Origin of the sequence: Bifidobacterium catenulatum DSM 16992 = JCM 1194 = LMG 11043 (assembly GCF_001025195.1) — a bacterium.
In the GTDB taxonomy this organism is placed as follows: domain Bacteria; phylum Actinomycetota; class Actinomycetes; order Actinomycetales; family Bifidobacteriaceae; genus Bifidobacterium; species Bifidobacterium catenulatum.
In genome coordinates, this window is sequence record NZ_AP012325.1 from 346029 (window position 1) to 403699 (window position 57671).

At 55.8% G+C, this 57671-nt stretch carries 52 protein-coding genes and 4 tRNA genes (1 of these 56 only partly in view); 49 read left to right on the top strand and 7 right to left on the bottom strand.

The genetic code is table 11. The annotated features are described in order from the left end of the window. Positions 1-48 precede the first annotated feature (48 nt). On the bottom strand, positions 49-1437 hold the full coding sequence (locus tag BBCT_RS01340; protein WP_003836063.1) for an NCS2 family permease: 1389 nt from the start codon (positions 1435-1437) through the stop codon (positions 49-51). Between the two features lie 400 nt (positions 1438-1837). On the opposite strand from BBCT_RS01340, the gene rplJ reads away from it, so the two are divergent. The 5 genes from rplJ to BBCT_RS01365 all read left to right on the top strand — a co-directional run bounded on the left by rplJ (position 1838) and on the right by BBCT_RS01365 (position 8418). After that, entirely contained in the window at positions 1838-2359 is a 522-nt protein-coding gene (gene rplJ, locus BBCT_RS01345; RefSeq protein ID WP_003836062.1) for a 50S ribosomal protein L10, read from the top strand. Between the two features lie 110 nt (positions 2360-2469). Then, the gene (gene rplL, locus BBCT_RS01350; protein WP_003836061.1) at positions 2470-2850 is read left to right on the top strand and encodes a 50S ribosomal protein L7/L12; all 381 of its coding nucleotides are present in this window, start codon (positions 2470-2472) and stop codon (positions 2848-2850) included. 263 nt (positions 2851-3113) lie between these two features. Beyond that, the gene (locus BBCT_RS01355; protein WP_456236321.1) at positions 3114-4523 is read left to right on the top strand and encodes an FHA domain-containing protein; all 1410 of its coding nucleotides are present in this window, start codon (positions 3114-3116) and stop codon (positions 4521-4523) included. 8 nt (positions 4524-4531) lie between these two features. Beyond that, the gene (locus tag BBCT_RS01360) at positions 4532-8152 is read left to right on the top strand and encodes a hypothetical protein (RefSeq protein WP_003836058.1); all 3621 of its coding nucleotides are present in this window, start codon (positions 4532-4534) and stop codon (positions 8150-8152) included. 62 nt (positions 8153-8214) lie between these two features. Next, on the top strand, positions 8215-8418 hold the full coding sequence (locus tag BBCT_RS01365) for a hypothetical protein (protein WP_047750707.1): 204 nt from the start codon (positions 8215-8217) through the stop codon (positions 8416-8418). Positions 8419-8446: 28 nt separating this feature from the next. Here BBCT_RS01365 and BBCT_RS01370 read toward each other — a convergent pair whose 3' ends face one another. The 3 genes from BBCT_RS01370 to BBCT_RS01380 all read right to left on the bottom strand — a co-directional run bounded on the left by BBCT_RS01370 (position 8447) and on the right by BBCT_RS01380 (position 10217). Continuing rightward, positions 8447-9028, bottom strand: coding sequence for an SAF domain-containing protein (locus tag BBCT_RS01370; RefSeq protein WP_231858073.1), 582 nt, complete (start codon positions 9026-9028; stop codon positions 8447-8449). A gap of 246 nt (positions 9029-9274) precedes the next feature. Continuing rightward, positions 9275-9457, bottom strand: a complete 183-nt coding sequence (locus tag BBCT_RS01375) for an FmdB family zinc ribbon protein (protein ID WP_003836055.1) — start codon at positions 9455-9457, stop codon at positions 9275-9277. A 97-nt stretch (positions 9458-9554) separates the two neighbouring features. Further along, a complete protein-coding gene (locus tag BBCT_RS01380; protein WP_003836054.1) occupies positions 9555-10217 on the bottom strand; it encodes a 5-formyltetrahydrofolate cyclo-ligase in 663 nt (220 codons plus the stop codon). Between the two features lie 94 nt (positions 10218-10311). On the opposite strand from BBCT_RS01380, the gene BBCT_RS01385 reads away from it, so the two are divergent. From BBCT_RS01385 to BBCT_RS01485, 21 genes are all read left to right on the top strand, one after another. Beyond that, complete coding sequence (locus BBCT_RS01385; RefSeq protein WP_128805853.1) at positions 10312-10935, top strand: GNAT family N-acetyltransferase; 624 nt, start codon at positions 10312-10314, stop codon at positions 10933-10935. A gap of 99 nt (positions 10936-11034) precedes the next feature. Then, positions 11035-12237, top strand: coding sequence for a hypothetical protein (locus tag BBCT_RS01390; protein WP_003836052.1), 1203 nt, complete (start codon positions 11035-11037; stop codon positions 12235-12237). A 253-nt stretch (positions 12238-12490) separates the two neighbouring features. Next, positions 12491-12784, top strand: coding sequence for a co-chaperone GroES (groES, locus tag BBCT_RS01395; protein WP_011742802.1), 294 nt, complete (start codon positions 12491-12493; stop codon positions 12782-12784). Between the two features lie 403 nt (positions 12785-13187). Then, positions 13188-13269: transfer RNA gene (locus BBCT_RS01400), tRNA-Tyr, on the top strand. A gap of 1 nt (position 13270) precedes the next feature. Further along, a tRNA-Thr gene (locus BBCT_RS01405) sits at positions 13271-13342 on the top strand. Positions 13343-13347: 5 nt separating this feature from the next. Continuing rightward, positions 13348-13421, top strand: a tRNA-Met gene (locus BBCT_RS01410). Positions 13422-13473: 52 nt separating this feature from the next. After that, on the top strand, positions 13474-13644 hold the full coding sequence (gene rpmG, locus BBCT_RS01415; RefSeq protein ID WP_003807891.1) for a 50S ribosomal protein L33: 171 nt from the start codon (positions 13474-13476) through the stop codon (positions 13642-13644). Between the two features lie 108 nt (positions 13645-13752). Then, on the top strand, positions 13753-14952 hold the full coding sequence (locus BBCT_RS01420) for a UDP-N-acetylmuramate dehydrogenase (RefSeq protein WP_003836050.1): 1200 nt from the start codon (positions 13753-13755) through the stop codon (positions 14950-14952). Positions 14953-14982: 30 nt separating this feature from the next. Beyond that, complete coding sequence (locus BBCT_RS01425) at positions 14983-16473, top strand: APC family permease (protein WP_003836049.1); 1491 nt, start codon at positions 14983-14985, stop codon at positions 16471-16473. Between the two features lie 36 nt (positions 16474-16509). After that, complete coding sequence (fdxA, locus tag BBCT_RS01430; RefSeq protein WP_003836048.1) at positions 16510-16830, top strand: ferredoxin; 321 nt, start codon at positions 16510-16512, stop codon at positions 16828-16830. A gap of 79 nt (positions 16831-16909) precedes the next feature. After that, positions 16910-18064: a succinyldiaminopimelate transaminase gene (gene dapC / locus BBCT_RS01435; protein WP_003836047.1), complete on the top strand. Its 1155-nt coding sequence runs from the start codon at positions 16910-16912 to the stop codon at positions 18062-18064. Positions 18065-18419: 355 nt separating this feature from the next. Then, the gene (locus tag BBCT_RS01440) at positions 18420-20111 is read left to right on the top strand and encodes an ABC transporter substrate-binding protein (RefSeq protein ID WP_226678154.1); all 1692 of its coding nucleotides are present in this window, start codon (positions 18420-18422) and stop codon (positions 20109-20111) included. An 86-nt stretch (positions 20112-20197) separates the two neighbouring features. Beyond that, positions 20198-21190 carry an ABC transporter permease gene (locus BBCT_RS01445; protein WP_003836045.1) on the top strand — a complete coding sequence of 331 codons (993 nt, stop codon included), beginning with the start codon at positions 20198-20200 and terminating at the stop codon, positions 21188-21190. An 8-nt stretch (positions 21191-21198) separates the two neighbouring features. Beyond that, positions 21199-22128 (top strand): ABC transporter permease, encoded by a 930-nt coding sequence (locus BBCT_RS01450; RefSeq protein WP_226678156.1) that lies wholly within the window; start codon positions 21199-21201, stop codon positions 22126-22128. Positions 22129-22133: 5 nt separating this feature from the next. Beyond that, positions 22134-22985, top strand: coding sequence for an ABC transporter ATP-binding protein (locus BBCT_RS01455; protein ID WP_003836043.1), 852 nt, complete (start codon positions 22134-22136; stop codon positions 22983-22985). A gap of 11 nt (positions 22986-22996) precedes the next feature. After that, positions 22997-23818 (top strand): ABC transporter ATP-binding protein, encoded by an 822-nt coding sequence (locus tag BBCT_RS01460; protein ID WP_231858074.1) that lies wholly within the window; start codon positions 22997-22999, stop codon positions 23816-23818. An 86-nt stretch (positions 23819-23904) separates the two neighbouring features. Further along, the gene (locus tag BBCT_RS01465; protein ID WP_003836041.1) at positions 23905-25536 is read left to right on the top strand and encodes a glycoside hydrolase family 43 protein; all 1632 of its coding nucleotides are present in this window, start codon (positions 23905-23907) and stop codon (positions 25534-25536) included. A gap of 256 nt (positions 25537-25792) precedes the next feature. Continuing rightward, complete coding sequence (locus BBCT_RS01470) at positions 25793-27835, top strand: right-handed parallel beta-helix repeat-containing protein (protein WP_003836038.1); 2043 nt, start codon at positions 25793-25795, stop codon at positions 27833-27835. A 1-nt stretch (position 27836) separates the two neighbouring features. Beyond that, positions 27837-28976, top strand: a complete 1140-nt coding sequence (locus BBCT_RS01475; protein ID WP_003836037.1) for a glycosyl hydrolase family 8 — start codon at positions 27837-27839, stop codon at positions 28974-28976. Then, positions 28973-30562: a glycoside hydrolase family 43 protein gene (locus tag BBCT_RS01480; RefSeq protein ID WP_003836036.1), complete on the top strand. Its 1590-nt coding sequence runs from the start codon at positions 28973-28975 to the stop codon at positions 30560-30562. The genes BBCT_RS01475 and BBCT_RS01480 overlap by 4 nt, the downstream gene beginning before the upstream one ends. Continuing rightward, the gene (locus tag BBCT_RS01485; protein WP_003836035.1) at positions 30559-32010 is read left to right on the top strand and encodes a carboxylesterase/lipase family protein; all 1452 of its coding nucleotides are present in this window, start codon (positions 30559-30561) and stop codon (positions 32008-32010) included. Before BBCT_RS01480 ends, BBCT_RS01485 begins: the two co-directional genes overlap by 4 nt. Positions 32011-32376: 366 nt before the next feature. On the opposite strand, the gene BBCT_RS01490 is transcribed toward BBCT_RS01485, so the two are convergent. Further along, positions 32377-32464 (bottom strand) — tRNA-Ser (locus BBCT_RS01490). Positions 32465-32699: 235 nt separating this feature from the next. On the opposite strand from BBCT_RS01490, the gene dinB reads away from it, so the two are divergent. The 8 genes from dinB (at position 32700) to rpsI (ending at position 41438) form a co-directional block, all read left to right on the top strand. Further along, the gene (gene dinB, locus BBCT_RS01495; RefSeq protein ID WP_003836032.1) at positions 32700-34004 is read left to right on the top strand and encodes a DNA polymerase IV; all 1305 of its coding nucleotides are present in this window, start codon (positions 32700-32702) and stop codon (positions 34002-34004) included. A gap of 67 nt (positions 34005-34071) precedes the next feature. Continuing rightward, a complete protein-coding gene (locus BBCT_RS01500) occupies positions 34072-35436 on the top strand; it encodes a CapA family protein (protein ID WP_003836031.1) in 1365 nt (454 codons plus the stop codon). A gap of 81 nt (positions 35437-35517) precedes the next feature. Continuing rightward, positions 35518-36507, top strand: coding sequence for a D-2-hydroxyacid dehydrogenase family protein (locus BBCT_RS01505; RefSeq protein ID WP_033512432.1), 990 nt, complete (start codon positions 35518-35520; stop codon positions 36505-36507). A gap of 66 nt (positions 36508-36573) precedes the next feature. Then, entirely contained in the window at positions 36574-37212 is a 639-nt protein-coding gene (locus BBCT_RS01510) for a YigZ family protein (protein ID WP_003836027.1), read from the top strand. 33 nt (positions 37213-37245) lie between these two features. After that, positions 37246-37917, top strand: a complete 672-nt coding sequence (locus tag BBCT_RS01515; RefSeq protein ID WP_003836026.1) for an AbrB family transcriptional regulator — start codon at positions 37246-37248, stop codon at positions 37915-37917. Between the two features lie 69 nt (positions 37918-37986). Beyond that, positions 37987-40149 (top strand): 4-alpha-glucanotransferase, encoded by a 2163-nt coding sequence (gene malQ / locus BBCT_RS01520; RefSeq protein WP_003836024.1) that lies wholly within the window; start codon positions 37987-37989, stop codon positions 40147-40149. Positions 40150-40476: 327 nt separating this feature from the next. Then, a complete protein-coding gene (rplM, locus tag BBCT_RS01525; RefSeq protein ID WP_003836021.1) occupies positions 40477-40926 on the top strand; it encodes a 50S ribosomal protein L13 in 450 nt (149 codons plus the stop codon). Between the two features lie 20 nt (positions 40927-40946). Continuing rightward, positions 40947-41438, top strand: coding sequence for a 30S ribosomal protein S9 (gene rpsI, locus BBCT_RS01530; protein WP_003836019.1), 492 nt, complete (start codon positions 40947-40949; stop codon positions 41436-41438). Between the two features lie 88 nt (positions 41439-41526). Here rpsI and glgX read toward each other — a convergent pair whose 3' ends face one another. Beyond that, on the bottom strand, positions 41527-43974 hold the full coding sequence (glgX, locus tag BBCT_RS01535) for a glycogen debranching protein GlgX (protein WP_003836017.1): 2448 nt from the start codon (positions 43972-43974) through the stop codon (positions 41527-41529). 31 nt (positions 43975-44005) lie between these two features. On the opposite strand from glgX, the gene BBCT_RS09590 reads away from it, so the two are divergent. Both BBCT_RS09590 and BBCT_RS01540 read left to right on the top strand, forming a co-directional pair. Further along, complete coding sequence (locus BBCT_RS09590) at positions 44006-44140, top strand: hypothetical protein (protein ID WP_003836016.1); 135 nt, start codon at positions 44006-44008, stop codon at positions 44138-44140. A gap of 148 nt (positions 44141-44288) precedes the next feature. Further along, positions 44289-44690, top strand: a complete 402-nt coding sequence (locus BBCT_RS01540) for a VOC family protein (protein ID WP_003836014.1) — start codon at positions 44289-44291, stop codon at positions 44688-44690. Between the two features lie 160 nt (positions 44691-44850). Here the strand turns inward: BBCT_RS01540 and BBCT_RS01545 are convergent, their stop codons facing one another. Further along, the gene (locus tag BBCT_RS01545; protein ID WP_231858075.1) at positions 44851-45981 is read right to left on the bottom strand and encodes an ROK family transcriptional regulator; all 1131 of its coding nucleotides are present in this window, start codon (positions 45979-45981) and stop codon (positions 44851-44853) included. 217 nt (positions 45982-46198) lie between these two features. Here BBCT_RS01545 and BBCT_RS01550 point away from each other — a divergent pair, with 217 nt between their 5' ends. From BBCT_RS01550 to rplP, 13 genes are all read left to right on the top strand, one after another. Next, the gene (locus BBCT_RS01550) at positions 46199-47467 is read left to right on the top strand and encodes an MFS transporter (protein ID WP_003836011.1); all 1269 of its coding nucleotides are present in this window, start codon (positions 46199-46201) and stop codon (positions 47465-47467) included. Positions 47468-47539: 72 nt separating this feature from the next. After that, positions 47540-48580, top strand: coding sequence for an NAD(P)-dependent alcohol dehydrogenase (locus BBCT_RS01555; RefSeq protein ID WP_003836010.1), 1041 nt, complete (start codon positions 47540-47542; stop codon positions 48578-48580). A 39-nt stretch (positions 48581-48619) separates the two neighbouring features. Further along, positions 48620-49591, top strand: a complete 972-nt coding sequence (locus BBCT_RS01560) for a helix-turn-helix domain-containing protein (protein WP_003836008.1) — start codon at positions 48620-48622, stop codon at positions 49589-49591. A 353-nt stretch (positions 49592-49944) separates the two neighbouring features. Next, the gene (gene adhE, locus BBCT_RS01565) at positions 49945-52674 is read left to right on the top strand and encodes a bifunctional acetaldehyde-CoA/alcohol dehydrogenase (protein WP_003836007.1); all 2730 of its coding nucleotides are present in this window, start codon (positions 49945-49947) and stop codon (positions 52672-52674) included. Between the two features lie 477 nt (positions 52675-53151). Beyond that, positions 53152-53460, top strand: a complete 309-nt coding sequence (gene rpsJ / locus BBCT_RS01570; RefSeq protein ID WP_003808013.1) for a 30S ribosomal protein S10 — start codon at positions 53152-53154, stop codon at positions 53458-53460. 17 nt (positions 53461-53477) lie between these two features. Continuing rightward, the gene (gene rplC / locus BBCT_RS01575; protein ID WP_003836003.1) at positions 53478-54119 is read left to right on the top strand and encodes a 50S ribosomal protein L3; all 642 of its coding nucleotides are present in this window, start codon (positions 53478-53480) and stop codon (positions 54117-54119) included. Between the two features lie 6 nt (positions 54120-54125). Further along, on the top strand, positions 54126-54791 hold the full coding sequence (gene rplD / locus BBCT_RS01580; protein WP_003836001.1) for a 50S ribosomal protein L4: 666 nt from the start codon (positions 54126-54128) through the stop codon (positions 54789-54791). Positions 54792-54796: 5 nt separating this feature from the next. After that, a complete protein-coding gene (rplW, locus tag BBCT_RS01585; RefSeq protein WP_003808021.1) occupies positions 54797-55093 on the top strand; it encodes a 50S ribosomal protein L23 in 297 nt (98 codons plus the stop codon). A gap of 36 nt (positions 55094-55129) precedes the next feature. Beyond that, positions 55130-55960 carry a 50S ribosomal protein L2 gene (gene rplB / locus BBCT_RS01590; RefSeq protein WP_003835999.1) on the top strand — a complete coding sequence of 277 codons (831 nt, stop codon included), beginning with the start codon at positions 55130-55132 and terminating at the stop codon, positions 55958-55960. A gap of 15 nt (positions 55961-55975) precedes the next feature. Then, entirely contained in the window at positions 55976-56254 is a 279-nt protein-coding gene (gene rpsS / locus BBCT_RS01595; protein ID WP_003808025.1) for a 30S ribosomal protein S19, read from the top strand. A 16-nt stretch (positions 56255-56270) separates the two neighbouring features. After that, the gene (rplV, locus tag BBCT_RS01600; RefSeq protein ID WP_003808026.1) at positions 56271-56630 is read left to right on the top strand and encodes a 50S ribosomal protein L22; all 360 of its coding nucleotides are present in this window, start codon (positions 56271-56273) and stop codon (positions 56628-56630) included. Positions 56631-56632: 2 nt separating this feature from the next. After that, positions 56633-57436, top strand: coding sequence for a 30S ribosomal protein S3 (rpsC, locus tag BBCT_RS01605; RefSeq protein WP_003835997.1), 804 nt, complete (start codon positions 56633-56635; stop codon positions 57434-57436). An 8-nt stretch (positions 57437-57444) separates the two neighbouring features. After that, positions 57445-57671 carry the 5' portion of a 50S ribosomal protein L16 gene (rplP, locus tag BBCT_RS01610; protein ID WP_003835996.1) on the top strand. The gene runs 193 nt beyond the window's last position, so 227 of the gene's 420 nt are visible here — the first part of the coding sequence; its start codon is at positions 57445-57447; its stop codon lies beyond the right edge, outside the window.

Sequence of the window (57671 nt, forward strand, 5' to 3'; positions counted from 1 at the left end):
TTCACATCAGTCGTTTCCATGGATACCGATGCGAACCGACATTCGGAATTACAGCACTGCGGTGATGATGAAGTCCAGAATGAACAGCACGGCCACGACCCAGATCACCGGATGCACTTCCTTGGCCTTGCCCTTGCAAGTCTTGATCAGGCAGTAGGTGATGAAGCCGCCGGCGATGCCGTAGGAGATGGAGTAGCTGAACGCCATGAATACGGAGGCGAAGAACGCCGGCACGGCCTCGGAGATATCGCCCCAGTCGATTTCCTTCAGCGAGGACGCCATCATGCAGCCCACCACCACGAGCACGCCTGCGGTTGCGGCGGACGGAATGGCGGAGATGACCGGGGAGAGGAAGGCGGACAGCGCGAAGCAGATCGCCACGACCACGGAGGTCAGGCCGGTGCGGCCGCCGGCGGCGATACCCGCGGAGGACTCCACGTAGGTGGTGGTGTTCGAGGTGCCGCAGATGGCGCCGATGGAGGTGGCGATGGAGTCGGCGAACAGGGCCTTGTCCATCTTGGAGGAGAAGCCGGAACCGTTCTCAAGAGCCTTCTCGTCCTCGGCGGAGAAGATGCCGGTACGACGGCCGGTGCCGATGAAGGTGCCGATGGTGTCGAAGGTGTCGGACATGGAGAACGCGAAGATGGTCAGCAGGATGATCGGCAGCTTCGACACGTCGGAGAACAGCGCCGGGAAGCCATCCTTGGTGAAGATCACGCCGAAGGTCTGCGGCAGCTGGGCGAAGGTGTCGGCGATGGACACGGAGTTGGCCATGGTGGTCTGGCCCATCGGAATGCCGACGACCGCGGTGACGGCGATGGCGATCAGCATGCCGCCGCGTACCTTGAGCACGGTGAGCACGATGGCCAGCACCAGGCCGATGATGAACAGCCAGATGGTCGGATTGTTCATGACGGCAAGGCCCGGGGTGGCCTGCACGGCATCGCCGTTCTTGGCGTCCGCCTTGGTGGTGAAGGTGAAGAAACCGACGTTGAGGAAGCCGACGTAGGCCACGAACAGGCCGATGCCGCCGCCGATGGCGTTCTGCAGCACTTCCGGAATGGCTTGGATGATCATCTTACGAATCTTGGTGACGGTGATGATGATGTTGATCAAACCGCACAGGAACACCATGCACAGGGTTTCCTGCCACTTGAAGCCGAGGCCGAAGCACACGGTGTAGGTGAAGAACGCGTTGAGGCCCATGCCGGCGGCCTGCGCGTACGGAACGTTGGCGAACAGGCCCATCACGAGCGTGCCGATGATGGCCGCGATGATGGTGGCGAGGAACACGCCGCCCCACGGCATACCGGTCGAAGACAGGATCTGCGGGTTGACGATGATGATGTACGACATTGCGAAGAACGTGGTCAGACCGGCCATGACCTCAGTGGACACGGTGGTGCCGTTCTCTTTAAGATGGAAGAACTTTTCCATATCTCTCTATCTCTCTTGGGTTGGTAGGAACGTTCCGACTATTGCGCGGCGCGTTCCGGCGAGAATTGCGACTCGCCTTATGGAATCATAGGATTCCGAACAAGGCTTAACCGTAGCACTTAAGCAAGTCATGATGATTTCGTGAAGCGCGACACGCCCGGATCTTCGCAAGTCCAAGCATGGCCGTAGGTTATTCATCTGTAAACCACAGACCGTTGGTTGGAGTGCGCAAGTGCTCATGAAGTTTGGTTCGCCAAGCCAGCGCAGGTTGAAGAACATACGCCCACCAAGGGCTTTCCGCTTAGCGGTCGAATGTTGCTCTGCCTGCGTGCAGGGCTTTTTTGTTGCCCGGTGAAACGTTCCTGCTTCACAGTCAATGGTTGACTAAGGAAGGAACGCCATGAAGAGGCCCGAAAAGGAAGCGGTGATCGCCCAGCTTACGGATAAGTTCCGTGACGCTGATGCTATCTACCTGACCGAGTACCGCGGGCTTACCGTTCCGCAGATCTCTGAACTGCGCGAAAAGCTAGGCCGCGATACTTCCTACACTGTGGCTAAGAACACGCTGATTCGCATTGCAGCCAAGGAAGCTGGCGTCGAAGGTCTCGATGAGATCCTCGCTGGTCCGACCGCTGTGACCTTCGTGAAGGGTGACTTCATCGAAGCTGCGAAGACCCTGCGTGACTTCGCCAAGACCAACAAGGCACTGATCATCAAGGGCGGCTTCGCTGATGGCACCGTCTACGATGCTGAAGGCGCCAAGAAGCTGGCAGACCTCAAGTCTCGCCCGCAGCTGCTCGCCGAGTTCGCCGGCGACATCAAGGCTACGATGTCCAAGGCCGCGTACTTGTTCAACGCTCTGCCGACCAAGGCTGTGCGTACGATCGATGCGCTCCGCGAGAAGCAGGAAAAAGCCGCCTGATTTCATTGCGGTTAGCCGCATGAATGATAGTGACCACAAAAGAAAATAATTGTTTTAGGTGACGGTCACCTCTTCAATCAAGCCGTCGCCAAGAATGAAAGGAAGCCATTATGGCTAAGTACACCAACGATGAGCTGCTCGAAGCTTTCGGTGAGATGACCCTGGTTGAGCTCTCCGAGTTCGTCAAGGCTTTCGAAGAGAAGTTCGACGTCGAGGCTGCCGCTCCGGCTGCTGTCGCCGTTGCTGCTCCGGGCGCTGCTGCTCCGGCTGAGGAAGAGAAGGACGAGTTCGACGTCATCCTCTCCGCCGTTGGCGACAAGAAGATCCAGGTCATCAAGGCCGTCCGCGCTATCACCTCCCTGGGTCTGGCTGAGGCCAAGGCTCTGGTCGACGGCGCTCCGAAGGCTGTCCTGGAGAAGGCCAAGAAGGAAGACGCTGAGAAGGCTAAGTCCCAGCTCGAAGAAGCCGGCGCTACCGTCGAGCTCAAGTGATTCGCGCGGTTTGAAGCCGCATATCACGATCTTGAGTGGAAACCCCGTTCGCCACAAGGCGGCGGGGTTTCCGCATATTCGCAGGTTTTTCTTTCGCTGACAATCCAATAAAACCCGATTTGGGCGTGAACGCTTCCATATCGTGCCATACAATGGGGGAAATAGGCGAAAGTTGTCAATTAATCGCGTCATAATCCTGAAATATGTGGCAAGGCATGACACAATGGCAAAGAGTGTTGTGTGTGAAAGGAAGGCCGACAACGGTGAGCGAAGATCAACGAACGGCGCAGCAGTGGACCGTCAAGGTTGATGGAACCGAACTCAAGAAGCTGGAAAGCGGCGAAAGCGTGGAAATCGGTCGTAAGCCGTTGCGTCCTCTGGTGGATGATGGATTCGCGCGACTCGACATTATGGACGCAAGCAAATCCATGTCGAAACGGCATGCCATTTTTTCAGTCGATGCGCAGGGCAATGCTTCCGTGCGTGATCTCAAGTCGACCAATGGTTCGTTTGTGGTGGCCGACAATGGCCAATTGATGCGTCTGCCGGCGGATGAGGATTTCCAATTGCCAACCACACCGATGACGCTGCAATTCGGTGACGTGCGCGTCACCTTCGAACGAGACATCGCACAGACAGTGCCTGAGACCGAGGACCATACGTCGGCTTCGGTCTCCAACCTGTTCTCCTACGCGGTGTCCGACGAGGTGCCGCAGGCGCCTGATGCGGTGGATATGTCGGTCGATGATATTCTCAACCTGCGTGCCGGCGAGCCAACCGCATTGTTCAACGCGCGTAGCGTCGCCAATCGTGTTAATTTCATGCAACTTGCCGAGCGTCAGTCTTTTGCTCCCGTCCGTTCCAACGAGCCGGATTATGGAGATTTGCCATCCGTTTCGCTGGTGCAGCATAACGTGATCGCAGACAATACTCCGCGCGACCTGTTCGCGGATGCCGTGGCGGAACAGCATGCCGCGGAGGAAGCCGCCAAGAAGAACGCTGCGGAAAACGAACATGAAGCGAATCAGTCGGAATCCGTGCAGGAAGTTTCGTTGCCGATGCAAACCGCAATAGGAAATGAAACTGAGCATGACACGATTCCCGTGAGCAAGCTGTTCAGCGCGCGTCCGAGCAAGCCGATTATCGTGGCGTTGCCGGCTGAAGAAAACAATATGTCGGAACAACAGACAGAAGCATCGCACGAGCAGTCCAACGAAATAGGGGAGCAGTCTGCCGCGATCGTGCAACAGGCAAATGACGAAACTCCAAGCCAGGAGGAAACCTCGTCGCAGCAGGCCGATGATGAGCGCTTCAGACCACATGCTACACAATCGCAGGTTGCGAGCGAACCGTCGCCGGACGAAACCAGCGCGTTCAAGCCTGTTTTCGAACCCGGATCAGTGTTCGACCGCGTTTCCAAGGGCGAGCTCGTCAAGCAGGAGCAGACCATCGAAGTCGACGGGCTGACTTCGGATGATGCCAAGCGCACCGACGATTTCACCGTGCAGTTCGAGATGGCGCGTCATCCGGAACTGCTGCCATTCCTTGCCATGAACCCGTCGCTATACGACGATCTGTATGCATGGCTGGGCGCATTGGGCAATACAGACATCGACGCGGCCCTGTCACATAATCCGGGGTATGCGGAATACCGTAAAGCGGTAGGGAAGTGAGCCAACACATGAGCGAAAGCAAAGAGAACGTCACTGAGCTGGATCGTATTCGTGGGTGGCGTGAGAAGTATCGTCTTGGCCTGTCGCCGTCGCCGCTTGAGGATGTGACGCAGCTGAGTGCCCAACTTGATATGACGCACGCGCACCCGTCCGGCATCGCGCAGCTATTCGCCAGCGGGCATGTTCAGCTCAATTCCTTGTTCCGTGACAATGGCATGTTACGTGCCGCGGGTCGTCGTGTGGAACGTGTGCTTGACGACCGTGAGGCGAAAAGCCGCGTCAGCGGCGTGGGCGAACTGTCTTTGGTGGTCGGCGTGGCCATTTGGAAGGGCAATCAGATGCCGGTGCTCATGTACCCGGTCGAAGTGCGCAAAGAAGGCCGCAATATCGAAAACGGCACGGTGATCGCATTCACAGGGCGTGTGCGCCTGAACGCGGCTTTCGCGGCCGTGCTGCGCGAGAACAACGTCATATTGGATGAGGCCAAGCTGTTTGACGGTTCGAACTATGAGAGCGGCACGCCAGAGACGTCTGCAGTGTTCGCGGCCATTACGGATCGTGCGGCCAACGCGTTCCCCGATTTTGAGATCGAACGGCACATTATTCTCGGGTGCTTTATGGATCCGGCGTCGCAGATGCTGGTGGAAAGCCAGAAGATCATCGATCAGTTGGCCCAAGGTCCGACCGGCAACACCGCTTTGGACGCTTTGGCTGGAGACAAGGCCGCCGCTGAAGCATTGGAGGGGGCTGAGATTCCGGAATACAGCCCGTTCGATGCCGACCCGCATGGCGAGTATGAGGTCGGCGATATCGACAATACCGTCCGATACGCTTCGCAGCTTGCGTCCGCGGGTCATTCGCTGTTTGTGGATAGCTCGATTGCCAACAATACCGCCGAGCAGGCTGCCGCGATCGCGTCCCGTTGCGTGATGAACGGACGTTCCGTGCTTTATGTGCCGTGCGTGACCGATCAGAAACGTCGATTTGTGCAAGCCGTCGCCGCGAATGAGATGAGCGGACAGTTGTTGGATATCGCCGATGACGGTGCCAATGCGGCGATTGATCGTCAGCTGATTGCCGCTGTTGGATTCCAATCCGGTGTTGCTTCGTCTCGATTTGATCAGATTTCCGATGAATTGGTTGGTGTGCGCTCCCGTTTGACCCGTTATCTGGGTGATCTTCACGGCGTGAGCCAGGAGTGGGGCGTATCCGCCTACCAGACGATTCAGAATCTCGCACAGATCGCGGTGCTACCCACCCATCCGACCACGCACGTGCGTTTGAGCAAGCAGACTGCGCATTCCATTGCAGACAAGATCGAGGATTGGGCTGCGAAACTGCAGCGTGCGGGTGAGCTTGGCGAATACACCATCACGGAGAACGACACCGCATGGTACAAGGCTTCGCTGTATTCCGAAGAGGAAGCGGTGAGCGCATACCAGCGTGTGGTCGAACTGTTGCGCAAGGTGCTGCCCGCCACCCGTGAGCAGGTGGCCAGCACGGTGCAGACCTGCGGATTCCCGATTCCGACGACTGCCCAGGAGTGGGGTCGACAGGTCATGGTGCTGAAGAACCTGCGCCGAGTGCTTGACGTGTTCCAGCCGGAAATCTTCGAACGTGACATCGCATCCATGATCGAGGCGACCAAGCCGAAGGCCGAACGCAGGGCTGAAGGCAGTTCCATGGGATTCTGGGAGCGTCGCCGCCATATCAAAGAAGCCAAGGGCATGCTGCGCGTCGGCGCCCAAGTGGAGAACCTGCACGAGGCGTTGCTTGTGGTGTCCAAGCAGGCCGATCAGTGGCATATGTTCGTGCCTCATGGCGGATGGCCGGTGCTGCCCACCAAGCTGGATGACATAATCGAAACGCAGGAGAATCTCAATCGGGATATGACCGCGTTGAATGCGGTGCTTGCCACAACCCCACAGAGAGGCAATCTCGAAACCGTTGATTTCAACCAGGTCGAAGAGCGTTTGAAGGCCCTGTATGACGACAAGCAGGCGCTTGACAATCTGCCGGAGCGTGCCCGTTTGGAGCGTGACTTCCACTCGGTTGGTCTTGACGAGCTGATTGAGGATCTGAACAATCGTGGTATTCCCAACGATGCCGTCGCAGGGGAACTGCAGTTGGCATGGTGGACCACGGCGTTCGAGGATATTGTGAAATCCTCCGCCATCATCTCCAACCAGGATGGTTCGGCATTGCAGGGCGCTGCGGAACGCTTTGCCCAAGTCGATGTGGAGCATGTGCGTTCGATCGGGCCGATGGTGGCACAGGAATCCATGCGTCGCCTGTGCGACATGCTGTTCTCGCGTACGCAGGAAGCCAATCTGCTACATACCATGCTTGCCGGCTCCCACAACGTTTCGTTGAATCGCTTGCACAAGGAACATCCGCAGATTCTCGCAGCGGCGAAACCGATTCTTGTTGCGACGCCCGCCACACTTGCGGCGATCACCGATCCGGCGCCGTTGGCTGACATCGTCATCATCGATGCGGCCGCGCATATCCAGTCCATCGAATTGCTGGGCATCATCAGCCGTGCCAAGCAGGTGGTGGTGATCGCACATCGTGAAACAGTCACATCCGATGGTCTGAAGCGTCTTATCGCACTGCTACCGAGCGTGAAAATCGCCAATCGTCCTGTTCGGCGCGCTCCGAAGCTCAATGCGTTCCTGGAATCGGAAGGCTACGGCTCCGTACCTTTCGATGTGGCAAGAGAAGGTGCGCAAGGCGAGATCGCCTACCACTTTGTGGCTGACGCCAACGGTGTGCCGGTTATCACTTCGGGACTGGTGGAAAGCAGCCAGCAGGAGATCGACGAGGTGGTTAGGTTGATCACCAAGCGCGCCGCCGGTTTTACCATTGTGCCCGCATCATACATGCTTACAGTGGTGACGCTTACGCATACGTTCCGCACCCGACTGGGGGCAGAGCTCAAGGCCATCGCCAACAAGAACAAGGCCATGGGCATGTTCCTTCGCCATGTGCGCATCGTGGATATCTCCGATGTGGCCGGAGCGCATGCCACTGACGCGATTCTTGCGATGTGCTATGCGAAAACCTCCCATGGGCGCCTGCTGCAGCAGTTCGGAGCGTTGGAATCCGAAGGCGGGCGAGGTATGCTGCTGGACGCATTGGCCGTGCCGGACCGCCATCTTGACATCGTGTCCGCGTTCTCGTCGTCCGACATGGATGACGAACGTCTGCATCAGGCTGGCCCGAAGATGCTGAAGACCGTGCTTCGTTGGATGGAACAGCTTGATGACAGCGTGGTGCGTCCCGCCGTCAAGATGACCGGCTCGAACGTGCTTCTCAACGATCTTGCCGATCGCATTCGAGCCCGTGGGCTGAATGTGGCCGTCGATTATGGTTTCGACAATGGATCCAAGCTGCCGCTGGTGGTTGGTCTGAACGACAAGCCGTTCGCGTTGGCGGTACTCACCGACGATGCGCAATTCATGGGATTGCAGTCCACCAGGGAACGTCACCGTGTGCTTTTGCAGAACATCGAATCGCTTGGCTGGTCTGTTATGACCGTGTGGAGCGTTGGCGCGTTCGTGAATCCAGACAAGGAAGTGGACCGCATCGTGGCACGCCTGAGCGACCTGTATCAGGAGGTCAAGTGAGCGTCGACGAGCATTCTCCGCAGGAGTCTTCCCAGGAAACTGACCAGCCTGCCGTTCGCGTGGTGTCCGGCTATTGCGCCACTCGCCGAACGGCACGCAAGCACAAGCGTGTGATCCGCCAGGGCACTGAGCTGTTCGATGCGGACGGCGTTAAGCTCGAACCGTCCGATGTGCTCACCGAACGTCAGCGCAATGCGGATGACGACAAGCGTATTCTGGGTGAACTGCCGCCGCATTGGGGCGTGTTCTCCGAGAGGGGACGCTGACATTCGCGTGGGATTTGCTTCGTTGCCGTCACGAACTGACGATGGCGATAATCGCACTGTACTCTTGAGCCTGCAAAACGGTCGCCGCCTCATGAGGAGGCATGGCAAACACTGCAAGGGTGTTGCCGTCCGCATCGCGCGAGGGTTTCGCGGTCAGGATCGCGCCCGAGCATAGTTCGCGCAGCGTCACGGCATCTGTATCCGGGGATGCTTCCGGTGTTGCCTCGCCGAATATCGTGGCGCTGGAAAGCGTCACGATATCGCCAAGCGACAGATTGTCGGCGGAACTTGCCAATCGCACTTCGATCGCCGTGTATCCTTCGGGAACAACGGGAGAGGCGCGTGCCATGGTCGACGTGACGATGCCACCTTCCGCAACGTCCACTTGGGCGATTAGCCCGACGGCATCGTCGCAATCATGGAAAACGTTACGTAAGGCCTCGTCATACGGAAGATCACGCAATGCGAGCGAATCCGCGGTAATCACGCTACCTTTCGCAATGGGCTGCGCTGCGATGACAACCGGTTGCGTGGAAATCGTCAATCGTACACACTGCAGGGCTGCGAATACGGCAAGTCCGGCACAGACCGCGGCGAGCAGCCGGTGCAATCGTGCATTCCTCCGTCGCCGATGGGACGCAGTCCGCGTGCCATCGGTCGTTCGCCTGCCATCCATGTCCTGCAGACGTTGCAACAAATCATGAAAAAAGGTCACCATGCATGCATGATGACCTTACGAATAGCTGTTGCGCAAGCCGAATCAAGGGTTGTGGTCGGAGGATGTGAGTTATCCACAGGCTTCGACATGTCGCCTTGTTTTCCAAGGGTTGAGCTTGTTTGAATTATGTGATTGAGCTCACTTGGATTTGTCGGTGCGGTAGAAACCGGATCCCTTGAATTCGATTGGCGGTGCGGAATACACCTTGCGGACCTGTTCCTCGCCGCATTCGGGGCAGATGGTGATCGGGTCGTCGGTGAACGACTGCTGCTCGGTGAAATCGTATTTGCAGTTCTTGCAACGGTAATGATAAGTAGGCAAAGTATCCTCGCTTCAATCAGGTTCTCAAATTTCTTAACGGGACATATCCTAGTACGCTCCCTGAGACGGCCGCATGAACGTCTTGTTCACGAATGGTTTATTGGCGAACCTCCGTGAATCCATCCGGCGTAAGCACTCCGTCAACGGGAATGTCGTGCGCTTCATGTGGCACCGGCTTGTCGGCCGGCTCCCAGGGCCAGCAGACCGCTACCACGCGCGATCCGACCGCACGGTATTCAAGTGCCCGATCGTACCATCCTCCGCCACGCCCCAAACGGAATCCCTCATGATCGACGGCAAAAGCGGGAACGATGATCAGTCCAGCGTTTTTCAACGCTTCGGGCCCACATACGCTGTTGCTGGGTTCCTGCGGACGATGTGTGTTGGTGGAGCCGTCGCTGTTGGTCTGATCGCGCAGATCGTGGATGCTGTCAAGCTCGCTCCAACCAATATCCGTGCCTTCTCCAAGCCGTGGAACGAGTACGCGGCAGTTCGAATCGAAAAGCGCCTGCAGCATTGGTGTCATCGACATTTCGCTACCCATGGATGCGAATGCGGCCACCGTGGTGAATGAATGGATGAGATTCGCCTGCCGTGCCTGCTCGGCCAGTTTTCGACCGGCTTCCATCCGTTCCTCAGGACTTGTCCGTTTTCTTCTTGCGATTGCGTTCTTGCGCCATTGCCTTTTCAGATCGCGTTGCGTTGCGGTTTCGTCACGCGTGCTGTCGCCTGCGACATCGGTTTGCATATTCGGGGTCATATCGCATGTTGTACCACGGGATGGTTGCGCGAAAACGAAAATGTTATGCGCATGGCAGAATGAAAGCGTGACGATTTTGCAATCTTTGCGCGGCATGATGCGTTCGGAATCCAATGCCATCGATGTTCCGCGGTTCATCCAATCGCACGGGCTCCACGTTCCCATAATCCTGCGGCCGCTGACCTTCGACGACTGCGACGAATGGAACGACGTCCGTTGGCGTAATGACGACTGGCTGAAGCCGTGGGAATCCGGCGACCCGTTGCATGGCGCGTCGATGTCGTTCAATGAGTGGGTGCGCGCGATGCGGCGCAACGAGCGAAACGGCACCGGAGTGGTGTTCGCCATTGAGCAGCATAGACGTATCATCGGCCAGATTTCGCTGGGAGCGATCTGTTATGGCGCCATGCGCACTGGTGTGGTCGGCTACTGGATCGACGAACGTTGCGCAGGTCGTGGATATGCTCCTATGGCCGTCGCGTTGTTGGCTGATTGGGCGATGTTCGATCCTTCCGGACCGCAATTGCATCGCATGGAGATCGACCTGCTTCCCGAAAACGCGCGTTCCCGCAAGGTCGCGCTCAAGGTGGGAGCATGTTATGAGGGTGTGCGCACATCGTACATGTTCGTCAACGGGCAATGGCGTGATCATGAATCGTACGCGTTGCTGCCGGAGTGCGCGCCAAACGGTTTCACCGCACGGTTGATGGGCGAGTGAGCCGTTGACGAGGTTCAACCCGCGCTTTCGACGCACATGTTCGACACGCGGGGGCGTGTGCCCCGAAGAATGTCGGAATGTCACCTATTCTTATGAGTTATGGGTTATGAATCGTTAAGCACGGTTGTGGTGCTTGCGATTGTGATTATTCTCATGGCTTTCTGGCTGCCCAAACGGACGGTCAAAGGCATGAAGCGGGTAATCGAGCACCGAGAGGACCGCTTTTCGCCGTCGCTGCATCTGGTGGATGCCGACAGTGGAACGCGATTCTCCGATGAGACCGCCGCAAAGGCGAAAGGGGCGATAATGCAGTCCAACGAGACGCATGAGGGCAAGCTGACCGACGAAAGGATCGCGCATGTCCGTGCCCTTCGTCGTGCCGCGATCCGCAGAAGACGGATTATTGTTGTCTCGATGCTGGTGATCACAATCGTCGTGTTGATGTGCGCGTTTGTGTTGCATTTCAGTCCGTTGTTTGCTTTGATTCCCGCATCGCTGCTTGCCGGAGTGCTCGCTTTGGGGGTGAGGGCCGCCAAGCAGGCCGCAGCGTGGGAGCATAAGGTCGCCAAGTATCGTTCCAAGATGAGGAAGCGGGCTGCGGCGGAGCGCAAGCGTGCCCAAGAGGAACAGGCGGAGCGCTCGCGTTTGCGGGAGCAGGAGCTTGAGGAAATTCGTAGGATCGCCGAATCTCAGGTGCCGACCGATGTTATGCCGGAAGGTGAGATTCGTCAGGCGATCGATCGCGGCAAGGTCGACCGCGATGCTGCCGTAAGCAAGCGTAAGGAGACGCCTGAGGCGAAAACCGATACTGAAGCGAATATTGTGGATGCGCAAGTCGTGCCGAGTGAGACGAACGGTCTGTCCATCCACGATGAGCGGGATGAAATCGCCAAAACCGAGAATGTGGACCCCCGTGACGATATGTCGTCGCCCACTGTGATGAACGCGTCGCAGGATCTGATTTCGTTTTCGCTGGGCGCGCCGCGCGACGGCAACGATATCGTGCAGGCCGCTCCGGAAAGCATGGAAATCAAATCCACCCGTCAGGTGGCCAAGGCCGTGCCTCCGACTGCGAGTGCGGTTTCCGACAATATCGAGCCGTTGATTGTGCCAACCGACGCGATCAGCAGCATGGATTCCGACGAGGCCGCCGCCCGCGTGGAGGCTGGTGTGCATCTGCGGGACGTGGATGCCGTGGGATTCCACGACGCCGAGGTCAGCGCCGACGTCGAGGCTCCCAGCGTCACCTCCGATTCTCTGGGTGTGGGCTTGGCATCCATTATGGCCCGTCGTGGTGCATGACGGAGGGAAAGCGAACGTACGAAACGCACGAAACGTGCAAACAAGCGTAAAGAACATTAGCCTGAAACCGAATAGTTTCAGGCTTTTTCGTATATTTTGCTCTCAGCGTTAGCACTCGAGTTGGCAGAGTGCTAATAATCGCGCTAGGATATGTCTCAGCGCGGAAGGACGACGCCGTAAGTGATCGTCAGCCTCTTGCAAGCGGGTCCCGGCGCGGTAAGTAACGATTTCTCTTAGAAAGAGGAGGTCCACAGTGTCGATCTCACTCACACCGTTGGAAGACAAGATCATCGTCAAGCAGGCGGAAGCCGAGACCCAGACCGCATCCGGTCTGTTCATTCCGGACAACGCCAAGGAGAAGCCGCAGCAGGGTGAAGTCCTGGCTGTCGGCCCGGGCCGTCGTAACGACGCCGGCGAGCGCATTCCGGTCGACGTCAAGGTCGGCGACAAGGTGCTGTACTCCAAGTATGGCGGCACCGAGGTGCACTATCAGGGTGAGGATTACCTGATCGTCTCCGCCCGCGATATTCTGGCCATTCTCGGCTGAGCGTAGCGCGTAGCTGTTTGAAGACCCCGTCAGCGAACGATTGGTGAACAATCGTTGCCGTTGGCGGGGTCTTGTTGATTTCAAGCGCTTGAAGTTCCTGCAATAGGCTGTGCGCGGTCAATGCGTGCCATGTTCATCGGCATTGGCGTGCTGGTGTTGGCATCGCTGTTCAAACGGTCTGCAGGAAAGTCCAGAAAAAATACTCATGATTTTTCTTTTCGGGATTTTTTTCGTGAGGATTTGCTCTGATTGGCGCTGACATGTGGCTGATAGTGGGAAAACGTTGGAATTTCAACGATTTGAGACTTTTTGAGCTGTTGCGACACGCCGTATTTGCATTATTCGCATGGTCTGTGGCATACTAAACGGGTTGCCGGTTCGGGTTCAACCAAACAGGCAGCACGGCGGATTTCCCAAGCGGTCAAAGGGAACTGACTGTAAATCAGTCGCCTCGTGCTTCAGTGGTTCGAATCCACTATCCGCCACGCCTCGATAGCTCAGTGGTAGAGCACTTCCTTGGTAAGGAAGAGGTCGTGAGTCCGATTCTCACTCGAGGCTCTCATGGCGGGATAGCTCAGCTGGCTAGAGCGTACGACTCATAATCGTAAGGTCAAGAGTTCGAGTCTCTTTCTCGCTACAAAGGTCGACGGAACGTCGGCATAGCAACGAACCACAAGAGGTGAACTTAAATGGCAAGCAAGAGCGCCGACATTCGTCCGGGCATCACGCTGGCATGCACCGAGTGCAAGGAGCGTAACTACATCACGACGAAGAACCGCCGTAATACGCCGGATCGTCTTGAGCTGAAGAAGTTCTGCTCCCGCTGCGGTAAGCAGACCGTGCATCGCGAGACCCGCTGAGCGAGTTCAAAGCTTTCAACCCGACCAATTGGTCGGGTTTTTTTGTTTTCTCCGAAACCCCTCTTGACACCTTTTCAGCTGCCTTCCCCGCACGCTAAGCTAATCACCATGACTAATTTCGCAGATCTCACCACTATTGCCGTAGGCGGGCCAATCGCATCCTTTATTGAACCGACCTCGCGTGTCGGCGTTATTGAAGCCGTTGAAGATGCCGACGCCAAAGGCTTGCCGTTGTGCGTGATCGGAGGCGGATCCAACATGCTCGTGGCCGACACGCCGTTCGATGGCGTCGTGGTCCGTGATGCGCGACACGCCGTAAGTGTGCTTGATGAGGCAGCGCCTGCCGAAAACGACGAAAAAATCGTGCATGTCAACGCCGAAGCCGGATGCAATTGGGATGATTTCGTCGACTACTGCGTCGGGCTTGGCCTGGAAGGCGTGGAAGGACTTTCCGGCATTCCGGGCACCGTCGGCGCGTCAGTGGTGCAGAATATTGGCGCATACGGCCAAGAGGTCGCATCCAGCGTCGAAAGCGTGGAAGTCTGGGACCGCAAAGACAAGCAAACCAAAGAGCTCACCAATCAGGAACTGCATTTCGGTTACCGTATGAGTGCGCTCAAAGCCAGCATGTACAGCGCTCCGGCCACGCCCGCAGCCGACTTCTTCCCGACGCCGCGTTACGTGGTGTTGTCCGTCACCTTCGCTTTGCATCACAGCGCAACCGGTGTGGTCGGCTACGGGCAGCTCGCCAAGGCATTGGGCGTGGAAGTGGGCGAACGCATGTCGACAACGGATATTCGCAACGCGGTATTGAACGTACGTGCCTCCAAGGGCATGCTTGAGGATTCCCACCGTTACTTGACCGAAGCCATGCGCGGCACCAAAAAAAGCGAACTGGTCGCCATCGCGCATAATGCGCAGCGTACACAGGCAGGCAATGACGAACCCGACTATAATCGCCATAGCTGTGGCAGCTTCTTCATGAATCCGATTCTCCCCAAAGAGCAGGCGGCAAAGCTTCCCGAAGATGCGCCGCGATTCAGCGCTACCCTGCCGGATGGCACGCCTGGAGTCAAAACGTCCGCAGCATGGCTTATCGATCATGCAGGCTTCCATAAAGGCTACAAAACCAGCGAAAACGCTACTGCGGGACTGTCCACCATGCATACGTTGGCGTTGACCAACCGAGGAGGAGCCTCAGCAGCCGATATCGTGAAGCTTGCCAAAACCGTGCAGGATGGTGTCGAGCGGGCGTACGGCATCCGTCTCGTTCCAGAGCCGGTCGTCATCGGCATGAGCCTCAAGTAAACGTAAGAACGAAGGGAGAAGGGAAACGTAATGAACGTATTACGCAAGAAATCCGTCGAGCAGACGCTGGCGGAAACAGAGGAGTCGGGGCATTCCCTGAAACGAGACCTGACCTGGTGGGATTTGGCCATTATGGGCGTGGCCGTGGCAGTCGGCGCGGGCATCTTCTCCATCGGAGCCCAGGCGGCAGCCTTCCATGCGGGTCCGGCCGTAATCATCAGCTTCCTCATCGCCGGCGTGGTATGTGGTGCGGCCGTAATGTGCTATGCCGAATTCGCGTCCATGATTCCGGTTGCGGGATCCGCCTACACCTTCACCTACACCACCGTCGGTGAGATCGTCGCGTGGGTGATCGGCTGGGATCTGATCCTTGAAATGCTGATGGCAGGCTCCGTCGTCTCCAAATATTGGGGCGTCTATCTCAACGATTTCTTCCGGCTGGTTGGCTGGAATATCAACACCAACATCACCATCGGATCATTCAATTTCGATTTCGCGCCAATCATCGTCGTAGCTTTCTTCACGGCACTCTTGGTGTGCGGTACGAAAATCGGCGCACGAGTCGACGGCGCGCTCACCATACTGAAAATCGCCATCGTGCTATTCGTTGTAATCGTCGGATTCTTCTACGTCAAAGCCGAAAACTTCACCCCATTCATTCCACCGAGCGAACCAGCGACCGCCACCGGATCCGGGTTGACCGCAACCATGGAGCAGCCATTATGGCAGTGGGCCACCGGCATGACCCCCAGCATTTACGGCATTGCCGGCATCATCTCCGGAGCCGCGCTCGTGTTCTTCGCGTTCCTCGGCTTCGATGTGGTCGCCACCACCTCCGAAGAAACCGTCAATCCGAAGAAGAATGTTCCGCTGGGCATCGGCGTGGGCATGGGACTGATCATCGTGCTCTACACCCTCGTTGCCATTGTCACCACCGGCATGGTCTCCTACAAAGACCTCGCCAAGCAGAAAGACCCGTCGCTCGCCACGGCATTCGAAATGGTCGGCGCTGACTGGGCCGCCAAAATCATCAGTTTCGGCATTGTGATCGGCCTGGCAACCGTGGTCATGGTGCTGCTGCTCGGCCTGACCCGCGTGGTGTTCGCCATGAGCCGAGATGGCCTGCTGCCGCGCTCGCTCAGTCACACGGGCAAGCACGGCACTCCAGTACGTCTGCAGATTGCCGTCGGCGTGGTCATGGCGCTCATCGCAGCCAGCTGCAACGTCAGTATCCTTGCCGACATGGTGAACATCGGCACGCTGTCGGCATTCACCCTTGTTTCAATCTCTATTCCAATCATGCGCAAGAAGCGCCCCGACCTGAAGCGAGTCTTCAAAATCCCCGGCAATCCATGGGTGCCTATCATCATCGCGCTCGCCAACATCTGGCTCATGCTCAACCTGAGCGTGCTCACCTGGATTCGATTCGTGGTCTGGCTTGCGGTCGGCTTCTGCATCTACTTCGGCTACGGCTACCGCCACGCCCGACTCGGTACGGGAGAGCTGGAAGTTGGCAATTAAGAGTAGTCTTGAACGGTAAGTGTTAAGGAGGTAACCATGCCATACGTTGTCGCTCAGCCGTGCGTCGATGTCAAAGACAAGGCCTGCGTGGACGAATGCCCGGTCGATTGCATCTATGAGGGCTCCCGTTCCCTGTATATCAATCCGAACGAATGCGTGGATTGCGGTGCATGCGAACCGGTGTGCCCGACCGAAGCCATCTTCTATGAAGACGATCTGCCAGACGAGTGGGCTTGGTACAAGGATGCCGCAGTCAGCTTCTTCGCCGAAGTTGGTGATATGGGCGGCGCTTCCGCAGCCGGCCCGATCGGCAAGGATCCGGAGCAGGTAGCTGCTCTGCCGCCGCAAAATCAGTGATTGGCATTTGAAAGCGGCCTTTTCCCGTTGGAAGAGGCCGCATATTTTGTTTATAGAGGATTATTAAGGAGTTTTCACGATGGGCTTTCATGAGTTTTCTTCGCCATACGATTGGTCGCGTATCGCAGCATACAAGCGCACGGCAAAAGCTGCGTTCGGAGGCATGATCGACCTGTCCGTGGGATCTCCCGTCGATCCTGTGCCCGACTCGGTGCGCAAGGCGCTCGCAGCGGCGGCGAATGATCCGAATGCGTATGGATATCCGGCTACTGCAGGTACTGCCGATTTACGTACTGCGATTGCTGAATGGTTTTCGGCGACTCGCAATGTTGATTTGCAGGCGATTCATGCTGATGTGGTGCCTACCGTCGGCTCCAAAGAGGGTGTTGCGTTGATGGCGTCGCTACTGCATTTCGGTGAGGATGATGTTGTGGTGCAGCCGAAGGTTTCGTACCCGACGTATGAGATCGGCACGCAGTTGGCTGGGGCGAAGGTGCTTAAGGTCGACGATGTGGCTGATGTTGCGTCGTGGCGCAATGTGCCTGGTGTCAAAGCGGTGTGGGTGAATTCCCCTTGCAATCCGACGGGCGAGGTGTATTCGGCCGAGCGGATGGCTGGCATTGTCGCAGCTGCGCGTGAGATCGGCGCGGTGGTGCTTTCCGACGAATGCTATGCGCTGATGCAGTGGAGGGGTGCTGTGAATGGTGCTGAAGGTGAAGCTGATTCACTTGCGTCGACGCCGTGCGCGCTTTGTGACGATGTGTGTTTGGGCTCCGCCGAGGGCGTGCTGGTGCTTTATTCGTTGAGCAAGCAGAGCAATATGGCTGGGTATCGTACCGCGTTCATTGCCGGAGATGAGTCTTTGATTGCATCGATGAGTGCATATCGCAAGCAAATTGGTCAGATTATTCCTGGTCCGGTGCAGGCTGCGATGGCTGCCGGATTGCGTGATCTGGAATCCGTCAAGGTTCAGCATGCGCGCTATCGGGAACGTCTCAGCGTGTTGGTGAGCGCGTTGCGTGCTTACGGATACTGCACCGACATGCCGGATGGTGCATTGTATGTGTGGGTAAGAGCCAAGTCGGGCGATTGTTGGACCGATATGGAGCAGCTTGCCAAGATTGGCATCATCGCCAGTCCCGGCGAGTTCTATGGTGCGCCGGAATGTCTGCGTTTCTCCGCCACCGCCAGCGACGAGGCGATCGCTTCCGCTGCTGAACGTTTGGCGCGCTAAGTCGATATGCAAAAGGGCTTCCGGCAATCGCTGGAAGCCTTTTATCTGCGGAGTCAGGGGGAGTCCAACGCCCATGCGTCTTATGATTATGCGCAGCTGTTGATGTCGCTGATGGCAAAGTGAACGGCGTAGGCTAGGCCGCAGGGCGTCGTCCCTGATTTACTTAAATCTATTCGAAAGTTTCGTAAATATTTGCATATAGAACTTTCGTAACAAAAAATTTTAAGTATTTAGTTAAGTGACTTGACTTTCTTGAAAATCAAGTCATATAATCAAGTAGTGCTTTAACTGAAATGCTAAAGCATCTATGAAACATGACGATGTGTGTTCATGCATGTCACCAAAGGAGAAAGACATGATGAAGTCAAGAACTTGGAAACGAGTGCTTGCTGCTGTTTGCGCTGGTGTAGCGGCCGTTTCAATGGCTGCTTGCGGCGGAGGTACTAATAACACCGCGAAGGACGGAGTCATTATCAACAGTGTTATGAATTCAACTTCGCAGGCGTCGTTGAATTATAATCCGTTCTCTTCTACAGCTTTGACCGGTGTGGTCGGTGCTCTGTACGAGCCATTGTTCTATATGAACAACCTTAAGGACGACCCTACTAAGCTGGAACCGCTAATGGGTAAATCCTACACTATCAGTGACGATGCGAAAACTATTGATGTAACGATTCGTGACGGTGAAAAGTGGTCTGATGGCGAACCTTACACTACCGAAGATGTTGCATACACATTCAACCTCCTTAATTCCAACAAGGCTTTGAATACCAGTGGCTTTGCTGGCTCTGCCAAGGTCCTTAGCGATACGGAAGTTCGTATCACTTTGGACAAGCCTGAATCGGTGAATGCTCTGTCGTATCTGTCCGGCACGATGATTGTTCCGAAGCATGTGTGGGAAAAGATCGATGATCCGGTGACCTATACCAATAAAGACGCTGTTGGCTCTGGGCCTTTCACAGTTAAGGGCGGGAACTTTTCCCCAACCGCTTACACGTTTAAGAAGAATCCGTACTACTGGGATGAAGGTAAGCCTGAAATTGATGGCGTCCGTTATGTTCTGATCACCGGTGGCACCCAAGCTTCTCAAAATGCCTTGACCGCTGGCGATGTGGACTGGATGTCTGCGATCTTCCCGAATATGGATGATGTGCTGTCGGGATATCCTGATATTAAGACGGTTAACGTTCCTTCTAGTCAGATGGCATTCATGACCTGTTCGAACAAAGAACTCGGCTGCAGTGGTCCTACCACTGATCCGGCAGTGCGCAAGGCTATCTATTACGCTCTTGATCGTAATCAGATTAATAAACTCGCTCTGAATGGCCAGTACAGTGAGCTGGCTGGTTCTCTGTATCCGTATGGACAGTTCACCAAGTACGCTTCGGATGACGTCCCGGATTCACCTATTCCAGGTAAAGGACGTACGGATGAAGCCGTCAAGATACTGGAGGACGCCGGCTATACGAAGGGTGATGACGGCATCTATCAGAAGGACGGAGTTAAGCTGAGCATCAAAGTCGCTGTTATGAGTGATGTCTCTGACTGGATCAACGCGATTAACGTCGCCTCGCAGCAGCTGAAAAAAATCGGTATTGATCTGCATGCGGACCAAATGTCTTCTAATGAATGGACTCAGGCGATGCAGCAGGGCCAGTTTGAAATGTCCATTTATGGTCTGTGGGTCGCAGGTGCCGAACCATGGATGTTCTACAACCAGTTCTATGCCACTGCCAATACGGCTGCAGTGGGTAAAAGCGCTTGGCCTAATTACGCTCGCTACAGCAATAAGACCGTGGATGATGCTCTTAATGTCATCAATACCACCACTGATGTGGCGACCAAGAAGTCTGAATATGAGAAGATTCAGACTCAGGTGTTTGAGGACATGCCGTATATCCCGATTCTGCGTCAATCCGGTCTGAGCGAAGTGTGGAGCGATAAGGTTACCGGTTGGCCGACAGACGATAACGTCTATGCTAATCCGCAGACTTGGGCAAATCCTGATTTGGGCATTGTCCTGAAGAACCTGAAGGTTAAGAAGTAACCTGACGGATTTTATGAATCAACGGTGCACAAGGCGTTTTAGCTGTGCGTTTTGTGCACCATTTTTCCATGTAGAAATGAGGTAACATGAGGTTCTACCTGAAAAAGATAGGATTTTACCTTGTTGCATTGTTTGCGGCTTTGACATTGAACTTTGCCATCCCGCGACTGATGCCAGGTGATCCGGTTTCAGCTGTTCTTACCAGGCTCGCATCGCGAGGTGGTACTGTTGCGCCCGAAACAAGGGAAGCGATTACTGCAATGCTGGGACAAGATGGAGGCAACATCTTCCAGCAGTATATTGGTTATCTGAAGAATATCTTCACCGGCAACTGGGGCGTATCTGTAACGTATTTCCCCAACCAAGTTACAACGTCCATTGCTTCTGCACTGCCTTGGACCATTTGTCTTGTCGGCACAACCACGATTATATCGTTCTTTGTTCAACAGGCTCTTGGTATCTGGGCTGGTTGGCGTCGTGGTGGCGCTTTTGATAACATCATTTCCCCTGTGTCCACCATTTTCCAAGCTGTTCCTTACTTCTGGCTTGCACTCATCTTCATTTGGGTGTTTGCCCGTACGCTGCATTGGTTCCCTCAGTCAGGCGGATACAATTATCGTGAGGTTGTGCCCGGCTTCACTTGGGAATTCTTCTCGAGCGCAGTGCAGTATGCAATCTTGCCGGCCTTGACGATTCTTGTCAGCTCTCTGGGCATGGGTGTTGTCGGTATGCGTAATATGATGGTCTCCACGTTGTCTGAGGACTACATTGTTACTGCTGAGGCCAAGGGTTTAAGTCCTAAACGCGTTATGATGTGCTACGCAGCTCGTAATGCAGTGTTGCCATCCATTTCTGGCTTTGGCACGTCTATCGGTGCAGTGGTGGGTGGATCGCTGCTTACTGAACAGGTGTTCTCCTATCCAGGTGTTGGTCAGATGCTTTTGCAAGCAGTGACCAGTAACGATTACGCGCTGATGCAAGGTATCTTCCTGATTATTACCGTTACTGTTCTAGTCGTGAACTTTATCATTGATTTGCTTTACGGCATTATCGATCCACGTACGCGGCAACAGGATTGAGGTTAAATATGTCTGCAACAAATTCTTCTGCTGCTGTGGCTCGTAGCCAAGCTAAACGTCGTCGCTCCGCTTTGGATTCTCTCAAGCGAGTTCTTCCTGAGCGTTCTGCAAAATTGACGGCTGGATTAACCATTGTGATCGCAATGGTTTTGTTCGCCATTATTGTTCCTATCTTCACGAAGGATCCTAATAAGATCAATGACATTGGCTTGTCTGCGCCATCTGCCCAGCATTGGTTGGGCACTACGCAGTCTGGCCAGGATGTTTTCACTCAGCTTGGCTATTCTGTCCGTGGCTCTCTGATTATTGGCTTTGCTGTTGGCTTGATTGCAACTGCGTTGTCGTTCATTTTTGGTGTTTTGGGCACATATATTGGCGGAATTTGGGATGATTTGTTCTCTCTGATTACCAATATCATGCTGGTGATTCCGGGGTTGCCTCTGACCATCGTGATTTCTGCATTGATGCCTTCCAAGGGCACGATGATGTTGGTCATTGTTATTTCAATCACCGCATGGGCTGGCGGTGCCCGTGTACTGCGGGCGCAAACATTGTCGATGCGTGGGCGTGATTATGTTCTTGCCGCAAAAATTGCAGGTGAACGTCCGTGGCGCGTGATTACCGTTGAAATTCTGCCTAATCTGTTGCCTGTGATGGGATCGCAGTTTGTGTTCTCCGTTATTATGGCAATCCTGAGTGAGTCTTCGTTGTCCTTCATTGGCCTGGGATCGACCCAATCCTTCTCGCTGGGAACCATGCTGTATTACGCGCAGAACGGTTCTGCTCTGAACACGGGCGCATGGTGGTGGTTCCTGCCACCGGGACTGATGATCGCTATCATCGGCGCCGGATTGTCCTTCATTAATTTCTCCATCGATGAAGTCATCAATCCGCGACTACGTAAGCCTACCAAGAAAAGCAAGGGAAGGAAAGGGTGAACACGATGGCGACTCAGAATTCTGATATCCTGCTTTCGGTCGATAACCTCGACGTTATCTACGATACGGATAATCCGGTGCACGCCGTGCAGAACGCTACATTCGAATTGCGTCGCGGTGAGATGCTTGGTTTGGCTGGTGAATCCGGTTGCGGCAAGAGTACATTGGCGTATAGCATCAATCAAATGCTGAAAGCTCCGGGTAAGATTAACTCTGGCTCTGTGATTTTCCATGATAAGTCAGGGAAAGATATTGATATCCGTGCTTTGTCGGGGCGTTCATTGCGTGAATACCGTTGGGAGAAAACCTCCATGGTGTTTCAGGGCGCCATGAATTCATTAAGTCCTGTAACTAAGATTGGTAAGCAGCTTGCCGATATTTATAAAACTCATCGTCCTCAGATGGCGAAGAGCGAACGACAAGACCGTTGCGCACATTTGCTTGAGATGGTGCATGTTGATCCAAATCGTCTAGCTGCTTACCCGTTTGAACTTTCCGGCGGCATGCGTCAGCGTGTGATGATTGCCATGGCTTTGGCTCTTGAGCCGCAGCTGATTATTATGGATGAACCGACCACGGCGTTGGACGTTGTTGTACAGCGTGAAATCATCGAGGAAATTTCGGAACTGCGCCGTGACAAGGGCTTCTCTGTTATTTTTATCACGCATGATTTGCCGATGCTCTTGGAGATCACGGACAAAATTGCTGTGATGAAAGATGGTGTCATCGTAGAACAAGGCGTTTCTGAAGACGTGTATTTCAATCCGAAGCATCCGTATACACAACGGTTGCTGAGCTCGTTCCCATCTTTGACAGGAGATCGTGGCTCATTCGTTCGTGTTCCACGCCATGCGTGAAAGGAATAATCATGTCAGTATTGAAGCTTGAGCATGTGAAAAAAGATTTCACCCTGCGTAATGGTTTGAAAACCACGACGATTCATGCGGTGAAGGATGCATCATTCGAGTTAGCTTCGGATAAGACCATTGCTCTTGTTGGTGAGTCTGGTTCCGGGAAATCGACAATCGCCCGAATGATTACATGTTTGGAGACGCCGACTTCTGGAAGCATCACGTTGGACGGCAAGCCTGTTCCTACGCATGGTAAGGATTTGTATGAATACCGTCATAATGTGCAAATGGTATTTCAGGATCCGTTCGCTTCCTTGAATCCATATCATACGATTTTCCACCATATTCTTCGTCCTCTTATGATTAATCACATGGCAAATAGCCAAGAGGAATATGAGCAGAAGGTTATCGAACTGCTGGAACGTGTTGAATTAACGCCTGCCGTCAATTTCATGTATCGACGCCCTCATGAGCTGTCTGGTGGACAGCGTCAGCGCGTCGCAATTGCACGTGCATTGGCTCCTAAGCCAAAGGTTCTAATTGCGGATGAGCCTGTTTCGATGTTGGATGTTTCTTTGCGGTTAGGCGTGCTTAACCTGCTGTCTAGAATTCAGCAGGAAGAACACATCGGCATGCTGTACATTACCCATGATCTGGCGACTGCTCGCCATTTTTCGGATGAGATTATGGTGATGTGTCATGGAAACATTATTGAACATGGTCCTTCTGATGATGTGATTTTGAATCCGCAGCAAGACTACACGAAAGTGTTGCTTAATGCCGCGCCTGATCCGGAGAAGCATTTCGCGAAGATTCGTGACGAGCGTAGCCGTCAGTAATACCGCATGGAATACGTCTGATCATCATCTGATTGCTTGCAACTCCCTCGGCCTATGGCCGAGGGTTCCATATAAAGGAGTACTTTATGCAAATCGCAAACCCCGTTCTCCCGGGATTCAATGCCGATCCCTCGATGATTCGGGTCGGGGATACCTACTACATCGCCAATTCCACGTTCGAATGGTTCCCAGGTGTCCGTCTGCACGAGTCCAAGGACATGGTCCATTGGAACCTGTTGCCGAGTCCACTGAGCCGCACGAGCCAGCTTGACATGCGCGGCAATCCGTCATCCGGTGGCATCTGGGCTCCGGATCTTTCCTATGCGGACGGCAAATTCTGGCTGATCTACACGGACGTGAAGGTCGTGAACGGTGCGTTCAAGGATTGCACGAACTATTTGGTCACTGCCGAAAGTATCCATGGTCCGTGGAGCGAGCCGATTCGCGTGAACGGTGTCGGCTTCGACGCAAGCCTGTTCCATGACGACGATGGCCGCAAGTATCTGGTGCAGCAGACTTGGGATTTTCGTGAGTACCATCATGGCTTCGACGGCATCACACTGACCGAATTCGATGTGAAGACGATGAAGCTCAAGCCGGAAACTGAACGTACGATTTGGCGCGGTACGGACGTCAAACTCACCGAGGGACCACATCTGTACAAGATCAATGGCTATTACTACCTGTTCGCCGCTGAAGGCGGTACCGTGTATACGCATCAGGAAGTCGTGGCCCGATCCAAGTCTTTGGACGCGTTGTCCTTCGAAGGCATGCCGTCGAATCCGTTCATCACGAATTTCGACACGCCGCGTTCCTATCTGCAAAAGCAGGGGCATGGCGCGCTGGTCGATACCCCGTCCGGCGAATGGTATTACGCCTCGCTGTGCGGTCGTCCGTGGCATCACGACAATGAATCCTTCACTGATCCGCGCGGCTGGTGCACGCTGGGGCGTGAAACCTCCATCCAGAAGGTCGAATGGACCGAGGATGGCTGGCCGTATATTGTCGGAGGCCATGGCGGACAGCGTTATGTGGATGCTCCGAAGGATGCCATCGAGACCGAGGCACCTGCGGATCACAGCCAGCATGACGATTTCATGTCCGATACGTTGGATTTGAATTGGAATACGCTGCGTGTGCCGTTCGATGGCGAGATGGGCAAGGTCGGTGGCGGCGTGTTGGAACTGCGTGGCCAGGGCTCGCTGTGCAACCTTTTCGATCTGTCGTTGGTGGCACGTCGTTGGCAGGCGTTCAACTTCGATGCGACCGTAAAGGTTGAGTTCGATCCGAAGAACTACCGCCAGATGGCCGGCCTGACGAACTACTACGATGATTTATGCTGGTCGTGGGTGTTCGTGACTTGGGACGAGCGGCGGCAATGCCGCGTGATTGAGGTCGCTCAGAACGATTTCAACAACTACACGTCGTTCCTGCGGGATACCGCTCCAGCAGTGCCGGATGACGTGAAGTCCGTGTGGCTGCGCACGAAGGTGCGCAAGCAGTGGTATTCGTATGAATATTCGTTTGATGGGACTTCATGGGTCGATCTGGGCGTGAAACTGGACGCGAAGATCCTGTCGGACGACTATATCCTGCGTCGATACGGCGGATTCTTCACCGGAGCATTCGTCGGTTTGGCTGCAGTCGATCTTTCTGGATACGACAGGGTTGCGAAATTCAGCGAATTCGATTATCGGGAATTGCCCGATAACGAGTAGGTGTTTTGGTGGCGACGGGAGCTGTGTTTTCGTCGCCACTGACGTATGCAAGCCGTCATGAATCGTATACGGAGGCTTTATGTGGACTTGTCAAAGATGGAAGAAGGAAGAGCAACGATGCTTGCGATGCCGAAGATTTTCGATGACGGATGTGTGCTGCAATCCGGGCAGGACGTACCGGTATGGGGTTGGTGCGAACCATGGCGGAGCGTTACTGTTACGGTTCAGGAACATGTGTGAATAAGGAGATTCAGGAATGAAGTTTGAATACCATGTCAAACCAACCGGCAGCGATGCTGCGTGCGGCGACGCGGAGCATCCGTTCGCCACGATTTCCAAGGCCGCGCAGATGGCCTCTCCGGGTGATACGGTAATCGTGCATGAAGGCGTATACCGCGAACAAGTCAATCCGAGACGCGGCGGTCTGAGTGAACATGAGCGCATCACCTACTGCGGAGCCGAAGGCGAAGCACGGCCGGTTATCAAAGGCTCGGAATGCGTGCAGGGCTGGACGGAATTGGCCGATCATCCGCATGTGTGGACGGTGATGCTTGATAATACGATGTTCGGGGATTTCAATCCATTCGCGACCCCGATTTTCGGCGACTGGCTGGAAATGCCTAAGTTCGGCAAGGATCCGGACAAACATCTTGGCGATGTGTATCTCAACGGTGTTTCCTTCTTCGAATCGACGACGTTGGAAGGCGTATACGATCCGCAGCCGCGTGATACGGATGAGGATTTCGTGTTGAAGATTCCCTGCCCCGTGCCGGATGTGGACCGTACACGTTATGTATGGCATGCCGAAGTGGACGAAAATGCCGGCACCACAACGATCTGGGCGAATTTCCAAGGTGCCGATCCGAATGAGGAACTGGTGGAGGTCAGTGTTCGTCGCACATGCTTCTTCCCTTCCCACAACCATGTCAACTACATCACCGTGCGTGGCTTTGAAATGGCGCAGGCCACTGGAGATTGGGCGCCGCCTACCTCGCAGCAGTGGGGCATGATCGGCCCGAACTGGTCGTATGGCTGGATCATCGAAGACAACGTGCTGCATGACGCCAAATTCTCCGCGGTGTCATTGGGCAAGGAAATCTCATCCGGCGACAACGAGTGGGCGAAAACCGAGCGCAAGACCGGTTACCAGTACCAGTTGGAGGCCGTGTTCAAGGCCCGTCGCATCGGCTGGGAAAAGGGGCTGATCGGCGGTCATATCGTACGCAACAACGACATCTATGAGTGCGGACAGAATGCCATCGTCGGACATATGGGCAGCGCATTCTGCCGTATCGAGCATAACCATGTCCATCACATTGCGTTGAAGCGTGAATTCTTCGGATGGGAGGTCGCTGGCATCAAATTCCATGCCGCATTGGATACGGTCATTGCCAACAACAACATCCACGACTGCTCGCTGGGCATGTGGATGGATTGGCAGACGCAGGGCACGCGCATCACGCGCAATGTGTTCCACGATAACGTCCGTGACCTCATGATTGAAGTGAGTCATGGGCCGTATCTGGTGGACAATAACGTTTTCGCCTCGCCGGTGATGTTCCAGAACTGGTCGCAAGGTGGTGCCTTCGTCAACAATCTGATTTGCGGCGGCATTGAACCGCATACCGTCCCCGACCGTTCCACGCCGTATCACTATCCGCACACCACCGAGGTGGCCGGGTGCGCTGTGGTATCCGGCGGCGATGAGCGTTGGCTGAACAATATGTTCGCGCCGCAACCGGTGAAACCGACCGTCGGTGAATATGGTTTGTCCGCCTACAGCGATTGCCCGATGTCGATGCATGAATACTTGGAACGCCAGCGGGCCATGTGGGCAGATCCTTCGCAGGGTGGTGGCGAGCGCAATCCTCTGCAGTCTCTATACGCGGGCGGCAACATCTATCTGTCCGGCGCACAGGGGCTGAACAAGCAGGAAGGTGCGGCCGACGATTCGGAACGCATGCAGGAGGACGCCCCGTTCTTCGGCGGCACCGCCTCCACGAGCGTTGCGTGTGATGAGCCCATGCCGGTGACATTGGTCGAAGAACCCGATGGACTGTACCTGCAGTGCACTGTGCCACAGGCCGTCACCGATACCAGAATGCAGGTCGTCACCAGCGATATGCTCGGCGTGCCTCGCATCGTGGAGGAACGCTATGAACAGCCCGATGGCAGTGACTATGTGCTGGACACCGACTTGCTGGGACAAGCCTTGACGACAACGGAACGCAAGGCCGGGGCGTTGAATGGTCTTGTCTCCGGAGAGAATCACATCCGAATCTGGGAATGGAACAACTGATATGACAAATGCAACCGATACCAACAAGACATTGGGCGAGTCCATGTTCGCACAGTGCGGATATGCCCAGGACGCCATCGATAAGCGCGTGTCACAGGTCTGGCATGAAATTTTCGAAGGTCCGAACAAATTCTATTGGGAGAACGACGAAGGTCTTGCCTATGTGATGGACACCGGCAACAACGATGTACGTACCGAGGGTATGAGCTATGCGATGATGATCGCCCTGCAATACGACCGTAAGGACGTATTCGACAAGCTGTGGGGCTGGGTAATGCGTCACATGTACATGAAGGACGGTCATCATGCGCATTATTTCGCATGGTCGGTCGCGACGGACGGTACGCCGAACTCGAATGGTCCTGCACCTGACGGCGAGGAATATTTCGCGATGGACCTGTTCCTCGCCTCCCGTCGCTGGGGTGATGGCGAGGATATCTACGAATATTCCGCATGGGGACGCGAGATCTTGAGATATTGCGTCCATAAGGGCGAACGCTACGACGGCGAGCCCATGTGGAATCCCGACAACAAGCTCATCAAGTTCATTCCGGAAACCGAGTGGAGCGATCCGTCCTACCATCTGCCGCACTTCTATGAAGTATTCGCCGAAGAGGCTGACGAAGAAGACCGTCCATTTTGGCATGAGGCAGCCGCCGCAAGCCGTCGCTATCTGCAGGCGGCCTGCGACGAGCAGACCGGCATGAACGCTGAATACGCGGATTATGACGGAAAGCCGCATGTCGACGAGTCCAATCATTGGCATTTCTATTCCGACGCCTACCGTACCGCGGCGAATATCGGACTGGATGTAGCCTGGAACGGTCCGCAGGAAGTGCTGTGCGACCGCGTCGCCGCGCTGCAGCGATTCTTCCTGACCCACGACCGTACTAGCGTCTACGCCATCGACGGCACCGCCGTGGACGAGGTCGTGCTTCATCCGGTCGGATTCCTGGCCGCGACCGCGCAAGGCGCACTTGCGGCGGTGCATTCGGCCCAGCCCGACGCGGAACATAATGCCCGTGAATGGGTGCGCATGCTGTGGAATACGCCGATGCGAACCGGAACGCGTCGCTACTATGACAACTTCCTCTATGCTTTCGCCATGCTGGCGTTGAGCGGAAAGTATCGGTATGAATGATGATTACCTCAACTAATCCTATGGTCTACACGGATTTTCCTGATCCAGACATCATCCGGGTCGGGGGCGTGTATTACATGGCCACTACGACTATGCATTTCACACCCGGGTGCGATATTCTGCGCAGCTATGACCTAGTGCATTGGGAATTCATTGCGCACGCATTGAATATCGTGGCGGATACCCCTGAAGAACGTTTGGAATGTGAAGGTGCCAACGCCTACGGTCGAGGCATGTGGGCGCCGTCACTGCGTTACCATCGGGGCACCTGGTATGTGTTGTTCGCCGCCAACGATACGCATACCAGCTATCTGCTGACGGCGGACGATCCATGCGGCCCATGGCGAAAGCGTGAGCTTGACGGCTTCTATTACGACAGCGGACTGTTCTTTGACGACGATGATCGAGCCTATGTCGTACATGGGCAGTCGACATTGCGCATCACGGAGTTGAATCCTGAATTAAGCGGGCCGATGCCGGGTGGGCTCGACCGGGTCATCGTGCAGGACGATCCGCAGGCTGACCTTGGTTATGAGGGCAGTCACCTGTACAAGCATGATGGACGCTATTACGTCTTCACCTGTCACTTCCCGCAAGGCAAGGGCAAAACAGAAGCCTGCTTGATGGCCGAATCCTTGGATGGCGCTTTCGAAGTGCGTGAAATTATCGAAGACGACCTGTCCTTCCACGGTTACGGAGTCGCGCAAGGCGGTATGGTGGACACTCCGGACGGCGACTGGTATGCATTCATGATGCAGGACCGCGGCGGTGTGGGACGCGTGCCGATACTAATGCCGATGCGGTTCGGCGAGGACGGATTCCCCGTCGTCGGCGAGAACGGCAAAGTGCCGCAGTCGGTCAGCGTGCCGGCTGCAAGCTGTGCCGAACCTGTCACGCCCATCAACGGCAGCGAATTCATAGCCCGGTATAACGCCGAAGGCGGAGTCGATGCCAACTGTCTGCAGCCATACTGGCAGTTCAATCACATCTCACATAACGAATACTGGTCACTGACGGAACGTCCGGGAGCATTCCGCCTGCATTCCGGACGCATCAGCTCGAATCTCAATCATGCATGGAACACGCTGACGCAGCGCACGATGGGGCCTGTGACGGTGGCCGAAGTCACCGTCGACGCGTCGACATTGCATGATGGCGACTTCGCCGGATTGGCGGCGTTCCAAGGATGCTATTCCTACATCGCGCTTACGCGAAGGAACGGCCGCACGATGCTGACCGTCCAATACAAGCCGGCGAATGACGATTCCATCTTCTCCGATAATGATTGGGACAGTCCAGCCGTAACGGATGCGGAAATCATGGCGGATGCGGATTGCATGCGCCTGCGCGCGGTATATGATTTCACCGATTGCAAGGATGAAGTGACGTTCTTCTACCGCGATGCGGATACGCCGGAATCCGAATGGTGTCCATTGGGGACAGCGCACCGGATGGTCTTCAAAATGGATCATTTCACAGGTTGCCGTATCGGATTGTTCCTGTATTCGACAAAAGAGACCGGTGGAATCGCCGATTTTTACGACTTTGCGTATTCGACGCCGGATACGAAGGAAAGAGAGCAATGAAGCGACAGGTCATAGTGTCGCAAGGAACTGTCGAAGGCTTGGCGGCTGAAGATCAGGGCATCACCGTGTTCCGAGGGGTCCCGTTCGCCCAGCCTCCCGTCGGCGGTCTGCGCTGGCGTGCGCCGCAGCCGGCCCTGCCATGGGATGGTGTGCTGCAAGCCTTCGATTTCGGGCCTACCGCGATGCAGCCGACGCCGGGTGCCTCCGATGATTTCTATGATCGTGAATGGGGCACTGATCCGGCCGTGCCGATGAGCGAGGATTGCCTCTACCTGAATATTTGGACTCCGGCATTACGCGGATATGGCGCGGATAGCATGGTAGCCTCCGAAAAGCTGCCAGTCATGGTCTGGATCTACGGCGGAGCCTATCAATGTGGCGGCACATTTGAAAAGGAATTCGACGGCACACATCTCGCCGCGAACGGCGTCGTTGTGGTCAGTGTGGCCTATCGCCTGAATGCATTTGGGTTTATGACGCACCCTTTGCTTCATGAGGAGGCCGTAGAACGCGGCGACGGCGAACCATATGCGAATTTCGGATTCCTGGATCAGCGTGCCGGAATCCAATGGGTGAAGGAAAACATCGCAAAGTTCGGCGGAGATCCGGAAAACATCACGGTTTTCGGCCAATCGGCCGGTGCCGCCAGCGTCTTGGCCCAGATCTGCTCGCCGATGAATCATGGCCTGTTTCAGAAAGCCATCATGCAATCCGGCGCAGGCTTAGGGTATTTCAATGCGCGGCAGGACACGCTGGAGCATGCGCAGGCCAACGGAATCCGTCTGTTCGAAGCATTGGGTGTCTCCACGCTGGAGCAGGCCCGTGCAATCCCGGCCCGAACGGTATTGGAAGCCGCCGAGTCCCTGCCTGTTCCACCGGACAGTGGACGTGAAGATGACTGGTCGATGATCGTCAATTGGGTGCCATGCGTGGACGGCCTGTTCCTTCCCGATCAGGAGGAGCGTATCGTCGAGGGCTGCAAGGCCAACAACGTTGACATGCTGGTCGGCAACACGACCAATGAGTTCATCGCTTCGACTGAAGATGGGAAGCCTGTGCATGTCGGCCAGCTCGGCAATCTCACGCTGATCCGCAAATGGACCGCAAGCGGTGGGACCGCGCCATACTACTATCATTTCGATGTCGCTATGCCGGGGGATGATGCCGGAGCCTTCCACTCGTCCGATCTGTGGTTCTCCTTTGGAAGCCTTGCGAAATGCTGGCGTCCGTTCGTTGGATGGCATTACGATCTGGCAAGGCGAATGGGGCTGTACTGGACCAATTTCGCAGCCAATGGCGATCCCAACGGAACGGACCGTGACGGAACGCCGCTTCCTGTATGGGATCCTTGCATCGGTGAGGAATGCCCCGCCATGCATTTGTGCCAAGAACCGGGCATGCGGACGGATTGGCTTACCGAAACGGATCGAAAAGCATTCGGCCTGTGACGGCATGCCGTTGATATATAAATACTGATATGTAAACAGGGACGGTCTTTATGGATCGTCCCTGTCGCATAATGGTTTGCCGTTGCGCGTGCAGGAGGATTTCGAGACTGATTATCCGACTTTTCACCGTTTCCGTCGTCTGGTTCGTCGGTGGCATCTCGCGGAGGCTCGGGCCGTTAAAGACCCTGTTCGGCGTCGTGCGGATATCACGTAGTCGGTAGGAGCCTTGCCGTTTATCTGCTGTTTGAGCATGTCGGTCATGGCGTCGCCCATGTGTATCGTCGCGTTGGATGCCTTGAAATCGTTGGTATTCCACCGTTTTGGCATGAAAAAAGGGCTTCCGGATTTCTCCGAAAACCCTCAAGGCGGAGTCAGAGGGATTCGAACCCTCGAGCCGCTAAAAACGACTAACACCTTAGCAGGGTGCCCCTATCGGCCACTCAGGCATGACTCCACTGTTTTACCGTTTTCACGGCGCAACAGCATGCAACTATACCATCCATTTGCGGGCAAAACACCATATCTCGAAAAAAAGATGAAAGAACGTTGAAATATCGGGAAAAATCCGTGCTGTATGCATGTGCGTGCCTTATGAAATCGCAACTGTCGACACGCCGTTTTCATAAGATAAACTGCGATATTCGAACATTTGTTTCAAAGGAACGTGAAAAAACAGCTATCATGGAATCATGAGTACCGCACCGAGAATCGCAGCAGCCAAACGTGACTGGGGCCATGACGAGGCTGGGTGCACGGTGCTGCATATCGACATGGATGCTTTCTATGCGTCTTTGGAAGTGGCCCGGCACCCGGAATACCGCGGCAGGCCGGTGATCATCGGCGTGGGCAATCGTTCGGTGGTGTCCGCGGCCAGCTACGAGGCACGGCAATACGGCATCAACTCGGCCATGGCAAGTTCCAGGGCGCAAAAGCTATGCCCGAACGGCATTTTCCTTCCGGTCGACATGAGTTACTATCGCGCGATGTCGCATCGCATTTTCAAGGAAGTGCTCAGTCGGATTACCGGCCGCATCGAACAGGTATCGGTTGACGAATGCTATATGGACGTTTCCGGAGCATTGCTGCGGTGGGGCAGTCCCAGTGCCATTGGAGCGTGGATACGTGAACAGGTGGCCTTGCGCTACAACATCACCTGTTCCGTCGGCATCGCGGCGAACAAGCTGGTCGCCAAAATGGCATCCACCAATGCCAAGCCCAACGGCATGTTGATGATTCCCGTGGCGCGGCATGCGCAATTCGTGCAGATGATGCCATTGCGTGGCATTCCCGGCATCGGACCTTCTCTGGAAAAGCGTCTGAACGCGTGGGGCATCGACTCGGTCGCCGACCTTGCACGCATGAGTCTCGAATCTCTGGAGCGGGCCACCGGATCTGCTATCTCCGCACACGGCCTGTATCAGGCGTCCCGAGGCCTGGACGATAGGCCCGTCGTGCCATACACGCAGGAAAAATCGATTGGTGCGGAACGCACCTTCGAAGCAGACACACAAGACATGCGACAGGTGTGTTCTATGCTTCGCTGGTGTTGCGATGACGTGGCTACGTCGTTGCGTAAGCGTGGTTTCCTCGCACGCAAGGTCATGGTCAAACTCCGATTTCCGGACTTGAGTTATGCGACGAAAGGGCGCACGCTGGACTGCCCTACGGACGCGGCGAGCGTGCTTTACCCGCAATGCGTAGACCTGCTGCTCGCCATGATGGGCATGGTTCCGGAGTCCGTGCATGCCATTTCCCTTGCTCGACCCGTGCGTTTGGCGGGAATGAGCACCAGTGGACTTGTGCTTGCCGAAGAGACTGCGATCCAGCCCTCACTGGATGATCTGCTGGAAGAAAACGAAGCCGAACGGCATGCGGCGGTTCAGGCAAAACCTGCGCAAATGCAGACCCACGCAAAACGTTTGCGTGGTGCGGAAGCGGCACTGGATGCGGTGCGTCAAAAATACGGCAACGACATCGCCAGTTTCGGAGTGTAGAAACCGTGGTGCGTCCGTTATTCTTGAATTGAAGAGTTGAGAAGGTTTCAGAGGAAGGCGGGGTGCCATGAAATACAGAAAAGAGGCAGTGCACGCAACCAACACGGAAGTGCTTGCAGCCGGCCGACGCAGGCTCGCGTTCGCGGCGTTGGCCGTGCTTGCCGTCGTGCTTGTTGCGGGAATATGGCTGCTGGTGCATAGCCTTCAATCAAAGCAGAGTGATGCCGATACGAAGCCGGCAACAACGGTGAGCGAGCCAAAAACGGCTGAAAAGAAACAAGTGACCGAACCTGCGGAGCATCATGGCAATTCCCCAGATTGCCCCGATACCGATTGCATCGCCATGCTTGTCAACGGTGATCTGCTGTTCCATGAGGGATTGTGGAACCAGTATGCTAGCGCCAACACCGCGGCCACCGACGGCACCGCATTTGATTTCACCGGTCTGTTCGAACCGATGCGCAAATATATCGAAGCTTCCGACATCGCCGTATGTGAATTCGAAACACCTATCGCACAACGTGGCGGTCCATATTCCGCCTATCCGATTTTCAATATTCCTCCAGAAGTGGCCGATGCCGCGAAAAATGTGGGATATCATGCCTGCACTCATGCTTCGAATCATTCTTGGGATCAAGGTGCCGACGGCATCGCACGTTTGTGGGACACGCTTGAACAGGACGGCATAGCGCAAACCGGTTCCTATAAAACCGAAAAGGATTCGTATGAGCCGTTGGTCATCGATTCGCCGACGGGCGGCGGCAAAATCGGACTCGTTGCGGGAACCGTATCGTTGAATGCGCAAACGCCTGACTACGACTGGCGTGTGGATCGCCTTCGCGAATCCGGAGATCCGAACCATCAGGCCGATATAGACAAGGCCGTAGCCAAGGCGAAGGCCGCTCGAGAACAAGGTGCCGACGTGGTGGCCATGGCCATGCATTCCGTGCAGGAATACTTGGACTACGCCGATTCCTGGCAGCAGGATGAAGCGCACGAGCTAGCTGATACGGGCGCATTTGATGTGATCTATGGTGCCGGTTGCCATTGCGCGCAGCCGATCGAGAACTATAACGGCACTTGGATCATCTACGGTTTGGGTAATGCCGTAACCGAATCGGCTAATACGGCAGACACCATTGTAAACAACCAAGGTGTGACCGCGCGCATTCAATTCGCAGGCAAAAAAGGCGTGGCAGGCTCGTGGCGCGTCAACCGTATCGACTGGGTGCCCAGCGCCAATGTGACGCAAGGCAAATACCAATGGTGTTCGCTGGCAAGCGACCATCCGGACGGCCCCTGCTGGGATGAAACGCAAGACGCGAATGTGCGCCAACGCATCTGGGACGTGCTCTATTCCATGGGCGCCGACCAAAACGTGGTCAAGGAATGGAATATAACCGCAGAGCGGGCGAGTTCATCTGGCGAGTAGTTTTCCATGGCACAATATGCCTCGTACCGTTGGTTGAAAACGCGGAAGAACCGCTTGAATACACAGTGTGAGGTGAAAGACATGGATGAAATCTACGAAACCCAGCCGGAACGTACCGATCTGCCGCTGGTGGTTGTGCCCGTCATCATCGAATCGATGATTGAATCGTTCGAAAAGAACTTCGAGCTGTTCAAAGACATTGCCCGCGTACGCATGTACAAGGATTTCACGCTCGATGAAGACACCATCGTCGCGCGTTGCGCCGAAGCCGACGCCATCATAGTGATCGGATTCCACTGCGCCGACTCGATCCTCGATCGTCTGAACGCGAAATGCTACGCTTTCGGCGGCACCGGCGTGGCCAGCTACATCGATCTAAACAAAGCCAAGGAACGCGGCATCCGCGTATGCAACGTGGTGCACTACGGCGACCATGCCGTAGCCGAACACACCATCGCACTGCTCATGGAACTCGCCAGGCAGGTCGGCAAACTCGACAGGCAAGTCAAAGAAGGCAATTGGGATGGTGTCGACGGCTATGAACTGTACGGTAAGAAGCTTGGCATCATCGGCCTTGGCGGCATTGGCCAAACCGTGGCGCGTATCGCCGGAACTCTTGGCATGGACGTGTCCGCATGGAACTCCCACGTTCCCGAGCGGGTGCTCACCGACCTGAACGTCACTCCGGTTGACGATATGAACGAACTGATTGCCGGATCCGACGTGGTGTCCATCCACTTGCCGTTGCTGGACTCCACAAAAGGCATTGTCACCGCGCAAAATCTTGAGGCTCTGAAACCGGGAACCATGTTCATCAACACGGCCCGCGCGGAAATCATCGAGTCAGGCGCGTTGCTCTCCAGACTCCAGCGCGGCGACATTCCTGCGGCGCTTGACGTGTTCGACCATGAGCCGCTCACTGCCGACGATCCGCTGTGCTCGATTCCAGGCATAATCCTCACCCCACACACCGCCTGGCGCACCGACGGCGCATATGTGGGCATCACCAAGCAGGTTGTTCAATCGGTCGCGGCTTACTTTAAAGGCGAGGATTTCAACGTCGTCGTGTGAGCGATCGCACGAAGCGGTATAAGAAAAACGTACGGACGGTCGGCGTGATTGGGTAGGTTGAAAGACATGCAGACCATACTCGATTCCGCTGATCAGCCCGCGCATGATGCGTTCGTCGAGAAGAAATCGGAATTTATCGGCGACGCCTGCCATATCGATTCCTTGGATGAGGCGCTCGCGTTTGTGCAGATGATTCGTGATCAGCATCCGAAAGCCCGTCATGTTGCCTATGCTGCGGTGTGCGGTGGCTCCGACGGCCGTTTGGCCGAGCGTATGAGCGATGATGGCGAGCCGTCGGGCACGGCCGGCAAGCCGATTCTCGACGTGCTACGCGCCAATGAGATGACGGATTGCGTGGTTGCCGTCACCCGGTATTTCGGTGGGATCCTATTGGGTTCTGGCGGTCTGATTCGTGCATATTCCACGGGTGCGTCCATCGCCGTCAAAGCGGCGACCAAAGCGAAAATCGTACCGTGTAGCGAATATCAGGTAACGCTCGACTACTCACAATTGGGCAGTTTTCAGAATCTTCTCGCCTCGGTGCAGGGTGAGCAGGCGGACGCGCAGTACACCGATCGCATCGTATTGGCGGTTGTCGTGCCACAGGAGCAATCGCAGCAATTCGAATCGCGTGTGGTCGAAACGTTCAATGCAACCGTGACTCCGCAGAAAACGGGAACTTCCAATCGTCCGGTGAAAATGTGAATCCCGGAAGACAATGACGTAAGGTGGAAAACTATGACCGATGCTGAAATCAAGCAAGACGGCAATGCCGAGAACGAATCCGCACAATCGCAAGGCCAGGAGATTCCTTCGGATTTCGAGCCTCTGACCGCGACTTACGAGCGTTTGCGGCATTCCGCGGATGCCGCTGAACTGAGTGAATTCGCGCGCCGGCCATTGCCTGACCGTTCCGAGCAGGCTGCGTTCTCGCGAGCCACGGCACTGCTGGAGGCTGTCGCGGGCAATGCGCATACGCCGTTGGAAGATCGCGTTTTCCTCGCGGAAACCATGCCGTTTCCGAATATTCTCGTCAAACTGTCCACTGACGAATCCGTTGAGGTGCGCAAAGCCGTTGCCGGCAATTCCAATGATAAGAATTGGCTGGTGGGGCGTCTCACCAAGGATGAGTCCCCCGAAGTGCGCGATGTCGCATTGCGTAATAAGCGGACATCTTGGAAGATGAGGCTCGAAGGCGCGCAGGATCCGGATATGGATTCGCAAACCCTTGATTTTTTGGGATCCTTGGGAACCGAGATCGAACCGAACGCTCCGGCGGTGCTCGCTTCCATGGTGCGCAGGGCCGTTGCAGTGAACCCGAACACATCCGATCAGATGCTGGAAAAACTTGCGCAGGATGCGTCGGGAGAAGTAAAAAGGGCCGCTGAAAAGCGTCTTTCGGAAAAATAGTTGCATACGTTGTCATTTTTATGAGATTTTTGCGCGTGGTGCATGTGATTGGGGCATAGACTGTTGCTTATGACAGAACAGACCGAAAATGCAACGCGTCTAGCCCGTCCGCTCATTCGTCTGGCAAAGTTGGCGGGTATCGCCACCAGTTATGTCGGTATGAGCCGTGACTACCACGAAATCGAAGACGATGTTCTTGTGGCGGTGCTCAAGGCACTTGGAATCGACGCTTCCAACGATGATGCGATCGAACAGTCCATCACCACCATTCAGCGTGAACGCAACACCCGAATCGTTCCTCCGACCGTGCTGCATATTGTCGGTAAGAAGAGCAAGGTCGAGGTCCATGGCGGCGCGCTTGACGTTCCCGCAGCTTCCATCACGTTGGAAGATGGCGAGACGTATGCCGGCAAAATCGAGCATGAGGGCGGCAGCGGTGCCGCGGTCGAGGTCGATGGCGGATTTGTGTGCACGTCGTACCTGGTGCTTCCGGAAGATCTTCCCGAAGGGTATCACACCCTTGAAGTCACCGTGGGTGGCAAGACGGAGTCTGCAACCGTTATCAGTGCTCCGGAGAAGATCGAACTGCTTGACGAGATGAAGAAAGGCTCCCTGTGGGGTTGGATGAGCCAGCTCTATTCCATCCGTTCCAGCGGCTCTTGGGGAATCGGCGATTATGAGGATCTGAAGACCCTGCTCGTCGAATCCAAGAAGAAGACCGGTGCCGACTTCATGCTGATCAACCCGCTGCATGCCGCCGAGCCGGTGCCACCGATCGAGCCGTCGCCGTATCTGCCGATTTCGCGCCGTTTCATCAACTTCAGCTATATTCGTCCGGAATCCATGCCGGAATATGCCGCGCTTTCGCCGGAAGACAAGGCGAAGGTCGACGCACTGCACGAGCAGGTCGAACCCCTCAACGGCGATGCGCAGGTTTTGGACCGCGAAACGATGTGGCGCACCAAGATGCAGGCGTTGTGGATCATCTACAAAGCAGGTCTTTCCGCACAGCGTCAAGCTGAGTTCGACCAGTATCTCGCCGAAGTGGGCGATGAGATCGAATCCTATGCCACGTGGTGCCTGTGCTACGACAAGTGGGGCGCCTCCAATGGCGGCGACAACGATTGGGTGCGTAAGTACAATCGTGATTCCGAAGAGGTCGCGCAGCTTCGCGCGCAGTATCCTGACACGCTCGAATTCTACCGTTGGCTCGAATGGGTCGCCACCGAGCAGCTGCATGCGGCCCAGCAGGCGGCGCGTGACGCCGGCATGAAGATTGGCATCGTCGCCGACATGGCGGTGGGTGTGCACCCGGCCGGTTCCGACGTGTGGTGGAATCCTGAGCGTTTCGCCAAGGGTGCCACGGTCGGCGCCCCGCCAGACATGTTCAACCAGCAGGGTCAGGATTGGAGCCAGCCGCCGCTGAACCCGATTGCCCTTGATCAGACCGGTTACAAGGTGTACCGAGACATGGTGCATGGCATGTTCTCCAATGCGGGCGCGGTGCGTATAGACCATATTCTTGGCTTGTTCCGCTTGTGGTGGATTCCGGAAGGCAGGAAGGCCATGGACGGCACCTACGTGCATTACGATTCTGACATTATGCTCGGCATTCTCGCGCTGGAAGCGTCTCGCGCCGGTGGCGTGGTCGTGGGCGAGGATCTTGGCGTGGTTCCGGCTTATGTGTCCAAATCGTTGTCCGAGCACGGCATTCTCGGTTGCGCAGTGGAATGGTTCGAACAGTTCGACGGTGTGTTCCGTGCACCGAAGGATTGGCGTCCGTATGCGCTGGCTTCCGTCAACACGCACGATTTGCCTCCGGCGGCAGGCTACTTGGAGTATGGGCATGTCAAGCTGCGCGAGCAGTTGGGATTGTTGTCCGGTCCGGTCGAGGAATTCAAGAAGTCCGCGGAAGCCGAGCATAACGCCATGCTGAACATGCTTGTCAAGGAAGGCTATCTTGACGCTGACGTGCTGGAAGATGAGCTTGCCAACGAAAACGAGATCATCGACGCCCTGTACCGCGGTCTTAAGGGATCACCATGCAAGCTGATGGCAGCATCCATTGTCGATGCGGTCGGTGAAAAGCGCACGCAGAACCAGCCGGGAACCTGCAACGAGTACCCGAATTGGCGTATTCCTTTGGCTGACGGCGATGGCAATGTCGTGCCTCTGGAAGAGTTGTTCGGCAATACTCGACTGCAGGAGATCGCGGCGATTATGCGCGGCTGATCGCGTTTGGCATCAGATATTAGATATATAAAACCGGTGATATGAAACGGAACGTCCGTTTGCGTATCGCCGGTTTTTGTTGCTGTGAAAAAGAGTTATTTTACGTTGATTTCGCTATACGATGTGTCGCAAATGTCAAGGCTGGCGATATACTAGTAGATTGTTGTGTTTCCCTACGGGGTCCTTCAAAGCGCTTTTCCCACTCGCCATCGAGGACTTTCAGGGAGCCCACGGATAATGAGACCTGAAAACGGCATCATTCCGCGCCTAACCAACGCATTGATGTTGATGGAAGGTCCGGAACACAATATATAGAAAAGGTACATCGTGAAAACTTTCACTCCGAAGCCAGCTGATCTGACTCACGACTGGTACGTCATCGACGCCACCGACGTGGTGCTCGGCCGTCTCGCTTCCCAGGCAGCCATCCTGCTGCGTGGCAAGAACAAGCCGACCTACGCTCCGCACGCCGATTCCGGCAACCACGTGATCATTCTCAACGCCGATAAGATCGCTCTGACCGGCAACAAGTTGGGTAAGGAACTGTACATGCACTCCGGTCGTCCGGGTGGCCTGCGTCGCGATAGCTACGGCAAGCTGCTCAAGACCAACCCTGAGCGCATCATCAAGTCCGCTATCAAGGGCATGCTGCCGAAGAATCGTCTGGCCAAGGTCCAGCTGGATCGCCTCCACATCATCTGTGGCACCGAGCATCCGTACGCTGGCCAGAAGCCGCAGGTTTTCGAGATCGCTCAGGTCTCGCAGCAGGCTAAGTGAACCGAAGGGAGATAAGAAACATGGCTGAAAACACCAACAACTCCGCGGTTCTCGAGACCGAAGAGGAGCTCACCTCGTACACCACCGAAACCAACGCTGGCGCTGGCACCGGTACTTCCGCTATCGCTCCGGGCTACGGCACCGGTCGTCGCAAGGAAGCCGTCGCTCGTGTTCGTCTGGTTCCGGGCACCGGCAAGTGGACCATCAACGGTCGCACCCTGGAAGAGTACTTCCCGGCCAAGCTGCTGCAGCGTGAGGTCAACTCCCCGATCGTGCTTCTCAAGCTCGAAGGCAAGTTCGACGCTATCGTCCTCGTTGACGGTGGCGGCACCACCGGCCAGGCTGGCGCAATCCGTCTGGGCGTTGCCCGCGCTCTGAACGCCATCGATCGTGATGCGAACCGCGCAGCCCTGAAGAAGGCTGGCTTCCTGACCCGCGACGCTCGCGTCGTGGAACGCAAGAAGGCCGGTCTGCACAAGGCTCGTCGCGCTCCGCAGTTCTCGAAGCGCTAAAGCTTTACAGCTTATACGAAACCCCTCGGAAATTCGTTTTCCGAGGGGTTTCTTGGTATTCGAACGATTCAGGCAGCGCTTGATGGAATCAGGCGGTCGGCATCTGCCTCATCGCACTGATGCTCAACGCCGGGAGCGTCCACAATGTCGGATCGTCTTCCGACAATCCATCGTCGGCAGATTGCAGATTTGCTTCATTGTCTTGCATCTGCCAGTACATCATATTGATGCGGTGCAGATGATTGCGCAGTCTACCTGCCGGCTTGTTTTCCGACTCTGCGTCGAATTCTGATACCCGTTCGATGGACGTTCCCAAACCGGGATATTCGCCGACGATCTCTGATGAAGACCAGACCATCTCCCATTCAATGCCTTTCGGAAGATGGAAACGTGTGACTTCGTCGGAACCATTAATCAGAATTAGCAGGCTAGGCTCGTCGGGGGAGAGCAGTTGCATGGCGAACGAGCGTACGGCAGGATTCGTCCAATCCGAATCGTCCGGCATCTGCCCGTTCGGAAGATACCAATGCACGCGATCGGATTTCTTCAGCAAACCGATTTTGCTCAGGCGCGTGAAGAAATCCTCATGACTGTACAAATCGTGGGATTTTCGCAACGTGATTAAACGTGACGTTAGATTGAATTGCTTCAATTCCGGCGTTTGCTCGGTGCTGTACAGCCAATCCCAATCAAGCCATGTAATGTCATTGTCTTGCGTGTAGGCGTTGTTGTTGCCGTTTTGCGAATTGCCGAATTCGTCGCCGGCGAGCAGCATTGGTGTACCCAACGACAGTAAGAGCGTGCCCAGCAGGTTCATGGTGGCACGCTGGCGCTGCTGCACGATGATTTGGTCGCTGCTGGGGCCCTCATGCCCGAAATTGACGGAATAGTTGTCGTTTGTTCCGTCGTGGTTGTTTTCGCCGTTGGCTTCGTTGTGTTTGCTCTTGTACATGGTCAGGTCGGCGGTGGTGAAGCCGTCGTGGCAGGCCACATAGTTCACGGAGGCGGTTGAACCGCGGCCGGGGTCGGTGGCGAACAGGTCGGAAGATCCGCATAGGCGTGTGGCCATGTCTTGCATGGTCATTTCGCCGTATTCGCCGCTGCGTGTGCGATCCACGTCGGTCAGCCAGAATTTGCGCGTGCAATCGCGGAAACGGTCGTTCCATTCCGCGAAAGGAATGCCGAATTCGCCGGTGCGCCAGCCGTTCGGGCCGCAATCCCATGGTTCCATGATCATTTTGAGATTGCCGAGCAGTATGTCGGAGCGCAAAGCGTACAGGAATGGGTGGTAGCGGGTGAATTCACCGTCGAGACGTGCCAGCGTCGCCGCAAGATCGAATCGGAATCCGTCGATACCAATGCGTTTGGCCCAATAGCGCAACGAATCCACGGCGAACGTGGTGACGTGCGTGTTGGTGAAATCAAGCGTGTTGCCGCAACCGGTGGTGTCGTACAGGCGGCTGATCTTGTCTTTGGTGCGTCGGTAGTACGAGAGATTGTCAAGGCCTCGCCAGCAAATGGTCGGGCCTTCGGGGCCCGATTCGCAGGTGTGGTTGTAAACCACATCCATAATCACTTCAAAGCCGGCCTCGTGCAATGCACGCACCATGTCGATGACTTCTTGCTGTACTGCGGCCGCTCCTGCCTCTTGCGAGCGTTTGGTGGCATATGAGGATTCGGGGGCGAAATATCCGAGCGTGGAGTATCCCCAGTAGTTGGTGCGTCCTCGTTCCTGCAGGAAGAGTTCCGATTGTTTGGCCTGAATCGGCAGCAGTTCGATGGAGGTGACGCCCAGATCCTGCAGGTATGAGAGCGTGGCCGGATGTGCGAGGCCCGCGTAGGTGCCGCGAAGTTCTTTGGGCAGCCATGGCGCGTTGGCGGTGAAGCCTTTGACATGCAGCTCGTAGATAACCGTTTTGCTCCACGGAACGTGTGGATGCGAGGGTTCTCCTGCGTGTTTGTCGATGGCGCGGTCGTCTATGGCTACGGAAACGGGCATGCGCCCTACCGAGTCGATGGTGCTCATCGGTCCGAAGGGGGAGCCCTTGACCTTGCCGTTGACGATTTCGCATTCGTAGGCGAATGCGCCTGGATCGAGTTTCATCGATCCTTCGATGCCTTTGGAGTATGGGTCAAGCAGCAGCTTGTAGGGGTTGAAACTCACGCCATGATCGGGATCCCATGGGCCGTTGACGCGGTATCCGTATTGCATGCCGTCCCATGCTTGCGGCACGTGCACGTACCACAGTCCGTAGTTGGGGCCGTCCATGCGGAACAGTGTTTCGCGAAGATTGAGCGAGGGAATGCGTCTGGTGCAGATGCGCTGTTTTTTGGCCTGATCGATGAACGTGAGTCCGGGCTCGTTGAACAGCCGTGTGGCGTCGGCATAGAAGGCGCTCGGTTGGTCAAGTGGTTCAAGTACGCAAAACCACACTTGGTCTGCTGTTTCTGAGCGGACAACGGCGTCCGCGCCACCATCATCGGTGAAATAGAGACCTGGTCGGGTCGCGTAGCGGTGCAAAGGTGGGTTCTTCATAACCTCATTCTAAACACTTTGAAATTATCTGTTGACTTGCTATGTCGAGGCTGTCGACGCTTGTGCCGGTCTGATCAGCCACGAGCTTGAACTCGAGCAGGTGCAAGACTTCCTTGACGGCAAGATCACTGGCGTTTCCAAGGCTGTCGTCAAGATTGGTGCCTGACGTTGTTTATTCGTCCCGAACAGCCTGGAATTAGCGAAAAAGTATCACGACATGACGGCAAATGCACAGCCGACATCGCCGCATAGCGCATATCCTAATCACAAAAGGGAAAAATCAGTCGTATTCATCGTTATCAGGAGGTAATTTTATGGTGAAAGCAATGTCTGAATTCACTACCGATCTGCAGCATTCCGGTATGCCGGCGAAGGATCTCGACGAAACCATCGAATTCTATACGAAGAAGCTTGGTTTCGAACTGGCCGGACTGTTTCATAACGGCGAAAATCGTTGTGCATTCCTGCGTTACGGCCATCTGACCATCGAAACGTGGGAGGGTGATCCGGCTCCGCTGACCACTGGTGCCATCAATCATTGGGCATTCGACACTCCCGACATCGAAGCCGCATTCGAAAACGCGAAGGAACTCGGGCTGAATTTCAAAGATAACGAAATCCAGCATATCGACAGCTTCTGGGAGCATGGCATCCGCTACTTCAACGTGTACGGACCGAACGGCGAAACCATTGAATTCTGTCAGATTGTCAAATAACTATCGTTAGATGATTGCTGTCAAATAATCGTTGAAAACAAATACAACAGGCGAAACAGACGGAAGCAAACAAAGAAGCGTGCGCTGAACTTATATACGGGTTCGGAACATGCTTCTTTTTGTTATGCAATCGATGCGATTAGTATGTGCGCAAAAGCGGTCACATATCGCATAGTTCGCGTACGTACGGCTCCACAAAACGCAGGGCCGCGCCGATAATGTCTTGATGGTCGAGCGCCATTCCCTTGCGCAGGGTGAAATCCGTGGTGCCGAATGGCGTATGTTCCACCACGCGTTCGCGTAGTCCGGCCATATCGTCATCATCGAGATATTGTGCTGCCTCACCGCTGATGATCACGTCACCGGCCAGTACCGAGCGAATATTCGTTACCGCCAGCGCCACATAATCCAGCCATTGCGAGAATCGTTTGCGATGCTCCTGCTCGCCTTGTTCCAACACCGAGAAGAAGCCGGGCAGGCTTTCGCCGTCTTCCATCAGCGTTTCCGGTGAGCAATACGTATCCATGCAGCCCTGTTGCCCGCAGTAGCAGGTGTTGCCTCCTGGAATCAGCGTCATATGTTCGATTGAGCCATTGCATTGGTTTGGCCCTTGGTAAAGCGATCCGTCTACGATGATCGCGCCTCCGGGGCGTCGCTCGAGGTAGATGCAGACGGCATCCTTCAGATTGTGGTCGAACCAGAGTTCCGCCATGGCAGAAGCGTCGGAATCGTGAATCATCAGCGACGGATAGTTGAGGCCGTGGCTGAGTTCGTTGAGTTTCAGGCCGGTGTTGTTCATGATTTTGCCGAAGGTGATCGACTGCCCGTCTGCCGATACGATGCCTTGCATGCAGAAGGCCACGCCTAGCACCGTGCTGCCTTGTTTCGCCAGTTCCTGCGCGAAACCGTTGATGATGTCGTTCATGCGCTGGTAGTAGGCGTCGTTGTTGCGATAGGGGAGTGTGCGCTGTCTGGTGGCCACGGATTTGCCGTTCAGATCAATGGCGATGGCCGTGATTCGTGTGGTTTGGATTCGCACGCCGATAGCCACGCTGGAGTGTGCCGCGAATTCGTAGATTTGCGCTTTGCGTCCACCGGTGGATTGCTGCATCTCGCCTTTGACGATGAGCCCGTCGGCCTCCATGGCGCGCAGATTCTGCGTGATGGTTGGCAGGCTGAGCCCTAATTCGTGTTCGAACATCTGCTTGGTGGCTGAACCTTGAGTGTAGATGAACGCGGTCATGGCCTTGAGATTGGCTTCTTTGACTGATAGGGCGGATTGGGCTTTCACTGGTTGATCCTTCCTGCGCAACTTCTTTTCCAAGATTACTTCATAAAAGTCCTTTCCTTATGTCTCGTGTTGGTCTGAGATATCAGGTATTGCAAAAAAGTATCAAAAACAGCTGTGCATAAAGGATTTTCTGCCACTTTTCTGCGTCGAAAATATATTTATCAACAAAAAAGTTGAGACGGTGACAACGACGTTCTACCAAGAAAAGAGACATGTTATGAAGATAGGTCTGCCGCGCACGCTATTGGCCGGCTTGGTCGCCATAGCGGTGTTCATGACCGGCGATGGCTTTGAATTGACTTTTTTGTCCAAATACATCGTGGACCAGGGATTCAGCTCTTCGCAATCGTCGCTGATGTTCACCATGTACGGGCTGGTGGCTGCGCTTGCCGGCTGGGCGTCCGGTGTGCTAGCTGAAATGTTCGGTGCCAAACGCATCATGCTTATCGGCGCGAGCGCCTGGGTCGTTTTGCACCTGCTGTTCGTTGGTGTGGCGCTGCCGAGCGGCGTCTATCCGCTGATGTTAGGCGTGTATGCGTTGCGGGGTGTTGGTTACCCGCTGTTCATCTACTCGTTCGTGGTGTTGATGGCGCAAACCATCGATCCTGCCAAGCTCGCGTCGGCCATGGGGTGGTTTTGGGCCGCCTACTCGTTCGGCATCGGCGTGTTTGGCGCATATTTGCCGAGTTTCACCATTCCGATGGTGGGCGAGTACTATTCGCTGTGGCTTTCGTTGCCGTTTTCTATAGCTGGACTGCTGATTTGCCTGCTGATGGTGCCGAAAAGCAAGGGTTCTGGCAACTCTTCCATGAGCAATGCAGACAAGCTGCGCGAGCTTAGTCGAGGAGTCACCATTCTGGTGCATAATCGCCAAATCGCTTTGGCTGCGGTGGTGCGTGTGATCTGCAATCTGACGTTGTATGGCTTTCCCGTCATCATGCCACTCTACTTGGCCACTACCAACAATGGCGGCGGTGCTTGGTTTAAGGTTTCGCAATGGAGTCAGATTTGGGGATTCCAGTTTGTGGTCACCATTTTCGGCAATGTGTTCTGGGGTCGTATGGGCGATTCGCATGGTTGGATGCGGCAAATGCGCTGGTTTGGCTGCTGGTTCTGTGTGATCGGCACGCTGGGCATGTATTACATTCCGCAGTTTTTCGGGGCGAATATGGTGCTTATGTGTGCTGATGCGGTTGTTCTTGGATTGGGAATTTCCGCTTTCGTTCCTATGGGAGCCGTGTTTCCCGCGTTGGCGTTGGAACATAAGGGTGCTGCGATTTCCGCGCATAATTTCGCTTCCGGCCTGGCTACGTTTTTCGGTCCGCTGATTGCGACGGTGCTGGTTTCCACTATCGGATTCGGCGGCGTGTGCTGGACGTATGCAATCTGCTATGCGATCGGATCGTTGGTCACGTTCGGCGTTCATCCTCATCAACCCGGATTTGACGATCGCGGCCATCGCATTGCCGCGATCGAGCGTAACTAATCGCAATTGAATATCAATTGCTCGATCATCATTTTTCTCAAAAAACATCATTATCCACAAAGGAGAATAATCATGAAGGCAGTCGTTCTCGAAGAGCAGGGCGTCATCAATGTGCGTGAGGTGCCTGACGTCCCCGCACCTGGTCTAGGCGAGCTGAAGATCGCGCCGCATACCGTTGGTGTGTGCGGTTCCGACCTGCACTATTACACTCATGGTCGTGTGGGCAAATATGTGGTGGAGCAGCCGATGATTCTCGGTCATGAGGCTTCCGGCACGGTGGTTGAGGTCGGTCCTGGCGTCGAAGGCTTCAAAGTGGGCGATCGTGTGGCCATGGAGCCCGGCATTCCGGATATGAGTTCGCGTGCCAGCAAACTGGGCATGTATAACGTCGATCCTGCGGTGCGTTTCTTTGCCACTCCGCCGATTGATGGCTGCCTGTGCGAAACGGTGAACCATCCTGCGGCGTTCACCTACAAGCTGCCCGACAATGTGAGCTTCGGTGAGGGTGCGCTGCTTGAACCGTTGGCTGTGGGCATGTGGTCCGCCACCAAGGCTCGTATCAAGCCGGGCGATGTCTGCGTGGTCACCGGATCGGGTACGGTCGGCATGCTGACCGCGTCGTGCGCGTTGGCAGGTGGCGCTTCCAAGGTGCTGATTTCTGATGTGTCGGCAATCAAACTGGCGATTGCGGCTCAGATTCCAGGTATTATTCCGGTGGATCTCACCAAAGAGGATCTGGTGGAGCGCGTCCGTGAGGAAACGGGGGGTTGGGGTGCTGATGTGGCTTTCGAGTGCTCGGGCTCGCCGAAGTCATACGAGACATTCTGGAAGCTGATTGCTCCCGGTGGCGCTGCCGTTATCGTTGGCATTCCGGTCAATCCGGTGGCTATCGACATTACGGAACTGCAGGCTACCGAGGTGCGCATCGAAAATATCTTCCGTTATGCCAATGTGTATCAGAAGGCCATTGACCTCGTGGCTAACGGTAAACTGAATCTGAAGCCATTCATCACCGACACCTATGCGATGGAGGATACCAAGGCGGCGTTCGATCGCATGGCCGAGGGGCGTCCTGGAGACATTAAGCTGCAGATTACCGTGAATAACGACTGACGTTACGCACGTTACGGAACGACGAAAGGGGTCTAGGCCATGGGTGCTGTTGTACAAGTCAACGATAATCGGCATGGGAAGGCGGCTTTGGCTCAGACCTCTTTTGGTGGATTCGTGCCGAAAGGTGGAAGTTCGAACGATTCCGGCGTATTGGAGATCATTGTGCCGGACGCGCAGGCTTCGGTGCGTTGGGTGAAGCATGGCTACCCAAGCTCGTTGGCGAAATGGCATCATCATCCTCATATTGAAATTCATCTGATTCGGGAAGGTACCGGATTGATGATGGCGGGCAATGCCGTTGTTCCGTATGAGGCCGGGCAGGTTGCGCTGATTGGTTCGAATCTTCCGCATAATTGGGTGTCCGACATCGCTCCGGGGGAGCGGCTTCGTCAGCGTGATGTGGTGTGCCATGTGCGTCCGGAAACCATACGTCTGCTGATGTCTGGATTTCCGGAAACGTCTGGTTTTGCAATGGTGTTGAGGCGTGCGGGGCAGGCGTTGGTGCTGAGCGGTGAATCCGCTCGTCAGGCCGGTTCGATTCTGGAAAGCATGGAGGAACATAGTCTTGCTTGCCGTGTTAGTGATCTGATTCGTGTGTTGGACGTGTTCGCGCATGCCCCCGCAGATGAATCCTATACAGTGGTTGCGTCCGGATACGATCCGGCTGTATGCAGTGGTGCGGAAAGTGTGGTCAACGATGCCATTGAGTACATTTCATCGCATCTGAGCGGTGAAATTAGCCTGGATTTGGCCGCTCATCAGGCTGGAATGAGTGTGTCGGCTTTCTCTCGTCTGTTCAAAAGGGCCGCAGGAATAAGGTTTTCGGATTTTGTTCGACGATTGCGTATCGGGCATGCGTGCAGATTGCTGACGACCACGAATCAAAGCGTCGCGTCGATTCGTCGTGCTTGCGGATATGGAAACGCTTCGAATTTCAATCGTCGCTTCTTTGAAGAAACGGGCGAAACTCCTACTGCCTGGCGGAAAAAATACATTGGACGGACAAGATAAGTAAATAAACTTTGTAAAAGTTTGATATGATTGACATCATATAGAAAATACTTTTATAAAAGATGAGGAGGTGAGACTTGAGAAAGTGTGTGTGATTTATGATAAAAAGCAACAAAAACGCTCAAAATGATGTTTTTAAAGCTTTTTCTCTTCACAAAAGAACGCAATCTAAACATTAAATGAACAGAATATAATATTTCTCTTGCGACACGACGCAGTGGAAAATCATATTGCATACTCACTAAAGTGTGTCCTAGGTCACAAAAGACCAGCAACGCGTCCATCCGCTTCGAGGTGGGTGGAATAACGGGAAACTACTTTGCAAACCCCCAAAGAATCGAGGAGGACTTCAAGTGGCAGACGCAAAGAAGGAAGAGCCGACCAAGCCGACTCCGGAAGAGAAGCTCGCCGCAGCCGAGGCTGAGGTCGACGCTCTGGTCAAGAAGGGCCTGAAGGCTCTTGACGATTTCGAAAAGCTCGATCAGAAGCAGGTTGACCGTATCGTCGCCAAGGCTTCCGTCGCAGCGCTGAACAAGCATCTGGTGCTCGCCAAGATGGCCGTTGAGGAAACCGGCCGTGGTCTGGTGGAAGACAAAGCCACTAAGAACATTTTCGCCTGCGAACACGTCACCAACTATCTGGCCGGACAGAAGACCGTCGGCATCATTCGCGAAGACGATGTCATGGGCATCGATGAGATCGCCGAACCGGTCGGCGTCGTCGCCGGCGTGACCCCGGTCACCAACCCGACCTCCACCGCCATCTTCAAGTCGCTAATCGCACTGAAGACCCGTTGTCCGATCATCTTCGGCTTCCACCCGGGCGCGCAGAAGTGCTCCGTAGAAGCCGCCAAGATCGTGCGTGACGCGGCCATCGAGGCAGGCGCTCCCGAGAACTGTATCCAGTGGATCGAGCACCCGTCCATCGAAGCCACCGGCGCCCTGATGAAGCATGACGGTATCGCCACCATCCTCGCCACCGGTGGTCCGGGCATGGTCAAGGCCGCATACTCCTCCGGCAAGCCGGCCCTCGGCGTCGGCGCTGGCAACGCTCCGGCATATGTCGACAAGAACGTTGACATCGTGCGCGCCGCCAACGATCTGGTGCTCTCCAAGCACTTCGATTACGGCATGATCTGCGCCACCGAGCAGGCCATCATCGCCGACAAGGAAGTCTACGCTCCGCTGATCAAGGAACTCAAGCGTCGCAAGGCCTACTTCGTGAACGACGAAGAGAAGGCCAAGCTTGAGCAGTACATGTTCGGCTGCACCGCATACTCCGGCCAGACCCCGAAGCTCAACTCTGTGGTGCCGGGCAAGTCCCCGCAGTACATCGCCAAGGCCGCAGGCTTTGAGATTCCGGAAGACGCCACCATTCTTGCCGCCGAGTGCAAGGAAATCGGCGAAAACGAGCCGCTGACCATGGAGAAGCTCGCTCCGGTCCAGGCCGTGTTGAAGTCCGACAACAAGGAACAGGCCTTCGAAATGTGCGAAGCCATGCTCAAGCATGGTGCAGGCCACACCGCAGCCATCCATACCAACGATCAGGCTCTGGTCCGCGAATACGGCCAGCGCATGCACGCATGCCGCATCATCTGGAACTCTCCGAGCTCCCTCGGCGGCGTGGGTGATATCTACAATGCCATCGCACCGTCGCTGACCCTCGGCTGCGGCTCCTACGGTGGCAACTCCGTGTCCGGCAACGTCCAGGCAGTCAACCTTCTCAACATCAAGCGCATCGCTCGGAGGAACAACAACATGCAGTGGTTCAAGATTCCGGCCAAGACTTACTTCGAGCCGAACGCCATCAAGTACCTGCGCGACATGTACGGCATCGAAAAGGCCGTCATCGTGTGCGATAAGGTCATGGAGCAGCTCGGCGTGGTCGACAAGATCATCGACCAGCTGCGTGCACGTTCCAACCGCGTGACCTTCCGTATCATCGACTACGTCGAGCCGGAGCCGAGCGTCGAGACCGTCGAGCGCGGCGCCACCATGATGCGCGAGGAGTTCGAGCCGGACACCATCATCGCAGTCGGCGGTGGTTCTCCGATGGACGCATCCAAGATCATGTGGCTGCTGTACGAGCACCCGGAAATCTCCTTCTCCGATGTGCGTGAGAAGTTCTTCGATATCCGCAAGCGCGCCTTCAAGATCCCGCCGCTGGGCAAGAAGGCCAAGCTCGTGTGCATCCCGACCTCTTCCGGCACTGGTTCCGAAGTCACGCCGTTTGCTGTGATCACCGACCATAAGACCGGCTACAAGTACCCGATCACCGATTACGCGCTGACACCGTCCGTCGCCATCGTCGATCCGGTGCTGGCACGCACCCAGCCGCGCAAGCTCGCGTCCGATGCCGGTTTCGACGCCCTGACCCACTCCTTCGAGGCATACGTCTCCGTCTACGCCAACGATTTCACCGATGGCATGGCGCTGCACGCGGCCAAGCTGATTTGGGACAACCTCGCCGAGTCCGTCAACGGCGAGCCGGGCGAAGACAAGATCAAGGCCCAGGAGAAGATGCATAACGCCGCCACCATGGCCGGCATGGCATTCGGCTCCGCATTCCTTGGCATGTGCCACGGCATGGCCCACACCATCGGTGCTCTGTGCCACGTTGCCCACGGTCGTACCAACTCCATCCTGCTGCCGTACGTCATCCGCTACAACGGCTCCATCCCGGAGGAACCAACCAGCTGGCCGAAGTATAACAAGTACGTCGCTCCGGAACGCTACCAGGAGATCGCCAAGAACCTTGGCGTGAACCCGGGCAAGACTCCGGAAGAGGGTGTCGAAAACCTGGCCAAGGCCGTCGAGGACTACCGTGACAACAAGCTCGGCATGAACAAGAGCTTCCAGGAGTGCGGTGTGGACGAGGACTATTTCTGGTCCGTCCTTGACCAGATCGGCATGCGTGCCTACGAAGATCAGTGCGCTCCGGCAAATCCGCGTATCCCGCAGATCGAGGATATGAAGGATATCGCCATTGCCGCCTACTACGGCGTCAGCCAGGCGGAAGGCCACAAGCTGCGCGTCCAGCGTCAGGGTGAGGCCGCCACGGAAGAGGCTTCCGAGCGCGCATGAGTCACCTCGCATATATAGGTCATCGATATTGATCTATATATAAGGTACTTGCGTTACATCGACAGATGCTATCGATAACGAGGAATTCGGTTGGATTTGTTCAATCGAATTCCTCGTTTCTATATATAGAACAGCATGTTCGGATGATGCTGCATCATGATCGCAGCCGACGATCAGCAATGTGCATCGCATTCGTTTTCAAGGACTTGAAAACAGGACTTGAGACTGCGACACGCGAGGATTTCTTAAGACTACCCCTGATGCTTAAATAAAGAAGTTGCCTGATTTTAGGGCTCGCAAATTGGAATTAAAAAAGCGAGCGTGGCACAGTGATCACGAGAGTGAAAACTGCATAGCTGCGCACTGATGTGGTATGGCCACGGAACTTCCACGGTTCCGGGGGCTTCTACGCCGGTGCCCTTTGAGAAGCAGGCTGGTAAACAGTAACTAACGAATCGCTAGAAAGGGCGGAAGGCAATGGCGGGACAGAAAATCCGCATCAGGCTTAAGTCCTATGACCATGAGGTCATCGACCAATCGGCGAAGAAGATCGTCGAAACGGTGACGAACGCGGGCGCAACTGTGGTTGGCCCGGTTCCGCTCCCGACCGAGAAGAACGTGTTCGTCGTTATCCGTTCTCCTCACAAGTACAAGGATTCTCGCGAGCATTTCGAGATGCGCACTCATAAGCGTCTCATCGACATTGTGGACCCGACCCCGAAGGCCGTGGATTCCCTTATGCACATTGATCTGCCCGCAGACGTGAACATCGAGATCAAGCTGTAAGGGAGGAGGGAACCATTATGTCTAATCGCACCGCACTGCTGGGCAAGAAGCTCGGCATGTCTCAGGTCTGGGACGAGAACGGTTTCTTCGTTCCTGTGACCCTTGTTGATGTCTCCACTAACGTGGTGACCGCTGTCAAGTCCGAAGAGTCCGACGGCTACAAGGCTGTTCAGCTTGGCTACGGCCAGGTTGACCCGACCAAGGTGACTAAGCCGCTCGCCGGTCACTTCGCCAAGGCTGGCGTCACCCCGCGTCGTCACCTCGCTGAGGTCCGTACTGATAACGCCGAAGAGTTCGAGCCGGGTCAGGAGCTGACCGCTGAGCTGTTCCCGGAGGGTACCTTGGTCGACGTGACCGGTACCACCAAGGGCAAGGGCTTCGCAGGCACCATCAAGCGCTGGGGCTTCAAGTCCTATCGTCGTACCCACGGCTCTCACAAGAACGAGCGCCGTCCTGGTTCTGTTGGCGCATGCGCTACCCCGAGCCGTATCCTCAAGGGCAAGCGTATGGCTGGCCGCATGGGTCATGTAACTAACACCACGCTGAACCTCACCATCGTTTCGTCGGATGTTGAGAACGGCGTGCTCGCCATCAAGGGTGCCATCCCGGGCCCGAAGGGCAGCATCGTTCTCGTCCGTTCGGCAGTGAAGGGAGCCTGATAAATCATGGCAAACGTTACTCTGAACGTTACCGATAACCAGGGCAATGCAACCGGAACCGTCGAGGCTCCGGCTGAGATCTTCGGCTTCTCTGCCGAAGAAGTCCAGTCCCGTATTCCGCTGATCCACCAGGTTGTGGTGGCCCAGCGCGCCGCTGCTCGCCAGGGCACCCATGCCACCAAGACTCGTGGCATGGTTTCCGGTGGTGGCCGCAAGCCGTGGAAGCAGAAGGGCACCGGTCGTGCTCGTCAGGGCTCCATCCGCGCACCGCAGTGGTACCACGGTGGCACCGTGTTCGGTCCGCAGCCGCGTGACTACTCCCAGCGCACCCCGAAGAAGATGAAGGCCGCTGCTCTCAAGTACGTGCTTTCCGATCGCGCCAACGCAGGTCACGTGGCAGTCGTGGACTTCGGCGTTTCCGAAGCCCCGTCCACCAAGGCCGCTGTTGCCGCTCTTACCCCGGTGACCGAGAACAAGTTCACCACCGTGGTGCTCTCTCGCGAGAATGTGAACGAATGGCTTTCCGTTCGTAACATCCCGACCGTTCACCCGATCTTCGCCGATCAGCTCAACACGTACGACGTGGTCACCGCTCAGTACGTGGTCTTCTCCAAGGAAGGCTTCGACGCTTTCCTCGCTGCGAAGGCTGAGCCGGCTGCAAAGGAGGCCTGATTTTCATGGTCGCTATTCACAAGCCCGCACACGACATCATCCTCAAGCCTGTTGTTTCTGAGAAGAGCTACGCTCTGTCCGATCGCGGTCAGTACACCTTCGTGGTGGCTCCGAACGCGAACAAGGTTCAGATCAAGCAGGCAATCGAAGAGATCTTCAATGTCAAGGTGACGAACGTCAACACCCTCAACCGCGCCGGCAAGCGTCAGCGCACCCGCAACGGTTTCGGCCAGCGCGTCAATCAGAAGCGCGCCATCGTGACCGTCGCCGAGGGCCAGACGATCGACATCTTCGGTAACTGAAGGCTAGCCGAGAAAAGTTAAAGGAAGAACTAGATTATGGCTATCCGCGTTTATAAGCCGACGACTGCAGGCCGCCGTAACGCGTCCGTCTCGGACTTCTCCGAGCTTACGCGTTCCACGCCTGAGAAGTCGCTGGTTCGCAAACTCAGCAAGACTGGCGGTCGTAACTCCTACGGCCGTATGACCTCCCGTCATCGTGGCGGCGGTCACAAGCGCCAGTACCGTCTCATCGACTTCAAGCGTTGGGACAAGGACGGCGTGCCGGCAACGGTCGCTCACATTGAGTACGACCCGAACCGTTCCGCTCGCATCGCACTGCTGCACTACGCAGATGGTGAGAAGCGTTACATCATCGCTCCGGAAGGCATCAAGCAGGGTGACGTCATCGAGACCGGCGCCCAGGCTGATATCAAGCCGGGCAACAACCTGCCGCTGCGCAACATCCCGACTGGTACCGTGGTGCACGCGATTGAGCTCCGCCCGCTGGGTGGCGCCAAGATCGCTCGTTCCGCAGGTGCTTCCGTACAGCTCGTCGCCAAGGATGGCGCTTACGCCCAGCTGCGTATGCCGTCCGGCGAAATCCGCAACGTGGATGCTCGCTGCCGCGCAACCGTTGGTGAGGTCGGCAACTCTGATCACGCCAACATCCAGCTCGGTAAGGCAGGTCGTGCACGTTGGATGGGCAAGCGCCCGATCACCCGTGGTGAATCCATGAACCCTGTCGATCACCCGCACGGCGGTCGTACCCGCGGTGGCAAGCCGCCGGTTTCTCCGTGGGGCAAGGGCGAGGTTCGTACCCGCCGTCCGAAGAAGGCTTCGAACAAGATGATTGTTCGTCGTCGCCCGAATGGTAAGAACCGTAAGTAAGGGAGTGTCGAGTAGATGACTCGTAGCATCAAGAAGGGCCCCTTCGTCGACGCCCACCTGCAGAAGAAAGTCGACGAGCAGAACGAGAAGGGTACGCACAACGTCATCAAGACGTGGTCCCGTCGTTCGATGATCACCCCTGATTTCATCGGACACACCTTCGCCGTTCACGATGGCCGCAAGCACGTTCCGGTGTTCGTCACCGAATCCATGGTTGGCCACAAGCTCGGTGAGTTCGCCCCGACCAAGACCTTCAAGGGTCATGTGAAGGACGACAAGAAGGCACGCCGCTAAAGGAGAGTAAGGACACATGGAAGCTAAAGCAATCGCTCGTCACGTCCGCGTGACGCCGCGCAAGGCTCGCCGTATGGTCGACCTCATCCGAGGCAAGAAGGCGACCGAAGCCATCACCATTCTGAAGTTCGCTCCGCAGGACGCATCCCTTCCGGTGCGTAAGGTCCTAGAGAGCGCCATCGCGAACGCTCGCGTGAAGGCCGACAAGGCCGGCGAACCGTTCCGTGAGAACGACCTGGTCGTGAAGGAGACCTATGTGGACGAAGGCGTGACGCTCAAGCGTTTCCGCGCTCGTGCACAGGGCCGTGCCGCTCGTATCAACAAGCGCACCAGCCACATCACGGTCGTCGTCGCTAACAAGGAAGGAAACCGCTAAAGATGGGTCAGAAGATCAATCCGTTTGGCTACCGCCTGGGAATCACTGAGAGCCATCGTTCCAAGTGGTTCTCCGATTCCAACAAGGTCGGCGAACGCTACCGCGACTTCGTTCTCGAAGATGACGTCATCCGCAAGGCCATGAGCAAGGATCTCGAGCGTGCGGGCGTGTCCCGTATCGTCATCGAGCGTACCCGCGACCGCGTGCGTGTGGACATCCACACCGCTCGCCCGGGCATCGTCATCGGCCGCCGTGGTGCTGAAGCTGAGCGCGTTCGCGCCAAGCTTGAGAAGCTCACCGGCAAGCAGGTCCAGCTCAACATCTTCGAAGTGAAGAACGCAGCACTGGACGCCCAGCTCGTCGCACAGGGCATCGCTGAGCAGCTCACCAACCGCGTGACCTTCCGTCGCGCGATGCGTAAGGCCCAGCAGGATGCCATGCGTGCAGGCGCCAAGGGTATTCGTATCAAGCTCTCCGGCCGCCTTGGTGGCGCCGAAATGAGCCGTTCCGAGTTCTATCGCGAGGGTCGCGTTCCGCTGCAGACCCTGCGCGCCCTCATCGATTACGGCTTCTTCGAAGCCAAGACCACTTACGGCCGTATCGGCGTGAAGGTCTGGATCTACAAGGGTGACATGACCGAGCGTGAGTTCGAAGAGCAGCAGGCACAGCAGAGCAACAACCGCCAGGGTCGCCGCGGCGATCGCCGTCCGCGTCGTGGCCAGCGCAATGCTGCCCCGCAGCAGAACGCAGCAGCAGAGGCTCCGGCCGCAGCTGAGGCACCTGCCGCAACGGAAACGAAGGAGTGAGCTGAGAAATGCTTATCCCAAAGAGAACCAAGTATCGTAAGCAGCACCGTCCGGTCCGCCGTGGCATGTCCAAGGGCGGAAACGAGATCGCATTCGGCGATTTCGGTATCCAGGCTCTGGCTCCAGCTTATGTGACCAACCGCCAGATCGAGGCCGCTCGTATTGCCATGACCCGCTACATCAAGCGTGGTGGCCGCGTGTGGATCACGATCTTCCCGGATCGTCCGCTGACCAA

Excerpts from the sequence above, each read along its gene's own strand:
- BBCT_RS01340 (WP_003836063.1), bottom strand. The coding sequence starts at position 1,437 with ATGGAAAAGTTCTTCCATCTTAAAGAGAACGGCACCACCGTGTCCACT.
- rplJ (WP_003836062.1), top strand. The coding sequence starts at position 1,838 with ATGAAGAGGCCCGAAAAGGAAGCGGTGATCGCCCAGCTTACGGATAAG.
- rplL (WP_003836061.1), top strand. The coding sequence starts at position 2,470 with ATGGCTAAGTACACCAACGATGAGCTGCTCGAAGCTTTCGGTGAGATG.
- BBCT_RS01360 (WP_003836058.1), top strand. The coding sequence starts at position 4,532 with ATGAGCGAAAGCAAAGAGAACGTCACTGAGCTGGATCGTATTCGTGGG.
- BBCT_RS01380 (WP_003836054.1), bottom strand. The coding sequence starts at position 10,217 with ATGACCCCGAATATGCAAACCGATGTCGCAGGCGACAGCACGCGTGAC.
- BBCT_RS01385 (WP_128805853.1), top strand. The coding sequence starts at position 10,312 with ATGATGCGTTCGGAATCCAATGCCATCGATGTTCCGCGGTTCATCCAA.
- BBCT_RS01390 (WP_003836052.1), top strand. The coding sequence starts at position 11,035 with ATGGGTTATGAATCGTTAAGCACGGTTGTGGTGCTTGCGATTGTGATT.
- rpmG (WP_003807891.1), top strand. The coding sequence starts at position 13,474 with ATGGCAAGCAAGAGCGCCGACATTCGTCCGGGCATCACGCTGGCATGC.
- BBCT_RS01420 (WP_003836050.1), top strand. The coding sequence starts at position 13,753 with ATGACTAATTTCGCAGATCTCACCACTATTGCCGTAGGCGGGCCAATC.
- BBCT_RS01425 (WP_003836049.1), top strand. The coding sequence starts at position 14,983 with ATGAACGTATTACGCAAGAAATCCGTCGAGCAGACGCTGGCGGAAACA.
- fdxA (WP_003836048.1), top strand. The coding sequence starts at position 16,510 with ATGCCATACGTTGTCGCTCAGCCGTGCGTCGATGTCAAAGACAAGGCC.
- dapC (WP_003836047.1), top strand. The coding sequence starts at position 16,910 with ATGGGCTTTCATGAGTTTTCTTCGCCATACGATTGGTCGCGTATCGCA.
- BBCT_RS01440 (WP_226678154.1), top strand. The coding sequence starts at position 18,420 with ATGATGAAGTCAAGAACTTGGAAACGAGTGCTTGCTGCTGTTTGCGCT.
- BBCT_RS01445 (WP_003836045.1), top strand. The coding sequence starts at position 20,198 with ATGAGGTTCTACCTGAAAAAGATAGGATTTTACCTTGTTGCATTGTTT.
- BBCT_RS01450 (WP_226678156.1), top strand. The coding sequence starts at position 21,199 with ATGTCTGCAACAAATTCTTCTGCTGCTGTGGCTCGTAGCCAAGCTAAA.
- BBCT_RS01455 (WP_003836043.1), top strand. The coding sequence starts at position 22,134 with ATGGCGACTCAGAATTCTGATATCCTGCTTTCGGTCGATAACCTCGAC.
- BBCT_RS01460 (WP_231858074.1), top strand. The coding sequence starts at position 22,997 with ATGTCAGTATTGAAGCTTGAGCATGTGAAAAAAGATTTCACCCTGCGT.
- BBCT_RS01465 (WP_003836041.1), top strand. The coding sequence starts at position 23,905 with ATGCAAATCGCAAACCCCGTTCTCCCGGGATTCAATGCCGATCCCTCG.
- BBCT_RS01470 (WP_003836038.1), top strand. The coding sequence starts at position 25,793 with ATGAAGTTTGAATACCATGTCAAACCAACCGGCAGCGATGCTGCGTGC.
- BBCT_RS01475 (WP_003836037.1), top strand. The coding sequence starts at position 27,837 with ATGACAAATGCAACCGATACCAACAAGACATTGGGCGAGTCCATGTTC.
- BBCT_RS01480 (WP_003836036.1), top strand. The coding sequence starts at position 28,973 with ATGATGATTACCTCAACTAATCCTATGGTCTACACGGATTTTCCTGAT.
- BBCT_RS01485 (WP_003836035.1), top strand. The coding sequence starts at position 30,559 with ATGAAGCGACAGGTCATAGTGTCGCAAGGAACTGTCGAAGGCTTGGCG.
- dinB (WP_003836032.1), top strand. The coding sequence starts at position 32,700 with ATGAGTACCGCACCGAGAATCGCAGCAGCCAAACGTGACTGGGGCCAT.
- BBCT_RS01500 (WP_003836031.1), top strand. The coding sequence starts at position 34,072 with ATGAAATACAGAAAAGAGGCAGTGCACGCAACCAACACGGAAGTGCTT.
- BBCT_RS01505 (WP_033512432.1), top strand. The coding sequence starts at position 35,518 with ATGGATGAAATCTACGAAACCCAGCCGGAACGTACCGATCTGCCGCTG.
- BBCT_RS01510 (WP_003836027.1), top strand. The coding sequence starts at position 36,574 with ATGCAGACCATACTCGATTCCGCTGATCAGCCCGCGCATGATGCGTTC.
- BBCT_RS01515 (WP_003836026.1), top strand. The coding sequence starts at position 37,246 with ATGACCGATGCTGAAATCAAGCAAGACGGCAATGCCGAGAACGAATCC.
- malQ (WP_003836024.1), top strand. The coding sequence starts at position 37,987 with ATGACAGAACAGACCGAAAATGCAACGCGTCTAGCCCGTCCGCTCATT.
- rpsI (WP_003836019.1), top strand. The coding sequence starts at position 40,947 with ATGGCTGAAAACACCAACAACTCCGCGGTTCTCGAGACCGAAGAGGAG.
- glgX (WP_003836017.1), bottom strand. The coding sequence starts at position 43,974 with ATGAAGAACCCACCTTTGCACCGCTACGCGACCCGACCAGGTCTCTAT.
- BBCT_RS01540 (WP_003836014.1), top strand. The coding sequence starts at position 44,289 with ATGGTGAAAGCAATGTCTGAATTCACTACCGATCTGCAGCATTCCGGT.
- BBCT_RS01550 (WP_003836011.1), top strand. The coding sequence starts at position 46,199 with ATGAAGATAGGTCTGCCGCGCACGCTATTGGCCGGCTTGGTCGCCATA.
- BBCT_RS01555 (WP_003836010.1), top strand. The coding sequence starts at position 47,540 with ATGAAGGCAGTCGTTCTCGAAGAGCAGGGCGTCATCAATGTGCGTGAG.
- BBCT_RS01560 (WP_003836008.1), top strand. The coding sequence starts at position 48,620 with ATGGGTGCTGTTGTACAAGTCAACGATAATCGGCATGGGAAGGCGGCT.
- rpsJ (WP_003808013.1), top strand. The coding sequence starts at position 53,152 with ATGGCGGGACAGAAAATCCGCATCAGGCTTAAGTCCTATGACCATGAG.
- rplC (WP_003836003.1), top strand. The coding sequence starts at position 53,478 with ATGTCTAATCGCACCGCACTGCTGGGCAAGAAGCTCGGCATGTCTCAG.
- rplD (WP_003836001.1), top strand. The coding sequence starts at position 54,126 with ATGGCAAACGTTACTCTGAACGTTACCGATAACCAGGGCAATGCAACC.
- rplW (WP_003808021.1), top strand. The coding sequence starts at position 54,797 with ATGGTCGCTATTCACAAGCCCGCACACGACATCATCCTCAAGCCTGTT.
- rplB (WP_003835999.1), top strand. The coding sequence starts at position 55,130 with ATGGCTATCCGCGTTTATAAGCCGACGACTGCAGGCCGCCGTAACGCG.
- rpsS (WP_003808025.1), top strand. The coding sequence starts at position 55,976 with ATGACTCGTAGCATCAAGAAGGGCCCCTTCGTCGACGCCCACCTGCAG.
- rplV (WP_003808026.1), top strand. The coding sequence starts at position 56,271 with ATGGAAGCTAAAGCAATCGCTCGTCACGTCCGCGTGACGCCGCGCAAG.
- rpsC (WP_003835997.1), top strand. The coding sequence starts at position 56,633 with ATGGGTCAGAAGATCAATCCGTTTGGCTACCGCCTGGGAATCACTGAG.